General features: G+C 37.3%; 56 protein-coding genes and 2 tRNA genes (2 of these 58 running past the window's edge). 45 read left to right on the forward strand and 13 right to left on the reverse strand.

Annotation, left to right across the window (positions count from 1 at the left end; all coding sequences use genetic code 11):
* The 6 genes from serS to IPJ63_02975 form a co-directional block, all read left to right on the forward strand.
* On the forward strand, positions 1–1,104 hold the 3' portion of the coding sequence (gene serS, locus IPJ63_02950; GenBank protein ID QQR76430.1) for a serine--tRNA ligase. 210 nt of this gene lie to the left of the window's left edge; only the last 1,104 of its 1,314 coding nucleotides appear in the window; its start codon lies off the left edge, out of view; it ends in the stop codon at positions 1,102–1,104.
* Positions 1,105–1,119: 15 nt separating this feature from the next.
* The gene (locus tag IPJ63_02955; GenBank protein QQR76431.1) at positions 1,120–2,013 is read left to right on the forward strand and encodes an FtsQ-type POTRA domain-containing protein; all 894 of its coding nucleotides are present in this window, start codon (positions 1,120–1,122) and stop codon (positions 2,011–2,013) included.
* Entirely contained in the window at positions 2,014–3,042 is a 1,029-nt protein-coding gene (locus IPJ63_02960) for a tRNA-dihydrouridine synthase (protein ID QQR76432.1), read from the forward strand. It abuts the gene before it with no gap.
* 124 nt (positions 3,043–3,166) lie between these two features.
* On the forward strand, positions 3,167–4,003 hold the full coding sequence (locus IPJ63_02965; GenBank protein QQR76433.1) for a transposase: 837 nt from the start codon (positions 3,167–3,169) through the stop codon (positions 4,001–4,003).
* Positions 4,004–4,085: 82 nt separating this feature from the next.
* On the forward strand, positions 4,086–5,123 hold the full coding sequence (dnaX, locus tag IPJ63_02970) for a DNA polymerase III subunit gamma/tau (protein QQR76434.1): 1,038 nt from the start codon (positions 4,086–4,088) through the stop codon (positions 5,121–5,123).
* 3 nt (positions 5,124–5,126) lie between these two features.
* Entirely contained in the window at positions 5,127–6,098 is a 972-nt protein-coding gene (locus tag IPJ63_02975; GenBank protein QQR76435.1) for a serine hydrolase, read from the forward strand.
* A gap of 23 nt (positions 6,099–6,121) precedes the next feature.
* Here the strand turns inward: IPJ63_02975 and IPJ63_02980 are convergent, their stop codons facing one another.
* Both IPJ63_02980 and IPJ63_02985 read right to left on the reverse strand, forming a co-directional pair.
* Positions 6,122–6,388 carry a GIY-YIG nuclease family protein gene (locus IPJ63_02980; protein ID QQR76436.1) on the reverse strand — a complete coding sequence of 89 codons (267 nt, stop codon included), beginning with the start codon at positions 6,386–6,388 and terminating at the stop codon, positions 6,122–6,124.
* A 12-nt stretch (positions 6,389–6,400) separates the two neighbouring features.
* Positions 6,401–7,879 (reverse strand): ABC-F family ATP-binding cassette domain-containing protein, encoded by a 1,479-nt coding sequence (locus tag IPJ63_02985; GenBank protein QQR76437.1) that lies wholly within the window; start codon positions 7,877–7,879, stop codon positions 6,401–6,403.
* A gap of 112 nt (positions 7,880–7,991) precedes the next feature.
* Between IPJ63_02985 and IPJ63_02990 the strand changes: the two genes are divergently transcribed.
* Entirely contained in the window at positions 7,992–8,585 is a 594-nt protein-coding gene (locus IPJ63_02990) for a non-canonical purine NTP pyrophosphatase (GenBank protein ID QQR76438.1), read from the forward strand.
* Between the two features lie 262 nt (positions 8,586–8,847).
* Here IPJ63_02990 and IPJ63_02995 read toward each other — a convergent pair.
* Positions 8,848–8,918, reverse strand: a tRNA-Gln gene (locus IPJ63_02995).
* 85 nt (positions 8,919–9,003) lie between these two features.
* On the opposite strand from IPJ63_02995, the gene IPJ63_03000 reads away from it, so the two are divergent.
* The 16 genes from IPJ63_03000 to lysS all read left to right on the forward strand — a co-directional run bounded on the left by IPJ63_03000 (position 9,004) and on the right by lysS (position 28,705).
* Positions 9,004–9,630 (forward strand): CPBP family intramembrane metalloprotease, encoded by a 627-nt coding sequence (locus IPJ63_03000; GenBank protein ID QQR76439.1) that lies wholly within the window; start codon positions 9,004–9,006, stop codon positions 9,628–9,630.
* Between the two features lies 1 nt (position 9,631).
* A complete protein-coding gene (locus tag IPJ63_03005; GenBank protein QQR76440.1) occupies positions 9,632–10,129 on the forward strand; it encodes a VTT domain-containing protein in 498 nt (165 codons plus the stop codon).
* A gap of 5 nt (positions 10,130–10,134) precedes the next feature.
* Positions 10,135–10,275, forward strand: coding sequence for a hypothetical protein (locus IPJ63_03010; GenBank protein ID QQR76441.1), 141 nt, complete (start codon positions 10,135–10,137; stop codon positions 10,273–10,275).
* Positions 10,276–10,319: 44 nt separating this feature from the next.
* Complete coding sequence (locus IPJ63_03015; GenBank protein ID QQR76442.1) at positions 10,320–12,872, forward strand: hypothetical protein; 2,553 nt, start codon at positions 10,320–10,322, stop codon at positions 12,870–12,872.
* Between the two features lie 86 nt (positions 12,873–12,958).
* Complete coding sequence (locus IPJ63_03020; GenBank protein QQR76443.1) at positions 12,959–16,882, forward strand: hypothetical protein; 3,924 nt, start codon at positions 12,959–12,961, stop codon at positions 16,880–16,882.
* A 66-nt stretch (positions 16,883–16,948) separates the two neighbouring features.
* Positions 16,949–18,046 carry a hypothetical protein gene (locus IPJ63_03025; GenBank protein ID QQR76444.1) on the forward strand — a complete coding sequence of 366 codons (1,098 nt, stop codon included), beginning with the start codon at positions 16,949–16,951 and terminating at the stop codon, positions 18,044–18,046.
* A 93-nt stretch (positions 18,047–18,139) separates the two neighbouring features.
* A complete protein-coding gene (locus tag IPJ63_03030; GenBank protein ID QQR76445.1) occupies positions 18,140–19,231 on the forward strand; it encodes a hypothetical protein in 1,092 nt (363 codons plus the stop codon).
* Positions 19,232–19,236: 5 nt separating this feature from the next.
* A complete protein-coding gene (locus IPJ63_03035) occupies positions 19,237–20,277 on the forward strand; it encodes a hypothetical protein (GenBank protein QQR76446.1) in 1,041 nt (346 codons plus the stop codon).
* Positions 20,278–20,292: 15 nt separating this feature from the next.
* Positions 20,293–21,192: a hypothetical protein gene (locus tag IPJ63_03040; GenBank protein ID QQR76447.1), complete on the forward strand. Its 900-nt coding sequence runs from the start codon at positions 20,293–20,295 to the stop codon at positions 21,190–21,192.
* Positions 21,193–21,197: 5 nt separating this feature from the next.
* Complete coding sequence (locus tag IPJ63_03045; protein QQR76448.1) at positions 21,198–22,097, forward strand: hypothetical protein; 900 nt, start codon at positions 21,198–21,200, stop codon at positions 22,095–22,097.
* A gap of 5 nt (positions 22,098–22,102) precedes the next feature.
* Positions 22,103–23,854 carry a hypothetical protein gene (locus IPJ63_03050; GenBank protein ID QQR76449.1) on the forward strand — a complete coding sequence of 584 codons (1,752 nt, stop codon included), beginning with the start codon at positions 22,103–22,105 and terminating at the stop codon, positions 23,852–23,854.
* A 23-nt stretch (positions 23,855–23,877) separates the two neighbouring features.
* Positions 23,878–24,714: a hypothetical protein gene (locus tag IPJ63_03055; GenBank protein ID QQR76450.1), complete on the forward strand. Its 837-nt coding sequence runs from the start codon at positions 23,878–23,880 to the stop codon at positions 24,712–24,714.
* Between the two features lie 61 nt (positions 24,715–24,775).
* The gene (locus IPJ63_03060; protein ID QQR76451.1) at positions 24,776–25,036 is read left to right on the forward strand and encodes a hypothetical protein; all 261 of its coding nucleotides are present in this window, start codon (positions 24,776–24,778) and stop codon (positions 25,034–25,036) included.
* The gene (locus tag IPJ63_03065; protein ID QQR76452.1) at positions 25,033–26,718 is read left to right on the forward strand and encodes a hypothetical protein; all 1,686 of its coding nucleotides are present in this window, start codon (positions 25,033–25,035) and stop codon (positions 26,716–26,718) included. The genes IPJ63_03060 and IPJ63_03065 overlap by 4 nt, the downstream gene beginning before the upstream one ends.
* A gap of 46 nt (positions 26,719–26,764) precedes the next feature.
* A complete protein-coding gene (gene greA, locus IPJ63_03070; protein QQR76453.1) occupies positions 26,765–27,235 on the forward strand; it encodes a transcription elongation factor GreA in 471 nt (156 codons plus the stop codon).
* A gap of 6 nt (positions 27,236–27,241) precedes the next feature.
* Positions 27,242–28,705 carry a lysine--tRNA ligase gene (lysS, locus tag IPJ63_03075; GenBank protein ID QQR76454.1) on the forward strand — a complete coding sequence of 488 codons (1,464 nt, stop codon included), beginning with the start codon at positions 27,242–27,244 and terminating at the stop codon, positions 28,703–28,705.
* Between the two features lie 41 nt (positions 28,706–28,746).
* Here lysS and IPJ63_03080 read toward each other — a convergent pair whose 3' ends face one another.
* Entirely contained in the window at positions 28,747–28,965 is a 219-nt protein-coding gene (locus IPJ63_03080; GenBank protein ID QQR76455.1) for a hypothetical protein, read from the reverse strand.
* Positions 28,966–29,110: 145 nt separating this feature from the next.
* Between IPJ63_03080 and mraZ the strand changes: the two genes are divergently transcribed.
* From mraZ to IPJ63_03100, 4 genes are read left to right on the forward strand one after another with little or no spacing between them, the layout of a single operon-like run.
* Positions 29,111–29,545: a division/cell wall cluster transcriptional repressor MraZ gene (gene mraZ, locus IPJ63_03085; GenBank protein QQR76456.1), complete on the forward strand. Its 435-nt coding sequence runs from the start codon at positions 29,111–29,113 to the stop codon at positions 29,543–29,545.
* A 3-nt stretch (positions 29,546–29,548) separates the two neighbouring features.
* Positions 29,549–30,457: a 16S rRNA (cytosine(1402)-N(4))-methyltransferase RsmH gene (rsmH, locus tag IPJ63_03090; protein QQR76457.1), complete on the forward strand. Its 909-nt coding sequence runs from the start codon at positions 29,549–29,551 to the stop codon at positions 30,455–30,457.
* Positions 30,457–30,798 carry a hypothetical protein gene (locus IPJ63_03095; protein ID QQR76458.1) on the forward strand — a complete coding sequence of 114 codons (342 nt, stop codon included), beginning with the start codon at positions 30,457–30,459 and terminating at the stop codon, positions 30,796–30,798. The genes rsmH and IPJ63_03095 overlap by 1 nt, the downstream gene beginning before the upstream one ends.
* Complete coding sequence (locus IPJ63_03100; GenBank protein QQR76459.1) at positions 30,788–32,503, forward strand: penicillin-binding protein 2; 1,716 nt, start codon at positions 30,788–30,790, stop codon at positions 32,501–32,503. Before IPJ63_03095 ends, IPJ63_03100 begins: the two co-directional genes overlap by 11 nt.
* Here the strand turns inward: IPJ63_03100 and IPJ63_03105 are convergent, their stop codons facing one another.
* Positions 32,504–33,067 carry a hypothetical protein gene (locus IPJ63_03105; GenBank protein QQR76460.1) on the reverse strand — a complete coding sequence of 188 codons (564 nt, stop codon included), beginning with the start codon at positions 33,065–33,067 and terminating at the stop codon, positions 32,504–32,506.
* A 67-nt stretch (positions 33,068–33,134) separates the two neighbouring features.
* Here IPJ63_03105 and IPJ63_03110 point away from each other — a divergent pair.
* Both IPJ63_03110 and speD read left to right on the forward strand, forming a co-directional pair.
* Positions 33,135–33,206: transfer RNA gene (locus IPJ63_03110), tRNA-Glu, on the forward strand.
* 168 nt (positions 33,207–33,374) lie between these two features.
* Entirely contained in the window at positions 33,375–33,764 is a 390-nt protein-coding gene (gene speD / locus IPJ63_03115; GenBank protein QQR76461.1) for an adenosylmethionine decarboxylase, read from the forward strand.
* Positions 33,765–33,808: 44 nt separating this feature from the next.
* Here the strand turns inward: speD and IPJ63_03120 are convergent, their stop codons facing one another.
* From IPJ63_03120 to IPJ63_03150, 7 genes are all read right to left on the reverse strand, one after another.
* Entirely contained in the window at positions 33,809–34,150 is a 342-nt protein-coding gene (locus tag IPJ63_03120) for a hypothetical protein (protein ID QQR76462.1), read from the reverse strand.
* Between the two features lie 90 nt (positions 34,151–34,240).
* Positions 34,241–35,170 carry an FAD-dependent oxidoreductase gene (locus IPJ63_03125; protein QQR76463.1) on the reverse strand — a complete coding sequence of 310 codons (930 nt, stop codon included), beginning with the start codon at positions 35,168–35,170 and terminating at the stop codon, positions 34,241–34,243.
* A gap of 447 nt (positions 35,171–35,617) precedes the next feature.
* Positions 35,618–36,799, reverse strand: coding sequence for a cell division protein FtsZ (gene ftsZ / locus IPJ63_03130; protein ID QQR76464.1), 1,182 nt, complete (start codon positions 36,797–36,799; stop codon positions 35,618–35,620).
* A 108-nt stretch (positions 36,800–36,907) separates the two neighbouring features.
* A complete protein-coding gene (gene ftsA, locus IPJ63_03135; GenBank protein QQR76465.1) occupies positions 36,908–38,062 on the reverse strand; it encodes a cell division protein FtsA in 1,155 nt (384 codons plus the stop codon).
* A gap of 27 nt (positions 38,063–38,089) precedes the next feature.
* On the reverse strand, positions 38,090–38,482 hold the full coding sequence (gene ybeY, locus IPJ63_03140; protein ID QQR76466.1) for an rRNA maturation RNase YbeY: 393 nt from the start codon (positions 38,480–38,482) through the stop codon (positions 38,090–38,092).
* A 3-nt stretch (positions 38,483–38,485) separates the two neighbouring features.
* Positions 38,486–38,725 carry a hypothetical protein gene (locus IPJ63_03145; GenBank protein QQR76467.1) on the reverse strand — a complete coding sequence of 80 codons (240 nt, stop codon included), beginning with the start codon at positions 38,723–38,725 and terminating at the stop codon, positions 38,486–38,488.
* A gap of 42 nt (positions 38,726–38,767) precedes the next feature.
* Positions 38,768–40,696 carry a hypothetical protein gene (locus IPJ63_03150; protein QQR76468.1) on the reverse strand — a complete coding sequence of 643 codons (1,929 nt, stop codon included), beginning with the start codon at positions 40,694–40,696 and terminating at the stop codon, positions 38,768–38,770.
* Positions 40,697–40,802: 106 nt separating this feature from the next.
* On the opposite strand from IPJ63_03150, the gene IPJ63_03155 reads away from it, so the two are divergent.
* Both IPJ63_03155 and IPJ63_03160 read left to right on the forward strand, forming a co-directional pair.
* Positions 40,803–41,972, forward strand: a complete 1,170-nt coding sequence (locus tag IPJ63_03155; protein QQR76469.1) for a serine hydrolase — start codon at positions 40,803–40,805, stop codon at positions 41,970–41,972.
* A 48-nt stretch (positions 41,973–42,020) separates the two neighbouring features.
* Complete coding sequence (locus tag IPJ63_03160) at positions 42,021–43,520, forward strand: UDP-N-acetylmuramate:L-alanyl-gamma-D-glutamyl-meso-diaminopimelate ligase (GenBank protein QQR76470.1); 1,500 nt, start codon at positions 42,021–42,023, stop codon at positions 43,518–43,520.
* A gap of 11 nt (positions 43,521–43,531) precedes the next feature.
* Here IPJ63_03160 and IPJ63_03165 read toward each other — a convergent pair whose 3' ends face one another.
* Positions 43,532–44,170, reverse strand: coding sequence for a hypothetical protein (locus IPJ63_03165; GenBank protein QQR76471.1), 639 nt, complete (start codon positions 44,168–44,170; stop codon positions 43,532–43,534).
* Between the two features lie 85 nt (positions 44,171–44,255).
* Between IPJ63_03165 and IPJ63_03170 the strand changes: the two genes are divergently transcribed.
* The 14 genes from IPJ63_03170 to IPJ63_03235 all read left to right on the forward strand — a co-directional run.
* Complete coding sequence (locus IPJ63_03170) at positions 44,256–45,272, forward strand: rod shape-determining protein (GenBank protein ID QQR77021.1); 1,017 nt, start codon at positions 44,256–44,258, stop codon at positions 45,270–45,272.
* A 1-nt stretch (position 45,273) separates the two neighbouring features.
* Positions 45,274–45,972 carry a hypothetical protein gene (locus tag IPJ63_03175; protein ID QQR76472.1) on the forward strand — a complete coding sequence of 233 codons (699 nt, stop codon included), beginning with the start codon at positions 45,274–45,276 and terminating at the stop codon, positions 45,970–45,972.
* Positions 45,973–46,002: 30 nt separating this feature from the next.
* Positions 46,003–46,539, forward strand: a complete 537-nt coding sequence (gene frr / locus IPJ63_03180; protein QQR76473.1) for a ribosome recycling factor — start codon at positions 46,003–46,005, stop codon at positions 46,537–46,539.
* A 6-nt stretch (positions 46,540–46,545) separates the two neighbouring features.
* A complete protein-coding gene (gene rseP / locus IPJ63_03185; GenBank protein ID QQR76474.1) occupies positions 46,546–47,643 on the forward strand; it encodes an RIP metalloprotease RseP in 1,098 nt (365 codons plus the stop codon).
* 86 nt (positions 47,644–47,729) lie between these two features.
* Positions 47,730–49,508, forward strand: a complete 1,779-nt coding sequence (typA, locus tag IPJ63_03190; GenBank protein QQR76475.1) for a translational GTPase TypA — start codon at positions 47,730–47,732, stop codon at positions 49,506–49,508.
* 114 nt (positions 49,509–49,622) lie between these two features.
* The gene (locus tag IPJ63_03195; GenBank protein QQR76476.1) at positions 49,623–50,651 is read left to right on the forward strand and encodes a hypothetical protein; all 1,029 of its coding nucleotides are present in this window, start codon (positions 49,623–49,625) and stop codon (positions 50,649–50,651) included.
* A 114-nt stretch (positions 50,652–50,765) separates the two neighbouring features.
* Positions 50,766–51,248 (forward strand): hypothetical protein, encoded by a 483-nt coding sequence (locus tag IPJ63_03200; protein QQR76477.1) that lies wholly within the window; start codon positions 50,766–50,768, stop codon positions 51,246–51,248.
* A gap of 26 nt (positions 51,249–51,274) precedes the next feature.
* The gene (locus tag IPJ63_03205; GenBank protein QQR76478.1) at positions 51,275–52,537 is read left to right on the forward strand and encodes a hypothetical protein; all 1,263 of its coding nucleotides are present in this window, start codon (positions 51,275–51,277) and stop codon (positions 52,535–52,537) included.
* Positions 52,538–52,540: 3 nt separating this feature from the next.
* Complete coding sequence (gene mltG, locus IPJ63_03210) at positions 52,541–53,551, forward strand: endolytic transglycosylase MltG (GenBank protein QQR76479.1); 1,011 nt, start codon at positions 52,541–52,543, stop codon at positions 53,549–53,551.
* A 20-nt stretch (positions 53,552–53,571) separates the two neighbouring features.
* Positions 53,572–54,123 (forward strand): 3'-5' exonuclease, encoded by a 552-nt coding sequence (locus tag IPJ63_03215; GenBank protein ID QQR76480.1) that lies wholly within the window; start codon positions 53,572–53,574, stop codon positions 54,121–54,123.
* 46 nt (positions 54,124–54,169) lie between these two features.
* Entirely contained in the window at positions 54,170–55,240 is a 1,071-nt protein-coding gene (gene mnmA / locus IPJ63_03220; GenBank protein ID QQR76481.1) for a tRNA 2-thiouridine(34) synthase MnmA, read from the forward strand.
* Positions 55,241–55,280: 40 nt separating this feature from the next.
* Positions 55,281–55,730 carry a hypothetical protein gene (locus tag IPJ63_03225; protein ID QQR76482.1) on the forward strand — a complete coding sequence of 150 codons (450 nt, stop codon included), beginning with the start codon at positions 55,281–55,283 and terminating at the stop codon, positions 55,728–55,730.
* A 67-nt stretch (positions 55,731–55,797) separates the two neighbouring features.
* On the forward strand, positions 55,798–56,280 hold the full coding sequence (locus IPJ63_03230; GenBank protein ID QQR76483.1) for an MgtC/SapB family protein: 483 nt from the start codon (positions 55,798–55,800) through the stop codon (positions 56,278–56,280).
* Between the two features lie 70 nt (positions 56,281–56,350).
* Positions 56,351–57,671, forward strand: partial view of an alanine--tRNA ligase gene (locus tag IPJ63_03235; protein ID QQR76484.1) — the 5' portion only. It continues 422 nt past the right edge of the window; only the first 1,321 of its 1,743 coding nucleotides appear in the window; the start codon lies at positions 56,351–56,353; its stop codon lies off the right edge, out of view.

Genomic DNA, 57,671 nt, shown 5'->3' on the forward strand with positions numbered 1-57,671 from the left:
ATTTCTGAAATGAAATTGATCAAAGATGATTTTGAAAAGAATGAAGTTAGTCTGAGAGAGATAATGGAATCTTGGCAAAAAATAATGCTTACAATTCCAAATATTCCTTCTGTAGATACTCCCGAAGGAGAAGATGATAGTGCAAATGTGGTAATAAAAGAATGGGGTCAGAAACCAGAATTTTCTTTTACACCAAAGGAGCATTTTGAAATTGGTAAAGCGTTAGGAGTTATAGACACCGAGACTGCGACTGAAGTAGCTTCATCTAGATTTGCATATCTAAAAGGTGATCTTGTCTTGATGCAGTTTGCATTGATACAAATGTGTTATGAATTGCTCGGCAACAAAGAAGTTCTTTCTGATATAGCAAAAAATGCAAACATCTCAATTCCTGTTGATGCTTTTATGCCGATAATACCTCCATTTTTTGTTCGGCCTGTAGCGCAGGTAAAAATGGCACGTTTTATGGGTGCTGAAAATCACTATATGTTTCCAGAAGATGATCTCATGCTTATAGGTTCTGCTGAACACACACTCGGAACTATGTATATGGATAAGATAATAGAAGAGCGCGATCTACCTATAAGACTTGCTGGATATTCAACCGCTTTTCGAAGAGAAGCAGGTACATACGGAAAGGATACAAATGGAATATTAAGACAACATCAATTTGATAAATTAGAGATGGAAGTTTTTTCTTTGCCGGAGAACTCAATGCAAGAACAAAATTTTCTAGTCGCAATACAAGAGCATATACTTCAGAAGCTAAATATTCCTTATCAAGTCCTATCGGTCTGTTCTGGTGATATGGGATTCCCAGACTATAGACAAGTAGATATAAATTCTTGGATGCCAGGGCAAAATAAATATCGTGAGACTCACAGTGCTGACCTTACAGGAAATTTTCAATCAAGAAGATTGAATACTCGCGTTAGACGCGCAGATGGAAAGATAGAACCTGTTCATATGAATGATGCAACTGCAATTGCTATAGGAAGAATGCTGATTGCTATAATTGAAAACTATCAACAAGAGGATGGTTCTGTAAAAATTCCAGAAGTACTTAGACCATATTTAGGTAATAGAGAGTTTATTGGAAAATAATAAGATTGTTTTTTCATGGACAATAAAAGAGTCGTACTGAAGCCATCTCATATAGCAGAGCGTGAACGGAGGGCCAAAAGACGCCGTGTGTATTTTTTTGTGGCCACTATATTAGTGCTTTTAGGTATATTGTCTTTTGCTTCACACTTGCGTTCGATAAATATATCAAATGTAATAGTAGAAGGTAATCGCATAAGCAGTGTTCGGGATATAACAAAATCTGCAAACAAAACTATAGAAGGTAATTATTTTTTTATATTCTCTAAATCTAATATTTTTATATTTTCTAAATCGAGTATAGAAAAGGATTTATTGAACGAATATCCTAGACTTGAATCAGTTTCAGTATCGAGACTCGGATTCAACGGCATAAAGATAGTTGTAAAAGAGCGTGAAGGTCAGTATCTGTGGTGCGGATATTTGAATGAAGAATTTAATATAAATTCTGAATCGGCTTGTTATTTTACTGATGAGGAGGGTTATATATTTGGTACATCTCCGTATTTTTCTGGAGATGCATATTTTAAGTTTTATGGATCTGAAACGATAAATCGCACACTTAGTCCAATTGGTCAAAACGTAACTGACAAAGCAAGATTTATTGAGCTTATTCGACTAGTCTACGGACTAGAAGGTTTGGATATTGTTCCTGAGTCTATAAAAATACAAGACAATGGTGAATATCGTATTGTTTTAACAAAGACAGATAATAATCAGACTAATAAATCATTTATTCTATTTTCACGAGAAAACAATTTAGAAGAATCTTTGGATAATTTAGCTATCGCGCTATCATCGGTTGATTTCAAGAAGCAATTTGACGAAGAGCGTTCAAACTTGCTATACATAGACTTACGATTTAAAGACAAGGTCTATTATAAATTTATGCCGAAGACAGCAAACTTTTAAATGAACAGTAAGGATATTGAAAACAAAGGAAATTTTTGGAAAGGTTTGAATAAACCCTTTTTTTGTCTTGCCCCAATGGCTGATGTTACTGATATTGCATTTAGGACAATAATTTCTAAATACAGTAGGCATGGACAGGTTGGAGGTGGACCTGATGTATTTTGGACAGAGTTTGTTTCTGCTGATGGACTTATGAGCGAAGGTAGAGATGCTCTAAAAGTAGATTTAAAATATGGGACAGGTGAGCACCCTATAGTTGCGCAAATATTTGGATCGAATTTAGAAAATATGTATGGAGCTAGTAAACTTTGCGCGACTTTGGGTTTTGATGGTGTTGATATAAATATGGGATGCCCAGATAGATCTATAGAGAAACAAGGTGCAGGCGCAAGTCATATAAAAGATCCCGAACATGCAGTAGAGGTAATACGCGCAGTAAAGCGAGGGATAAAAGATAGCGGCAGAGATATTCCTGTTTCTGTAAAAACTCGAATTGGTTATAACAAGAATAGTATAAATGAATGGATACCAAAACTTTTAGGAGAAAACTTGGCTGCACTTACGATACATGCCAGAACCAGAAAAGAAATGTCGCTTGTGCCTGCGCGATGGGAACATGTGCGTGAAGTTGTTGAGATTAGAGATAGGATGGGAGTAGATACACTCATAATAGGCAATGGTGATTTGCAAAATCTAGACATGGCGAAAGAGAAGGTAAGTGTGTCGCATGCAGATGGTGCAATGCTTGGTAGAGCTATATTCGGAAACCCGTGGCTTTTTGATTCTAATAAAAAAGAAGTTTCTCTAAAAGAGAAACTTGAAGTTATGTGTGAACATACAGAACTTTTTGAGCGGGAGCTCGGTGGATTGAAAAATTTTGCGATTATGAAGAAGCATTATAAGGCTTATGTTAATGGCTTTGATGGAGCCAAGGAACTCCGAGTTAGACTTATGGAAGATGCGACCACGGCAAAAGAGGTAAGGGAAATTGTGGAAAACTTCCTTGCAGGTTATAGAAATCTGCTATAATCATATCAATGTGCTATAAGACTAATCAAAAATGTTTTTGTCGACCGTTTTTGGTTTTTCGCAAAAATGCCTTTCTGTAAAAACAGAAAGGCATTTTTGTTTTATAAATTTATTAGAAAATAATATGGTAAAAAATCACAATGGTATCGAAGATACTAAAAGTTTTAGTGCGGTCGTAAATAGTTTACGATCATTTTTTATAAGTAGGGGATTTTTAGAAGTTCACACCCAAGACAGACTTTCAATTCTTGCAGCTTGTGAAGATCCTTCTACTGTCGCTACGTACAATTACTTGGGCGATGTGTGGCCACTGCCACAGACAGGTCAGATGTGGCTCGAATATGAATTGTTGAAGAACCCCGATGTAGCGGGGTATTTTTGTGTCTCAACAAGCTATCGCAATGAGCAGAATCCAGTAGAAGGTAGGCATAAATTTATTTTCCCTATGTTTGAATTTGAATCAAAAGGCAACATAGAAGATTTGTTGAATATGGAAAAAGAATTATTGGAACATCTAGGATTTACAAAGGATAAATTTGCAGAGAAAACATATGACGAGCTCACGGAAAAATATGGGACAGATGATTTATCTTGGAAAGAAGAAGGCAAGATGTATGAGGATTTTGGATCAACTGTTTTTTTGAAAAAATTTCCAATACGTACCTCACCATTTTGGAACATGAAAAAAGAAGGTGAGTATGCAAGAAAAATTGACGTTATAATATCGGGCCACGAAACTATCGGCTCAGCTGAGCGTAGTTCGGATATAGATGAGATGCGTAAACAATTTCATACAATAAGCGACGGTGGATACACAGGTAAGTTGTATGAACTTTTTGGGCACGATCGAGTAGAGAAGGAGCTTGAAGAATTCTTGTCTTTCGATTTCTTTCCTAGGTTTGGAGGGGGGATTGGAATAAGTAGACTTATTGACGGAATGAAAAAAGAAGGTCTGCTTTAGACGGCGTTGATCTTTCCTGAACCCAAGGGTATAACCTCCCTTGGGTTTTTGGTTTATTCTGCCAGGTGCTATAATCTCGAGGATGGCAACAGAGCATACATCACTATATAGAAAATACAGACCACAAAATTTCAATGATGTTGTGGGACAGGATCATATTGTTAAGGTACTAGAATCTAGTATCAAAGATGGCAAGATTGCTCACGCATATCTTTTTGCTGGTTCCAGGGGCACAGGGAAGACTTCAATTGCTAGAATCATGGCTAGTGCTCTTGGTGTGACTAATAAAGATTTTTATGAAATAGATGCAGCTTCTAATAATAAAGTAGAAGATATACGTGATTTACGCGAGGGTGTTAGCACACTACCTTTTGACTCAAAATACAAAATATATATTTTAGATGAGGTGCACATGTTATCTAAAGGTGCTTTCAATGCACTACTGAAGACTCTCGAGGAGCCACCTGCTCATGTGATATTTATATTGGCTACTACTGAGCTAGACAAAGTTCCTGAGACTATAATTTCAAGATGCCAAACTTTTAGTTTTAAGAAACCAAATGAATTGCTTTTAGCTGGTGTGGTCAGAGATGTAGTCAAAAAAGAAGGTTTTACAATACCAGAAGATAGTATTGATCTGATAGCTGTTTTAGGTGAGGGATCTTTTCGTGACACATTAGGAGTTTTACAAAAAGTCCTATCTTCTTCAAAGAATAAAAAAATCAGTTCTGAAGAGATTGAGTCCATAACAGGAGCACCAAGCTCTACTTTGGTAAATGACTTCTTGTTTGCCTTGTCTGAAAAAAATATAGCTCTCGGAGTTTCTGTTTTAAATACTTTAAATGAACGCAATATAGACCCTAGGTTGTATTTAAATCTTGTATTGATAAAATTACGCTATGCGCTGTTACTGCGTTATGCCCCAGAGATGAGGTCCAATATTTCCGAGCGTATTAGTGCTGTAGATTTGGAATTTCTAGAAGATTTAGTTTCTAGAAAGCCTGACACTATAACTTCTAGAACATTGGAAGTATTGTTAGATACTTATCAAAATTTACGTAATCCAGTAATACCGAGTTTGCCTATAGAAATTGCATTGATTGATATATGTAATAGATAGTGTATGAATTTTAATAATCATAAAAAAAGCATATTGATAGGACTCACAGCTTTTATTATTGGTGGGTTATGTGTGTATCTTTATCACGGGCACAGTGATTATAATTTTGATTTTTCCCAAGAAAGATTTACAGATAAATATGAATTCATATCTCCACTTTTGGAGTGTGATAGCTTTGAATCAAAAGAATTAAATTCTTTTGATGAAGGTATATATGAATCAGCTAGCTTGTTGATGGAAAATGGTTCTATAGATGACCTGTCTTATTATTTTAGAGATTTGAACAACGGTGTGTGGGTTGGGTTAAACGAAGAGGAAAAATTTGCTCCAGCGTCGCTTATGAAGTTACCACTGATGATTTCTTACTTGAAACAATCTGAAGACGATCTTTCTGTGCTAAAGCAGTCATATACATTCAATATTGAGGATGATAATTATAGTAAACAAAATATAGCACCAGAAGAGTTGATGTCCATAGGCACGCCTTACACAGTAGAAGAACTAATTTTTAGGATGATTGCATATTCTGATAATTCTGCGCTTAGGATTTTATTAAAAAACAGTGGTACTTTTGGTCTTAGAGTTTTTAACGATCTGAGTATAGAGTTACCAGAAGATCAGTCAAATGAGGATTTTATGTCTGTTAGAACATACTCAAAATTCTTTAGAACTCTATACAATGGATCTTATTTAAATTATGTAAATTCGGATGAAGCATTGAGGGTTTTATCTAAGACGCAATACAAAGATGGTATTGTAGCTGGTGTTCCAGAAGATATAGTGGTGGCTCACAAATTCGGAGAAAGAGAAAACAATGGGGTTATACAATTGCACGACTGCGGTATAGTTTATCACCCAGATAAACCATATGTTCTATGTATTATGACTAGAGGTAGTGATATAAATAAAATGTCTAGCGCAATATCATATTTGTCTAAATATACATACGAAGAAGTTGATGATAATTTCAAATAATTTACTAAAATAAAAATCAGAGATTACTTATCTCTGATTTTTATTTTAGTATTTTTGATTAATTCCATTTTTGATTCTCGAGACAATCTTTTTATCTGTGCTTCGCGTACTCTGGCTTTTGCGTATGTTTTGTATTTCTCAGAGTATTTCAACGTAACTGGTCTTCGGATCTTTGTATAATGCGCACCGTTTTTTAGATTGTTGTGCGCATATACACGTTTTTCTAGATCGTTTGTAGATCCGGTGTACAGAGTTTTGTCAGAACACTCGAGAATATATACGAAATACATTTCTTTTATAATTTATTTTTCTAAGTCTAGTGTTTCATCAATTCTGATTTGTGATACGAATTCTGGTACGTGCGAAACTAGTATCATAGCTCCAGTATATGCGCTAAGTGCCTTTGCGATTACTGGTAGATGACGGAAGTTTATGTGATTTGTTGGCTCATCTAGGATCAATAATCCTGGGCATAATAGTACAAGTCTTGCAAAAGCCACAAGCCCTTTTTGTCCCTCAGACAATGCACCGATTTTTGTATTGATTACATCGGACTTTATCAAAAAACTTGATGCAACAGCGCGTAGTTTTTCCTGATCTATTTTTACGCCACTCTCTAGCATTGCATCGGCAAGACACTTGAATACCGTATCGTCAAAATTTAGAGTTGAAAAATCTTGTCTATAATACCCAACGCGAATATTGTCAGATATTTTTGCACCACGTGCTCGTCCAGTAGCCATACTTTCCAAGAGTGTGCTTTTTCCTATTCCATTTGGACCTTTTAGCAACAGATGCTGATTTTTCTTCAATTTTATATTTGCTGTTCGCTCAATTATCTTATGAGTAGATGGATGCATAATTGTAAAAGATGAGATATTCATTATTTCTCCCAAGATTTCATTTTGTGCAGGTATCGTAAAATCTCGAATAGTTTTATCTTCTTTACGAACATCTACCATCTCCTCTTCGAGCTCTTCGGCCAGTTCTTTCATGCGTTTTGCTACCAGACGCAGTCTACCTCCTTTATGAGCGAATTCATTGGACTTATCTTTTTTAGCTTGGATTTGTTTTGCAAGTTGGGCGTTCTTCATGTTTTCTTTTTCAACTCGAGCGCTTATATCTTTCAAAACATCTTTATAGTTTCCGACATATTGTTCTACTTTGCGAGTGTATACATCCAGATATAGAACCCCGGTCGAAAAAGCATTTAGAAAATCTGCATCGTGAGAAATAACCATCACAGTTTTTTTATAGTTAACCAAGAAGTCCGTTAGATGTTTTATTCCTGCATGATCTAGGTTGTTTGTGGGCTCATCGAGTAGCAACAAATCTGGGTCTTGAATCAGGGCGCTGGCTAAAAGCAGACGAGCTTGTTGTCCGCCAGAAAAGGTTTTTATGATTTTGTCGTGAACTTTTGTATGACCTTTTAGGTTTACGATTTCGAGCACCTCATCAATTTTAGGGTCTATATCATATATTTTTTTATTGAAACAGTTTTGGAAAAAATCCCGTACACTTAGTTCCATATATTCACGAGGAATCACTTGTCTTGCGATTGCTATAGATGTTCCGTTGACTATGTTTATAGTCCCATTTTCAGGATTGTGTAAACCAGTAATAAGACCAAATATGGTACTTTTGCCCGCACCGTTTTGTCCCATGATTGTTATCTTGCTTCCTTCACGCAAAGTAAAACTCACCTCATCCAGGATTGGCTTGTTTGGTCCGTATTCAAATGTTACTCCTTCAAAACGGAGAATTGCTTCGTTTTTCGCCATATATTTCTTGTTAGATTCTTGAGAGTAGACTATAGCAGAAATTGTCTAAATTTCTAAATTTTTCTTGACCTATTTTCTAGCAGTGCTATTGTTGTAACAAAATAAATAAAGTATGAATATTGTTCTTTCGACACGCAATGTAAGTAAAGCTGAGCAAATAAAGACTATTTTTTCTGGATCACTGATAAACATAGATACTTTAGATGAAGCGGGAATAAAAGGTGAGGCAGTAGAGGATGGAGACACTCTCAAAGAAAATGCATTTAAAAAAGCTATCTTTGCTCTCGCCTTTGCTGAAAAAGGATCTTGGGTAATGGCCGAAGATACAGGCATATTTATCGACGCTCTCGACGGTGCTCCTGGGATAATATCTGCAAGATGGGCCGGGGAGGGTAAGAGTACTCTTGAGATAATGGAATACTGTCTTTCAAAAATGAAAGGTATAAAAAATAGAAAAGCTTATTTTGAAACTGTGGTTGCTCTGGTTTCTCCGCAAGGCAAAGAATATTTTTTTACCGGTAAGGTCTATGGAATTTTACTTGATGCTCCACGTACAGCTCCACAACCCAGCATGCCGTACAGTCCACTTTTTATTCCAAATGGACAAGACAAGACTTGGGCAGAAATGAGCCTTGAAGAAGAAAATAAAATTTCTCATAGAGGAAAAGCATTTCGCCAAGCACTTCTATTTTTGCAAAAGTTTTAAAAACAAAAACCTCCCAAGTGGGAGGTTTTTTAAATACTTGTTATTAATTTTCTTGGCTGTGGGACTTGGACTCGGTCACGAGTTACTAAGTCTGCTCGTGTGAGTACACACTGCGCGGACTAAGTACTCTCGACCCCGACTCGGCGACAAGCATTCTTCGTTTCACTTAGAATCTTGTATACCGCCTGCGTCTTTCTCGTCCAGGTCTGGCGAGCAATCGAGCATAATTTTTTATAAAATAATTTATAAAAAATTTCGCTTGCTGCCAGACCTGGACTCGAACCAAGATAACCTCCTCCAGAGGGAGGTGTCCTACCATTAGACGATCTGGCAATATTCTTAACACGTTCACAATACTATATTAGAGTCTTATTTTCAACGATTTTGAAAATATTCAAAGAACATCTATACTTGATATGTGGAAAATCAAAGTACTCAAACAAATGTTCGCCTAGTTTTGGCACAGATAGGTGTTATTTTTGTTTTACCAGTATTTTTACTTTATTTTGGATTGGTTCCAGAATCTTGGCGCATAGTTGTATTGTTTATATCTTCACTTTTTATTTACGGAATTATTCAACATGAGCGGTGGCAGCAAAAAGATTTTGGATACAGACTCGACAACTTTCGTCACGCACTCTTGCCTTATGCTGCATTTACTCTAACAGGAGCAACTTTGATAATCTGGTTTGCAAATCAAAATGGCATGACTCCTGTGGAGGGGTGGTGGACCAATCCACATTTCTTGTATTTATTCTTGGTCGTTTCTTTTTTGCAAGAGTTTGCTTTCAGAGGATTTCTAATTCCATTACTTAGAAAAGTTTTTTCTGACAGATTGGGAATCGTATTAATAAATGCACTATTGTTTACATTGATTCATATTCTGTATCCGATTCCAACCATTATGTTGCCGCTAGCTTTTATTGGAGGTTTAGGCTTTGCGACTGTGTATATGATTTACCCAAATCTTATTTTGATTAGTCTTGCTCATTCAGTGTTGAACTTTATCGCTGTACTTTTTGGTTTTTTCGTAATAATCTCATAAGATGCTCGATCAACTAACACTCTATGTACAAAACTCAATCTTGCCTCTTGGAGCGCTTGGAGTTTTTACAGGTTCTATTATCGAAGAGGTAATTGCTATCATACCTTCATATATAGTGCAGATGGGAGGAGGTTTTTTGCTTATGGGACTTGATCCTATAAGTCTCGCGTCTATACTTAAACTTTTTATTTTAGTAATAATCCCTGCGTCACTTGGAGTTACAGTTGGCTCTATATTTGTATACTATCTTGTTTTAAAAGGAGGGGAGCCAATGGTCCGAAAATTTGGTTGGATACTTGGCGTGAGCTGGGAGTCTATAGAGTTGTTCGTTGCTAAACAGCGCTCTCGGGGAAATGACACTCTGATTGTTTTTATATTCAGAACTCTACCTTTTATACCGAGTGTTGTAGTTTGTGCTTATGCAGGGATTATTGGCATGACTATGACTAGATACATGGTATTAACTTTTTTGGAACTCTTATACGCGCAGGGGTTTTAGGATTTATGGGTTGGCAGAGTGGAGTGGCTTATGAAAAATATGGCAAAGATATCCAGAATTTTGAACACATAGGTTTGTATGTGATTGGTTTTATGGTTTTACTTTTTATCTTCTTGCAGCTTAGAAAAAATAAACTAAATAAATAGTTTTCCTCATACAGTGGAGTGCAAAATTATGCTATAATTTTTCTATGTTTTTTCGTCGTAGAAGTAAGACGAGTCATATAAAAAATACATGGATAGAAGATGTCACGATTTCTGGTAAATCTAAGGTTCTTTCTCTGCGACCAACCTATTTTGTAATAAGAATTGATAAACAAAAAATACGCGAACTTTTCAGTAAGGATAAATATTTTATAGGTTATGGTTTGGTTGTATTGATGGTGCTAGCGGTTTCATCTCTATCAAATCCTACAAAAGCTGATGTTGTAAATTTCTATCCCACAAGCTGTCTTGGTGGTTGGGAGAATCCTGAAAATGCAACAGGTGCTCCGAGTTTGGAGAAAGATGACAGTATAGAATCTTTCAATGACGAGAACTCAGCTCGTATGCGTGGCACATCAGATATATTCTGCGGTGGGTTTGAAGGAGAGATACCTCCAGAAGCAATCGCCAATTCTTTTTCTTTGAGTTTTAGAATTTCTGTCGACGATGGATCTGTTGAACATAGTAAGACAGAGATACTTGTTGTTCCAGAAACTGAAGATGTCCGAGTTGGTACTGACAATATAGAAATAATAGAAATAGAAAATTCAAATGACGGGACTCAATCAACTGATTCTTTAGAAAGTGATGTTTTAGATAGTGGAGTAGATTCTACAGATACTGTTCAATCAGAAGAAGCTCCATCAGTTGCTCCAGAAGTTATTGAGCAAGTAATTGAAGTCGAAGCTCCGGCAGAAGAATCTCCAGAGCCAGTAAGTTCACCGGAGCCAGAACCTAGTCCCGCAGAGCCTGCTGGTGAATCTGCATTTCTTAGATTCTTTACAAAGAGAGTGCATGCTGAAGGTGAAGATATATCAAGTGTGGAAACAGCAGAACCACAAATAGTTGAGGTGGTAGTAGATGAACCTGTTGTGATAGAAGAAATTCCAGAACCACAATCTGAAAACCTAGAGCAAGCAGATACTAGTTCTGGTGAAGTTATAAATATAGACAGATCTTCATCTGAAAACGGTGAAGCCGATTTGGATAGTACTCCAAATGAAGATTCAGAAAATATTGCAGAGGTTATACCAAACGATGCAATATTGAAAATTGTTTATACATTGGATGGAGAAAAGTGGGTGTCACTCGGATATGTTTCTATGAGTTCTTGGAAAGATTTGAATTTTAGTCTGCCTCTGAAGGAATGGTCAGATGTAAATAGTTTTCAAATAAAATTGGAACAAGTTTCTAGTTTCGATGAAAAGCCTGTTGTGTTTTTGGATTCAGTTATTCTTTCAGCTGAATACGACGGACTAGGAGAAGATCCTATAAGACAGCCAGATTTTGGTACAGATGTAATCTTGTCTGATAAAACAATTGACGATATAAGAGTAATAAAGATTTTACGCAACGATATACCGATGATTTGGTATACAAAGATTCCACCAGCAGTAGAGCTTCCAGAAGGTGAGATAATAGAAGAACAGGGTGGTGTAGAAATTATAGTTGTAACAGAAGATGAAACTGAGGGGTCTCTCGATAACCCAGTAGAAGTAGAGGTTGTAGCTCCAGTAGAAGAGATAGTAGAACCAGAAGTAGTGGAAACAATAGAGGAGCCTGTTGTCGAAACTTTGCCAGTAGATCTGGCTCCGGAAAATACAGAAATAGTTCCATCAGAGAATACAGAAATTATTTCATTTGGTAGAAAAATCAAAAATCTTTTTGGTGTACTGCAAGTATATGCTGAAGGTGAAGATGGTGGTGGTGAATCTTCAGGAGGTAGTGGTGGCGAGAGTGGTGGCGGAGAAAGCTCTTCTAGCGGAGGAGATTCATCTTCTTCGGCAGAGAGTAGTTCAAGTACTTCAGAATCTTCTGCGGGTGACGAAGCTTCTTCAGCTAGTAGTACAAGCGACGGAAGTGAAGCTGGTTCTTCTGAGAATTCTATTTCTGATAGTACTGTAGACAATCCTGATTCATCAGAAAATTCTGTAGTATCAGAAGACAATTCTGAAACATTAAATTCAGATGCAATTATAGAAAATCAAGTAAATGATTCAATAAACAAAGTTCTAGATGATATAAATATTGGTGAGAGTGGTAATATTATTATCGACACTATTCATAAATATGATAATAGTGATGTTAAAATCACAGAGGATCTTATTTTGAGTACAACAGAAGCTATTGTCCCAGGACTTACTCCTATTTCATATACAGAAGAACAAATCATGAACGAGAGAGCTAGTGGAACAGAGTGGAATTTGGTTGCGTTGGGATCAAGCGTAGATGTTGCGACCACTGTCGACGTGAGTGGAGGTATAATCTTTTGGTTTGCTCCGGGCAATACTGCAATTTATCAATACAACACAGCTTCAGGGGGAATTTCTTCTGAAGGAATTAGTTCCACAGTTGATTCTGAGATAAAATATTTAGAACCAAACGGTGATATTTCAGAGATATCTGTAGACGCACAGAATTCCGAACTCATCACACCCAAAGAAGAAAAAGATACTTTAGAAATAGAGTCTATATCGAATTCAGAAAGCATAAAAGAAGAGGGTGTGGAAGATATTACGACAAAGGAAAAAATTGATTAAAAATGAAATTTTTATATCTTAAAACAAAAATAAATAAAATTTCAAATTTTTTTAATTTTAAAAAAGTTCTAACCATTTTTTTAATTGTGGCATTTTTATTTAGTGGTTTTACAGACATGGTTCTGATGCGTGTTTTAGACAAAAGATCAGAAGAGCCTGTTGTAAAAAATGCAGAAGCGGCCACCTATCAATTTTTCCCAACTGACGTAGTAGTCGAGACAGGCACTGAGCAAAATGTCACATCTGCGACTATTGCTGCAACCGAAGGAACAAACTTAGGTTCTCATCAAGGAATGATGACAAACGATGGTTTCCATTGGCAAGTTGCTGGTGCAGGTGCATCTGGTATCTCTATGGTTGTTACCATAGGTGGAGTCGGGCTAAACGGTGCAAACAAACTCGATATCGGTACAGAGATAGATATGGATGCTACAGCGTACAGTATGCTTTTTCAGATATGCGACTTTACTTCAACAACCAACGTAGACAACGCAGCCGATGCAAACTGTACTGGAGGCGGGTGGCGTACAATAAACACTCAGAATGCATCAAACGCCGATGTAGCATATACGGATACTGCAAACGATCAGTTGCGATGGCAACTTTACAATGGTGTTTTTTCCAACGGAACATCTGATGCCGGTACACCTATCGATACACCACTTACGTACTTCGTGAATGGAAGTAATGAAATGAAATTTCGGTACTACTCTACAACAAGCTCTACTTCTGTTGTATCTATAGACTATCTAACTGCATTTGCATATATAGACTCTGTGTACTATGCAGCAGACTATGTAGATCAGGTTTCTGGTGGAGGTACGGAGACAGGGGTGTATGTAAACTCTGTTCCGATAGTTAACAACGCTACCGCATGGACTTCTGCAAGTACAAACGACAACAACCGTGTAGGAGTATCTGCAACTTCGCAGGTCGTAGACTTCTATTTGTCATATCAAAATATCAAACAGTATACGGGGATGAATACCATACTCGTCGGTTCTTCGGTGAACTGTACTGGTGCAACAACTATCCGACAGTATTTGTACAACTTTACTGATAGCGCATGGGATCAGATAGGTTCGGATGTTTCGTGTACGACATCGGACGTAGATAGATATTTTGCGCACAACTCGGCAGTTGATGGAGGATTTGTATTCAATGACTACATATCAGCAGGTGAGATGCGCGTTCGATGGGCGTCGACTGCGTCTGTGACAAACGGTATTTTTGTTGACTGGCAATATGTAATGCTCGGTTCTGTAAATACAGATTCATCTCTGTGTGAGATATCTTTTGGTACAGGTACTGCAACAAACTGCACAAACACTCGAACTCTCAATACTCTTGCTGCAGCATCTACTTTTGATATCGCAGGTGAAGACGAAGCTGCTGCTATGGGAACAGGAGAAGCAAATTCATTTTATCCAAACGATACCGATCAGGATACTACTGTTGAAGAGGGTGTATCTGCAAATATATCTGTACCGGTAACAGTTCCTGCCAATGCACAAGTGGTTGGTATAAACTGGTCTAGTCGTACGACTTCGCGCAGCACTGGAACTACGAGAGTTACAAATAGTTTGAGGGATTACTCAGGACTAACTTCTACTACTGGTGGATGGACGGATGTCGGAGCTGCAGTAAACGCAACAACACAGACTTATCAAGACAATGTTATAACAGCAGCTGTTTTATCATATGGGCAACAAATAAATCCAGAGGACTATGTCGACACAGTGAACGGTCGTATGAATATGCGTCTACGTACGTCTACGTCAGGAGCGACAACGGACAACTCTACAACAGCATGGGATTTTGCAATGATGTCTATTCAATGGATAGAGGATTCTAGTAATCCTACAGTTACGTACCAGTTTACACCTACCGGACAAACTCTGGTTACAGGTACAGATACAACAGCAAATAATACTATTGCCGCGGGAGCAAACGGCGCAAATACTGGCTCATGGAAAGGTACACTTGCTGATGACAATCGTCACTGGGAGCTTACTGGAACAGCGAGTGGTATAGATGTAGAGCTTTTCATGAACGGGGTAAAGCTCAATGGGGCAAACACTATAATAGTACAGTCTGAAATAGACGTAGATGCTACAGCTCCGACATTGCTTGTACAGATATGTGATTGGGTTTCAACTACAAGCGTAGACCATGCTGCAGATTCAAATTGTACAGGAGGAGGGTGGAGGACACTCAACTCTCGTGATGCGGTAATAACACCAACTACAGCAACTGCATATACATGGAACGTCTATGACGGTAAGTGGTCCAACGGATCCAATACTCCAGTTTCTACTCCACTTACGAACTTTGTTACAACCGACTCAAACAAGCGCGTTTTGGTCAGGTACTATTCAACAACAAACGCTACAACAGCCGGTAACTTCGCGATAGATTATTTGCGTATATATCCTGTGATTAATCCTGTCTATGAACCAGGTGACGCAACAGCACTTACAAACTCTTTTACTGGAGATTACACAAATGCAAATACAGTCACACAAGGAGGTGCAGACAATACGGACCTTCAGTGTCTCGGTACAACCGGTGGGCCAGACTGTTATTTGTCATTTTTCAATGTCAAAACGTATCCGAGTATGAATACAATTCTTGCTCGTTCAGAGTTCGCGTGTACAGCAACAACAGAAGCTCCTGAAATAAAAATGGCACTAAGGAATTTTACAACTGGTGCATGGGACGACATAACGACAGAAATACCAAACTGTTCAACAACGGACACAGTACGTATCGGTGCCAAAAACAATATTACGGTCAGTGACTATGTTTCAAATGGTGAAGTGCGCTTGCGATATTATAGATCATCTGGAGCTGGTACTGGAGCAATCCAGATAGACTATTCATATATAATGCTTGGAACTACGAATTCGGATTCTGCTGGGGCCTATTGTTTCATATCATTTGGGACAAACTCAGCAAATGATTGTACTGCAACTCGTACAATAGATATGAATGGTTCTACAAACAACGGTACGACATGGCAGATACTTGCAGAAGATGAGTCGACAAACAGAGGAGCAGGAGAGGCGAATGACTTCTATTCCTTTGATGTAGATATGAACGCGACAGCTTCTCAGGAGGGGTCGGCCTCGCATACCAAATTTAGCTTGAGTGGAGAGCCAGCGTACGGCGCTATAACAGGTATTTTCTTTTCATCTCAACATATGGCTGGTACAGCTGGTACTGTCGCCTTAAATATCGCAGACTATTCTGGATATAACACAGCAGCAGTTGCTGCGGGAGGGTTCATTGCTCTCGGAGCGACTGCAACAACGGCACTTGTATATACAGACAACATAACCGTAGGTACAGCTATATCTGGAGGTGCAGCTGGTTATATGACAAACCCCGATGACTTGGTAAATACCTCAGGTGATGAAGGTTGGTTTAGGTTGCGTACATCGACAGACGGTAGTTCGGCGTCAAACGCAGTTCGGCAATGGGATTTTGCAATGATGTCTTTGCAGTGGGTGGAGACCGAAGATAGGACTATATCATTTGATATATCAGATACCACTATAGGATTTGGTCCACTTACAACATCGAATGCTCGCTATGCAACAGGGGATGCAGCTGGTAGCGATACTGAGGCTACAGCCCATACTCTCACAGCGTCTTCAAGTGCAGCTGGTGGATATACAATAACAGTAGAAGGTCCTACACTAACTAGTGCTGGCGGCACAATAGATGCAATTGGTAGTACGAATACCGCTTCGAGCGCAGGAACAGAACAGTTTGGAATCAAGGCTACAGTAGCAGGTATTTCATATTATGATGCCGTAGATGATACATATAGTGGTTCTGGTTATGGATACGACGGCACTTCTGGTGCGTCAACATTTGCAACACAGTCACAAGGAGATGGATTTACTTCAACTTATTCAGTTGGTTATATTGCCAACATGTCCACAGGAACAGAAACAGGTGCGTATTCTACAGATCTAAACTACATAATGACAGGGAACTTCTAATTTGTTTTTTTGCAAAATATTATTTTGGTATGCTATAATTAAAGTAACTTTAGAGAACATACTTATATGATAAAAAAAATCACAAGTTCAATAATGATACTTTCTGTCATCACTGCAAACTTTGTGGGATTTAGTGATACAGCTTTTGCTGCAAGTGTAACAACTTTCTCTGATACACTTTCTACACTCACAGCCTCAACTGCGGCGAACCACGAAATACTTTTTATAACTCCAACTGGTGTAGAGGCCAACAATGACACGATGATTTTTACTTTTACAGGCTTTGATGGTACATCACTAGACGCAATTGCATTTGGAGATGTAGATCTAGCAGAAAGTACAAATGCCAGCTGTTCAAACCCAGGTACATGGAACGAGAAAACACTTGCTGCCACAGACGCAGCTTCTACATATGGTGTAGCCACAAACTCCACAACACTTCTTTTTGATCCACCAACAACATCTGGATATATTACAGCTGGTAATTGTATAAGAATCAAAATCGGAACAAATGCTTCTACTGGTGTTGCTGGTACAAACCAGATTACAAACGGAGGAGCTGCAACTGCACACTCAATTGCTATATCAGGAAACTTCGCTGACACAGGAACAGCATCTATAGATATTATTGCTGATGATTCTGTTAGCTTAAGTGCAACAGTTGATTCAGCTATATCTTTTACTGTAGATGATACAACTATAGGTTTTGGAACCTTGGATGCCGCCGCCGCTAGGTGGGCAACAGGTGATGCAACAGGAACATCTTCTTTGCCAGGAGATACATCAGGTGCACATCAAATGACACTTTCTACAAACGCAGCCTCTGGATATTCAATCACTTACAACGGAGCAACGCTCACAAGTGGTGCAAATACTATAGACGTAGCTACTATATCTGAAGATGATGATGGAACTCCTGCCTCAGAGCAGTTCGCGATCGGGCTAGACGACAATGGTAGTAATGTAACAATAGTTTCAGACTATGATTTAGCTACTACAAACAGTTATAAGTTTGTTGCAGGTACTACTACAACAGTTGCGTCTGAAACTGCGCCTACTGCCACAGAGACATTTGATGTTCAGTATATTGCGAATATATCTACAGTGACAGAAGCAGGATCATACTCAACAAATGTTACTTGGATAGCAACAGGTAACTTTTAGAACATGATATCCACAGTGTTGCTATGATATTTTTTGTGTGTTTATATGGTACAATTTTAAAATAGATTATTAAATTATTATCCAGATTCAAATATGATAAAAAAATTTACAAGCTTCCTAGTAATATTCTCTGTAATCGCTACAAACTTTGTAGGATTTGCAGATAAGGCTCTCGCTGCAAGTGTAACAACTTTCTCTGATACACTTTCAACACTACAAGCATCGACTGCTGCGAACCACACAATATACTTTGTAACTCCTACAGGAGTAGCCTCTGGAGGCACAGTCACTCTTACTTTCGATGCAGACTTTACCGGAGTATCTGCAATTGACGATACAGACTTGGACTTCGCAGAAGGTGACTCTGGTACTTGTACTTCAGCTTCATATACAGAAGAAACTCTTGTTGCGTCTGGTGCAACTTCTTCACAGTTCAACGCTTCTGCTTCAGGTCAGGTTATTACTTTTGAATCTGGAGGTGCATCAGCAACAGTAACAGCAGCTCGATGTATTCGTATCAAGATTGGTACAAACGCAACTTCTGGAGTTACTGGTGCTGAGCAAATCTCAAACGGGGCTGCTGCAAACGGACACTCAGTTACAATCGGAGGAACTTTTGGTGACTCAGGTACAGCAGCTATAGATATTATTGCTGATGATTCTGTTAACATAACTGCAACAGTTGATCCTACTATTACTTTTACAATATCTGACACCACAGTAGGTTTTGGTACACTAACAACAGGCTCTGCTTCTTGGGCTACTGGAGATTTGGCAGGTGTAACATCTGTTCCAGGAGATACATCAGGTGCACATGAAATGACAGTTGCTACAAACGCAGCTTCTGGATACTCAATCACTTACAACGGCGCAACACTTACAAGTGGTGCAAATACTATAGACGTAGCTACTATATCTGAAGATGATGATGGAACTCCTGCCTCAGAGCAGTTTGCTCTAGGAATAGATGACAACGGTGGAAACGTAACTATAGTTTCTGATTACGACCTTGCGACTGCAAACAGTTATAAATTCGTCGCAGGTACTACTACAACAGTCGCATCTGAGACTGTTGCTACAGCAACAGAAACAATAGATGTGCAGTATATTGCCAATGTATCTGGAGTTACAGAAGCTGGTTCATATACAACTAACGTTACTTGGATAGCAACAGGTAACTTCTAAATCTTATGCTTAAAAGAACATCAATAGTCACACTATTCGTCGCACTATCATTTGTTTCTTTTGGCTTCACTAAAAACGCTCAAGCGCTAACACTTACTCCTGTAAGAATAGAAGTTAGTGGTGATGCTGGTAGTACTGTAACAAGTGAGATTACGCTTATAAATGACAGAGATACAGAAGAAACATTCTACTCATCATATGCAAACTTTGAGGCTCAAGGTGAAACAGGAAGTCCAAACTTCGTAGACCCAACAGAAGGTCTTGGAACATGGATAAAGACAGATGAAGTAGTCGTATTAGGTCCTGGAACAAGTAAGATCATACCTGTCACAATAACAATACCTTCCAATACTGAACCAGGAGGATACTTTGCTGCTGTATTTTTTGGCACAAATAATCCAAACCTTGGAGACGCAGGGAGTGTTTCTATAGGCGCAAAGACTGGAGTCCTAGTACTACTTCGAGTAAATGGTGAAGTAAACGAGCAAGGTGGAATACTAGAATACGACACAAAAGATCACAAGAGATTTTTCACATCACTGCCTGTTGATTTTTATTACAGATTTCAAAATACAGGAGGAGATAGAGTTAAGCCAGAAGGAGATATAACAGTGAAGCATTTTCTAGGTTTTGTTCGAGCGAAAGTTCCAGCAAACCTAGTAGAAGGTAACGTTCTACCAAATCAAATAAGAAGATTTGAAGCTTCATGGCAGAGTAAGAACGGCAATAGTGTCGCAGTTGATGAGAATTTGAATTTTATTGAAAACGTAAAAAATCAATGGGTCAACTTTGCTTTTGGATACTACAAAGCAAATATAAGTCTTGTGTATGGAGAAGGAGACAAGATAACAGAATCTTCTGTAGGAATATGGGTTTTTCCATGGCAACTTCTCATAACTATACTAGTAGCCCTATTTATAATAAGATTTATTTGGAAGAAAATATCCATTCATCGCAGAAAAGAATTGATGTCTGAGATGCGCGAAGAGCTGATGAAAGAAATGAATAGTAAAAATAGCACTGAAAAGACTCATATACAGTTTTAGTATAGGTAAAGGCCGATGTCTTTATTCAATAAAAACAAAAAGCATATTGTAGGCATATTTTTGCTTGGTATGCTTTTTGTTTTTTCTGCTGAAGTATCCAGTGCTGTTGATTTGAGTATATCTGCGCAGGTTGGTGCAGGGGGCGGTGGAGATGTTGGCGGGGGCGGAGGAGGTGGGGGTGGTGGAGGCGCAAATGATGGGGACTCCACTGTAAACTTTTCTGGATATGCATATCCACTGTCTCAGGTTATAGTACTCCGTGACGGTATAGAGGTTGTACAGACTATTGCTGGTCCTGATGCAAAATTTAGTATAAGTATCTCAGATCTCCCAGAAGGTAACTATACTTTTTCTGTTCTAGCTGAAGATTATCAAGAAAGAAGATCCACTCTTTTTACATTTCCACTATATCTTACTGATGGATTGACTACTACTATATCCGGAATCTTTATTGCTCCATCTATTGCAATAGATAAAAGCGTAGTAAAGCAAGGAGAACAGATTACAATATTTGGACAATCTACTCCAAATTCTGAAGTTTCTATTAGTGTGAATTCGTTGAATGAGTTTATATTGAATACTTTTACTGATAGTAGTGGTATCTATCTATCTGTTTTTAATACAAGCTTACTTGAAATAGGTGATCATACTACACGATCATATTCAAAGTACTTAGAAGCCACTTCTTCATATTCTAGTACACTTGCTTTTGAAGTTTCAGACAAAGCTGGGGAGGTTTTGGTGTGTGGTACAAAAGCCGATGTAAGTTCTGATTGTAGAGTAAACCTAGTGGATTTTTCCATGTTGGCTTATTGGTTTGAGAGAGGAACTCCACCTGTGGCGTTTGATTTATCTGGAGACGGCAAAATTACTTTGATTGATTTTTCTATAATGGCTTATTATTGGACTGGCTAAAAAACATGAGAAACAATTATTTTAAAATACTTTTTATATTCACCTTGCTTGTATTCACTAACAATATGATATTTGCTAGTGGCTCTGATGTCGTATTCAAATATCCAGAAAATACAACAAAGACAAGTAGTCCATTTTCCTTGAGTGTCTTATTGGATACATCCGGAGATGATATCAATGCTATTGAAGGCACTCTGTATTATGATGATAATTTTTTTGAACTAGTAGATATTGTTGATGGTAATAGTGTAGTTACTTCTTGGGTGAAAAAACCAGTAGAAGAAGGAGGGAAAATAACTTTTTCGGGGATCATGGCAGGTGGGTATCTTGGAACAATTGAGCCGTTGACCAACAATATCGGTCCAGGTGTCTTGTTTGAATTGGTATTATTGCCAAAGATAGAAGGATCTGGGTCTATTACACTTACAGATACAATTGTATATAAAAATGATGGACTAGGTACTTCAAAAAGTATTGCTACAAAAGACATATCAATAGAATCTAACATAAATGGATTTTCAGATTATATCCAAAATGTAGACAATATAAGACCATTGGTTTTTTCTCCTATAATTTCAAAAAATCCGGATATGTTTGAGAATAGATATTTTATTGTATTTGATACACAAGATAAAGAATCTGGTATAGATCATTTTGAAGTAAGAGAAGGTAGGAGAGATTGGGTATTGGCAGAGAGTCCGTATGTCCTACAAGATCAGACATTGAAGAGTCATATACGTGTTAAGGCAGTAGATAAGGCTGGTAACGAGCGTGTAGTTAACTATGAAGACAGAATAGATTTTCCTATTTCAATTCTTTCTATACCGATTATTATTATCTTAATCATAATCATTTCTGTATACTTTTGGTACACTAGAAAAATACGTATTTTAAGTGTAAAATAAAATACATGACTCTTCCTTCGTTTAACATAAGAATTTTTTCTGTAACACTTTTTTTGTGTATATTTTTTATTGTTCCAAAAAATACAAATGCTGCTTCATTTCAAATATCTCCAACTACAGGCAATGTATCAAATTCAGGATCAATAACTCTCACGGTTAGTCTTGCGACTAGCTCATCTGTTCCAGTAAATGCTTTTTCAGGTAGGTTGAATTTTCCTACAGAATTAGTTTCGAATACAAATATATCTGTTAGTGGTTCAATCGCAAATTTTTGGACAGTGCAACCCTCAGTCTCTTCAGATGGTGTAATAAGATTTGAAGGTATTGTTTTAAATCCAGGTTTTAGTGGATCTAGTGGTAAGTTGTTTACAGCTACATTCAAGACAGAAGGTACAGGCACAGCAAACTTTAACCTTACTAGTGCGTCTATATTGGCAAACGATGGACTTGGTACAAATGTTTTGACTGCTACTTTACCTACATCTGTATTTACAATTGGAAACGCAGCCCCAGTGGCCACTACTCCTGCTACGACTAGCTCCACTCCGATTGCTCCGGAGATAATGTCTTCGTCACACCCAAATCCAAATGGCTGGCATAAAGAGACTGTAGCTGATCTTTATTGGGATCTTCCAGAAGATGCCAATGGAGTGTCATTTGTTTTAGATAAAAATCCTGGAACCATACCAGCAAAAGTTTCAAAGGGCTTAGTAAGTTCATATAAGTCTGAACCTCTAGAAGATGGTGTGTGGTACATGCATGTCATGATAAAGAATTCTGTCGGATGGGGAAGCGTTGCTCATTATAGAGTAGGCGTTGATACAGTTGCACCAGAATCTGTGAGTATAACTCACGTCCACGAGGAAATTCCTATGGGCACTAGCAAGTTTGATATATCAGCCGAAGATATAACTTCAGGGATTGCTTACTATGAGATAAGTTTTGATGCGGGAGATACGGAAATATTTAAAAAATATTCAGAAACTGATTTGTTTGAATCAAAAATCTTGCCACCAAAAAGATATCTTGTGGTTGTAAATGCATATGACTTTGCTGGAAATACAACTCCAGCCATTATGTATTTTACTGCAATGCCTGTGAATCAGCCGGTGATTACAGAGTACTCAAAAGAATTAAATAGTGGAGAATATTTAACTCTTTCGGGTACTGGATATGAAAATCAAAACGTAAGAGTTCGTTTTGAAAAAAGTAAAACATCTTTCTTTTATAAAATATTTGCCCACACAAGAAGCGCTGCATTAAATGAAGAAGTAACAAAAGTAGACAAGGATGGGAAGTTCTCTTTTAGAAATGACGAATCTTGGAACGCTGGAATATATTATGTAACAGTTCGAAACGAACTATCCAACGGAGCTTTCAGTGAATACACAACTCCTGTTCAAATAACAGTAGAGAGTGGTGCTTTTGTTAGATTCATAGAATCCTCTCTAAGATTCTTGATACCTGTCATTCCTTTCTTGCTTGCAATCATACTTATACTTTTTGCAGGATTGTTTATTTTAAGATTTTTCAAAAAATACAGAAGAATCCTGTCTAAACAAGTAAGAGAAGCTGAGGGTGTGGCCGATGAATCTATGAGATTGATTGACAGTGAAGTCTTGGATGAGATAAATCTGCTCAAAAAAGTACGCTCAGGTGAACCTCTATCAGAAAGAGAGCAGGCTTTCCTAACTAAACTTCGAGGGGATTTGGGTGTTGCAAATTCTATAATTCAAAAAGAAATAAAAGATATATAAAAGAAAATATAATATCTTATAATATGAATTTTAAAAAAATATTCCTAATCACAATAATACTGTTTTCTTTTTCTAGTCCAGTGCTGGCCATAGAATCAAATAATACTGGCTTTATATCAGAAAGTGTTTGGTTTTCCGAAGAAGATTTAATCTTGGGGGAAAGTGTAAATATATATACAGCTTTGTTCAACAATTCCTCTTCTGTACTTGAGGGAAGTGTTACCTTTTTTGACAAAGATGTAGTATTAGGAGTTAAGACTTTTTCTATACCTGAAAAATCTGTCAGGGATGTAAAACAATCTTGGATTGTAACATCAGGAGATCATGAGTTGTATGCGAGTCTAAGTATTAAAAAAACTGACATAGAGCTTGGTGAAAAAATTACAGAACCACTTAAATTCACAATCCAAGCCCCTGTTATTGCAGAAAAAGATTTGGTAGCTGATGAAACCAAAGAATTGCTATCTGATGTAGATAATCTACAAGACAAAATAATAGAAAGTATTCCGCCTTCTGTGTCAGAAAAAATATCCGATTCTTTTTCAGGAGTAGAGATTTTTAGAACTGAAACTTCTAGTAATATAGAAGCAAAAAAAGACCAGAAACAAGAAATTGTTGATGAGCTTAAGGCCCAGCCAACAAAGGATTCTGTGGATTTGGAAGTTGGTCTTGAAGATGGAAAGACAAATATTGATATAAAATCAACACCTCTGGATACTCCACTTGCATATGCCGGGTTGTTTTTCTATACAATAGTTAGCTATATATTCAAATCTACAGTCCTATTTTATGGTTTATGTATAGTTGTAATTTTCTTGATTTTACGTGCTATTTATAGGGCTATACGTAAACGTCCTTAATACTATAAAAAACGATTTTTGTAAGACTCGACAGCTACGAAACTCGTGATATACTCATTATATGCCAAGGCCACTTTTTATAGCCCTAATATTCGCAAGTGTGCTGTTTGCGCCTTGGTGGTTGTCATTACTCTTGATCTTGAGTGGTATAATTTTTTTAGACTTTGCACTAGAATCCATAATCGCAGCTTTTGTGATTGATATGCTTTACGGAGTTCAGTTGTCTAGGGCTATAGATGGACCTTTTGTAATTACGCTTATTGCACTTATATTATTTTTTGCTAAAAGAATTTTGAAACCTTATATTTTTATAAACAAATGATTTTCAGAAGACATAGAAGAAAAGTAGCTATACCAGAAGTTGACCCAGATGAAATATTTTTGGATTCTCAAAATATACCTTCATTTGATAGTCAGCAGTTTGAGGGTAGGATTGAGAGTGCTATACCAAAACGCACGATTGTATTTTTGGGTTCTTTTTTTGTGTTTGTAGGTGTTATCTTTATTTTCAAAGCCGGAGTGCTTCAAATAAAAATGGGGGAAGCTTATTCACTTAGAAGTGAGCAAAATAGTCTAGACACATTACCTTTGTTTTCTGATAGAGGAATTATTTTTGATAGAAACGGAGTAGAACTTGTTACAAATAAAATGATTCCAGATTCAGATTTTCCTGTTCGAAATTATACAGACAAGCAAGGATTCTCTCATATTTTGGGTTATGTAAGTTACCCAGCAAAAGATACGAGTGGAGTATATTGGCAAAAAGAAATTATCGGAAAAGATGGGATTGAAAAATCCATGAATAGTATTTTATCTGGTAAAAACGGTCTAAAAATTTTTGAAACAGATGCATTGGGAGATATAAAATCTGAGAATCTAGTGAACGCACCAGAGCATGGTGAAAATGTAAATTTGGCTATAGACGCGCGATTGCAAAATGAATTTTCTGAATCGATAGAGAGATTGGCGGATACTGCAGGTTTTATAGGCGGAGCGGGAGTTATTATGGATGTAAATACAGGAGAAGTAATAGTTATGACTAGTTTTCCTGAATATGATTCAAATATTCTTTCTTTGGGGAGTGACAGAGCAACTATTTCTTCGTACATACATGACAATCGTAAGGTTTTTCTAAACAAAACAATAGGTGGGTTGTATACACCCGGATCCATTGTGAAGCCTTTTGTTGCAGTAGGAGCTCTTATGGAGGGTGTTATTGATCCAAGTAAGCAGATCTTGAGTACCGGTTCTATATCTCTACCAAATCCTTACAATCCAGAACTAAAAACTATTTTCAATGACTGGAAAGCTCATGGCTGGGTAGATATGCGTAAAGCTTTGGCAGTTTCTTCGAACGTTTATTTTTATGCAATCGCCGGAGGTTTTGGTGATCAAAAAGGAATGGGTATAAGCAATATTAAAAAATACACTCAGATGTTTGGTCTAGGTAAAAAAACTGGCATAGATATGGTCGGTGAACTTACTGGTACTATTCCTTCACCAGAATGGAAAGAGAAAAATTTTCCAGGAGACGTATGGAGAGTGGGAGATACTTATAACACTGCTATTGGTCAATATGGATTCCAAGTAACTCCAATTCAAATGGTTCGAGCGGTTGCTGCTATAGCAAATGGTGGAAAATTGTTGAATCCTACTATTTTAAAAACTGACGAACCTGTTGGTAATATTGAAACAATCAATATACCAGAAGATGTTTTGAATATAGTTAGAGAAGGTATGAGAATGGTTGTAACAGAAGGCTCAGGAACAATTATGAATTATTCGGGGATTACTGTCGCTGCAAAGACTGGTACAGCTCAGGTTGGTATATCAAAGAACTATATGAACTCATGGTCGATGGGATTTTTCCCTTATGAGAATCCTAGGTATGCGTTTATCGTCCTCATGGAAAAAGGTCCAAAGACAAATACAATCGGAGCTAGTCATGTTATGAAAGATGTCCTTTCATATATAAATACTTATGCTCCAGAATACGTGGAATAGTCTATTTTTTGATTGACTTTTAGGCTCTAAAAGTTACAATACCCTCATGCAAAAAGATGATGAATATATAAGTATTGAAAGAAAAAAGGCTTTAGAAATAGAGCTTCATGAACTTCAAACTGTCAAAAGAAAAGAGATACTTGAGAATCTTGAATACGCAAAATCACTGGGTGATTTGTCTGAAAATGCTGAATACCACCAAGCTCGCGATGAACAAGGTAAACTTGAAGAACGTATTGCTAAAATAGAACACATAATCAAAGCATCGAAAGTTATAAGTAAAGCAACAGGTGGAACTAGTATAGATATAGGTTCAAAAGTTGTGGTCTCAAAAGCTGGTTCTGATCAAAAACAAGAATATGAAATAGTTGGTAGTGAAGAGGCTGATATGGCACAAGGCAGACTTTCTCATCGCTCACCGCTCGGAGTAGCTCTAATGGGAAAAACAAAAGGTGATGTAGTGGATATAGAATCACCAAGAGGAAAGTCGAGTTATAAAATAGTTTCAGTTGAATAATTTTTTATGGCAGCATTAGACGAAATTCGTGAGTCGCGTTTACAAAAATTGGCGCGTTTGCGTGAAGCTGGGATGGATCCATATCCAGCGCGTATTTCTCGCGACCTAAGTCTAAAAGATTTGCGTGAGAATTTTGACTCTAAACAATCCGCTAGTGAAAAAGTTACTGTAGCAGGACGCATCATGGCGATTCGTGGACAAGGTGCGATACTTTTTGTCGTACTAGATGATGGAACAGATAAGTTTCAATGTGTTTTCAAAAAGGACACAATTGATGAAAAACTTTTTACTTTATTTACTGAAGCCATAGACATAGGAGATTTTATCTCTGTCTCTGGAACACTCTTTACAACAGAGCGTGGTGAGAAAAGCATACTAACAGAATCTTGGAATATTGTTACAAAATCTCTTTTGCCGCTTCCTGAAAAATGGCACGGTATAACGGACGAGGACGAACGCTATAGAAAGCGATATTTGGACATGCTTATGAATCCAGAGCTCAGAGAGATTTTTAAAAAGAGATCAAAATTCTGGAATGTTATGAGAGAATACCTTCTATCAAAAGATTTTATAGAAGTAGAAACTCCTGTACTTGAAAATACAACCGGGGGTGCAGACGCACGTCCATTTATAACTCACCACAATGCGCTTGATATTGATGTATATTTACGTATTTCAGCAGGAGAGCTGTGGCAGAAGAAATTACTCGTTGCTGGGTTCCCAAGAACATTTGAAATAGGCCGAATATTTAGAAACGAAGGGATGTCCGCTGAACATCTTCAGGACTATACACAACTCGAATACTATATGGCGTATTCTGATTTTAACCAGGGTATGGAGATGACAAAAGAGTTGTATCGACTTATTGGAGAGAAGGTATTTGGAACTACAAAATTTACTATAAAAGGATTTGAAATAGATCTAGCGGGTGATTGGCAGATATATGACTTTGTTGAAATAATAAAAAAGGAATACGGGATTGATGCGCTCGATACCAATGCTCTAGAAATTGAAGATACATTGAAAAAATATGAAATAAAATATGAGGCCAATGATGTAAGTGTCAAGAGAGGAGTTGATCTTCTGTGGAAGAGAGTTCGCAAGACAATTGGTGGGCCAGGATTTTTGATAAATGTACCAGTATATTTGGAGCCACTTGCAAAGAAGAATCCTGAAAATCAAAAGACAGTTGAACGTTTTCAGGTGATACTTGCTGGTAGTGAGATGGGTAAAGGATTTAGTGAGTTGAACGACCCAGTAGATCAAAAAGAAAGATTTATGAGCCAGCAAGCACTTCGCGATGCAGGTGATGATGAAGCACAGATGGCAGATATGGAATTCGTCGAGGCACTAGAACACGGTATGCCTCCAGCATTTGGTTTCGGACTCTCAGAGAGATTGTTTAGTTTTCTAATTGATAAACCTGTCAGAGAAACTGTATTATTTCCATTGATGAAGCCTAGAGAATAATATTTAAAAAAGAAAACCTCCCTGATTGGGAGGTTTTTATTTTATGCGAGCAATACTTGTGCGAGCGATGTTGGTGGTCCATCGTACTCGTACCTTTGACCTATTCCGCCAGTTTTTGAGAGTTCGTGTATCTGGGCGGTGGTGTAAAGTATTTTTTCATTTTCTATTTTTGCCAACAAGATACCTGGCATTATGCTTGAACCATTGTCTTTGGGTACATCTTCGAAGATGTTTTTATTTTCTGTAGTGTTATTTTCCATTTGTGCTGTTTTTTATAGATTACCACAAATAAAATCTTTGTCAAAAAAGAAAATATAGTTATCCACAGAAGGGAATTTGTTGAGAAGTGGGACGAAGTGGAGTATAATTACACCAAGTGGGATTAAGTGGGAAATATTAAAAACTATGCTAATCGGAGAATACACACATTCAATAGACGACAAAAATCGTATATCGCTTCCAGCAAAATTTCGAAAGGAGATGGGGAAGAGTGTTATTCTAGCGCCTGGACTCGACAAATGTATAGCCATGTATACAGCTCGAGAATGGGAGCGGGTTTCAGAGAAACTTGCCGAAAGCTCAGTTCTCCAGTCTGACAACAGGAGTTTCGGCCGCTTTATGTTTGGTGGCGCGGTCGAGGCTCCAGTTGATGCAGCTGGTCGTATTCTCATACCGGATTTTTTAATACAACGTGCAGGTCTCAAATCTAAAGTCGCTCTGATAGGTGTGCAAAATAGAATTGAACTTTGGAACGACAAGGTATGGCAAGAATACAAGCGTGCGGTTGATTCACAAGCTGATCAACTTGCTGAAAAGTTAGGCCAGATAGGCGTTCTCTAGAATATGAATTCACAAGAAGGGAATCGTCCACATATAAGCGTTCTTTTAAACGAATCAATAGAAGGATTAGATATAAAGCCAAAAGATATCGTGATAGACGGTACTGTGGGGGCTGGAGGTCATACATTTGAAATTTTAAATAGATTTAATGGCTCCGGTGTAAAAGTAATCGCTCTCGATAGAGATGTTCAGGCCCTAGAGATTGCTAAATCAAGATGTGCGGGTTATGAAAACATTTCTTTTCATAAAGAAAATTTCCGCAACTTAGATAGAGTTCTTGCAGGTTTGGGCATAGATAAAGTAAATGCGATTCTGCTCGACTTAGGTGTTAGCTCTATGCAGCTCGATACACCTGGACGCGGATTCTCGTTTATGAGAGATGAACCGCTTTCGATGACTATGGCAAGTGATGGGTCTGATACAGGTGTTACTGCCTATGATGTAGTGAACACTTGGGGAGAAGAAAACCTTGCGGATATCATCTACGGATACGGCGAGGAGAGGTACTCAAGACGGATCGCACGAGCAATAGTAGAAGCTAGAGAATTGGCTCCTATAAAGTCTACAGGACAGCTTGCTCTGATAATCAAAAGCGCAGTACCTGGATCTTATAGAAATGGTCGCATACATCCAAGCACAAAAACTTTTCAAGCTATCCGTATCGCAGTGAACGATGAGCTGGGAGCAATCAAAGAAGGTCTAGACAAAGCTTGGGAACATTTAGATAAAGACGGAAGACTTGTAGTTATATCTTTTCACTCCCTAGAAGATCGTATTGTAAAGAATTTTATTAAAGAACATAAAGACGAAGGAACGATTATCACAAAAAAACCAAAGACTGCTAGTGATGAGGAGATGAGATTGAACCCAAGATCACGCAGTGCAAAATTAAGAATTTTTCAAAAAAATTAATGACTATAAAAAAAATACAACAAAAAAGCAAAACACTAACTGAGACACGAGGCAGACAACTTTTCTTCTGGATGGTTTTATGTGCCGGCGGACTATTTGCTATGTATTTATATTTTTTATCTACTACAGTATTTAGTATAGTCACTAGAAAAAATGTAGAAAATGATATTAGAGCTAAAGTAACCTCTATCGGAGAGCTCGAACTTACATATCTAAATTATTTCTCATCAATCAATAAAACTTTGGCATATGAAGAAGGTTTTATAGAACCAAAAGAAGTATATTTTGTATCAAGAAACACACTGCTAACAAAAGCAGAAAATTCTTCATATGAACTCTAGTTTTCTTGTACGTATACGTGTATTGGTAATACTTTTTGTTTTCGCAATTCTACTTGTGGTTGCGAAGCTTTTTTATCTTCAGGTATTACACAATGATAAATACACTGAGAAAGCTGACAGACAGTATGCCACACCTACTGGAAGTATGTTTGATCGTGGAAGTATATATTTTAGTACAAAGGACGATACTTTGGTTTCTGCGGCTACACTAAAAACTCTTTTTAAAATAGCTATCAAGCCAAAAGAAATAGTCCAATCAGAAGAGGCTTTTACCAAGCTTAGTGCTTATATACCACTTGAATACGATGAGTTTATGAAGCAGGTCGCAAAGACCGAAGACCCTTATGAAGAGATAGCAGTAAAACAGACGAAAGAGGTTGCAGATAGCATAAGTCTACAAAAGATACCAGGTGTTTATATATATAAAGAAAAAACAAGATTTTATCCTGGCGATTCACTCGCTTCTCATGTTTTAGGTTTTGTCGCTTACAAGGGTGATGAACTTTCTGGACGTTATGGGCTAGAGAGAAGTTACAACGAGACTCTTTCGAGAGGTAAGGAATCAGTATATATGAATTTTTTTGCAGAAATTTTTGCAAATATTCATGACACTATTTTTACTCGTGAGGAAAAAGATGGAGATTTGGTTTTGTCTATTGAGCCACAGGTGCAGACTCTTCTTGAAGATGAGCTTATAAAGGCAGTTGAGCGCTATGGAGCAGATTTTGCCGGAGGAATGATAGTTGATCCACGCAACGGAGAGATGGTTGCGATGGCGCGTGTGCCAGGGTATGACCTAAATGCATTTCAAGATGTATCAAATCCACTATTGTATGGAAATACCAATGTTGAGAACGTATATGAGTTTGGTTCTGTTATAAAGCCACTTACTATAGCTTCTGGTATAGATGCTGGAGTCATAACTCCAGAAACTTCATACAACGACCAAGGTTTCGTGATTTTAAATACAAAAAAGATAAACAACTTCGACCTTAAAGGGCGCGGACCGGGAACTACGATGCAAGATGTACTAAATGAATCTTTGAACACTGGAAGTGTATTTGTGATGCAGAAGTTGGGTCATGACAAGTTCCGTGACTATATGCTCTCTTTTGGTATAGGAGAAAAAACAGGCATAGATCTACCAAACGAAACAACTGGTCTTATTTCAAACTTAAAAAGTACACGTGAAATTGAATACGCGACTGCAGCTTTCGGACAAGGTATAGCACTTACACCTATTGAGGCACTCCGTGCTTTTACAGTGTTTGCAAACGACGGTAGATATGTAACTCCGCACTTAGTAAAAGAGATTAGATACACAGATGGAACAACTTATAAGACTGAGGTAAAAGAAAGCGAGCAAGTTATTTCTGAAGAATCTGCTTATACAATTACACAGATGCTCACAGTTGTAGGAGATACGATGATGAAAACATACGGATTGTCTTTCCCGCATTATTCTCTAGCTGTGAAGACTGGTACAGCTCAGGTGGCTCTAGAGAACGGAGGTGGATACTATGATGACAAGCATCTTCACTCTATATTTGGATATTTCCCAGCTTATGAGCCTAGATTCTTGGTATTTATGTACATAATGGATCCAAAAGGAGTTAAGTATTCTGCACAGACTCTTTCAGGCCCACTTGTGAATACAGCAAAATACTTGAGTACATACTACAATGTACCACCGGATAGTATTTAATTATTCTACTGTTATAAAAATTGGAATAGTTGAAACCAATATTTTAGCTACACCATCTTCTACTAGATAGCCTCTCTTTAGTGGCTCGGTCTCACCAGCTTTTAGAAAACGTTCAGTTCGTACCATAGAGCCTTGGATGGGGAAGTTTGCAGTTAGATCAGACATATCTGTAAAATTTTCATCTAGCCAGATTATCCACTCCACATCTTCTCCATTTTTGAAACTATACAATATGAATTCAGGAGAGCTCTCGATGCGCAGTGGGATACCTGCATTTTCTAGGCGATCTTTTATTTGATTTAAAAACATGTCTTCAATAGACCCTTCTTTGTATGTGAAGTTTTGCGATAGTAGCGCAAAGCTATATGAAAGCTCTAGGTTATTTGCGGCGCTAGTTGCTACGAGTTCTTGAATTTTTTCTGTTAGTCCAGATATACTCTCTCGGTCTTGTTCGACTAGTACTGTAGGTCGAGGGTTGTGGTCAGGCAGCAGTCCAATGAGCAGAAATATTACTATACATGAGATTAGTATTAAAGTTTGTTTTTTGGTTATTAGGTTGGTCATAGATTTAGTATATACCCGAAAGTTATTTGCGAAAAGTCATAAAAATTGGTATATTCTCGAGGCAAATGGCCCTATCGTCTATCGGTTAGGACACATCCTTCTCAAGGATGGAAGCGCGGTTCGATTCCGCGTAGGGTCACACATAACAAAAAGACTGAACTGCTCCAGTCTTTTTGTTATGTGTGACGGGCGCAGTGATGTTTTATGAGCACATAAAACCACGAGCCGGGGTCGCGAGAAATTTCCTTCAGGAAATTTACTTGTGACACAAAATAGCCAGGTATTTATTTTATGCTAAAATAATTCCATGAATCATTTTGGAGAACATGTAACCCTGGATGGTTACGGAGGAGACGAAGAGCTTTTGAATAGTAAAGACGTGGTACTGTCTTGTCTTAAAAATCTACCTGCACTACTCGATATGCATATACTCGCAGAACCTGTCGTATATTTTGCAAAGGGCAATGACGACAAAGACCCAGGTGGATGGAGTGGTTTTGTGGTGATAGAGGAGAGTCATATCAGCATCCATACTTTTCCTAAAAGGGGATTTGTGAGTATCGATGTATATACCTGTAAAAATGGTATGGATCAGAAATACATAGAAGATTATTTTATAAAAGAATTTAAACTCACTGACATAGAAACAAATTTCATAATCCGAGGCAAAAAGTATCCTGAAAAGAATATAATCTAAATATTAAATCCCGCTTCAGCTGAAGCGGGATTTCTAGTTCGTATCTAAGATAAAAGTAGAATAATATTATTGAGTTCTTCCTTGAGAAGAAGCATCGAGATAACAATATTTTCTCTTTTTTCATCCATAAGTTTACTGTCAATTTCGTCTTTTATTTCTTCTATAGCGGAACACATCTGGCTAATTTTATCGTTTGAAATTTTTTTGTTCCAATTTGGGAATTGTAGACGGCCACTATTTATTTCTTTCTGTATTTTATAGAAGGTGCTTTCGTAATAGTAATTCCACATCCCATTTTTTGAAAACGGACAGCAATCCATGAGTTTATCTATACTTTCAAACCGTATAAAGAGCTTTAAAGAAAGTTCGTAGTTACTATTTATCATTGTTTGTACATTTAGTTGTATAAATCATAACATAATTGATTTAAAAAGTCAAATAAAAAGACCTTATATCATAAGGTCTTTTTTAATAGTTTATTTATTCTTGTGAACCCAGATATACAGGTCTTCGAGGGCTTTTACAGCATCTCCAGCTGCAATGTTGTTCTGGTGGTATAGACCGTTTGTAGCGTCTCCTGCAGCCCATATACCGGCCACTGAGGCACGTTGGTTCATAGGGTCGACGATTATCTTCTTCTCTTTGTCTAGCTCTACAAAACCAGCTAGAAAGTCAGTATTTGGTAATTGGCCAATTTCTACGAATATTCCAGTTGTAGGTATAGTGATTTCTTCACCGGTGTTCTTGTTTCTGTAACTTATAGATTCCACGAATTGTGAACCACTAACTTTTGTAATTTCTGCGTCGGTTATGATTTTTACTTTTGGATTTGCGCGAAGTTTTTCGACTGTGATTTCATCTGCGCGGAATTCAGAGCTTCGATGTATCAGAGTCACGCTTTTGCAATATGCAACAAGTTGGAGTGCAGATTCAAAGCCTGCATTACCACCACCAAGCACCACTACATCTTGGTCAGAGAAAAGTGGTCCGTCACAAGATGCGCAATATGTAATACCTTTGTTTTCAAATTCAACCGCTCCAGGCACATCTATTTTTCTTCTTTTTGAACCAGTGGTGATAAGTACACTTCTAGCCTCGATTTGTTTCCCGTCGTTTGTACTTACTACAAAAATATCGTCTTTCTTTTCAATTTTTTCCCCACGTACACCTTCCATAAGTGTGAGGCATTTACCACTGTAATCCTCGGCATGCTTTTTAAGACTCTTTGCTAGTTCGGCACCAGATATGGCAGGGGTTCCAATCCAGTTGTAGATAGTTTCAGATACGCTAGATTGCCCACCGAATTCTTCTGCTATTAAAAGTGTTTCTAAGCGTTTGCGTGCAGCGTAAACAGCGCCGGCAACTCCAGCAGGCCCTCCTCCTAAAATGATTAGATCGTATGTCATAGGTTTTGATTATAACTTAGACATTTTGAATGTGCAAAATTTTAGTTTAAAAGGCTCCTATGGCGCAGTCGATTATCTAAAGTTTTGTTTCTGGAAAACTCTTTTTTATCCCCACTATTTAAAAGTACGGATATTTTCTTGCTAGAAAATTCCTCGAGTTTCGCGCCGTCGCGCTCACTAGTCTTTTAAATAGTGGGGATCTGGTATGTTTGAATCCTAACTCAGGCTTTGCCTTGTATCAAGAAACATACACGAACACACGAGAGTAAGTGTTACGAAGTAAAAAATATTCTGTTTGAGCGAAGCGAGTTTATATTTTTAACAAACTCGAGTGTAGTGAGTGTTTTTCTTGATACACGCAAAGAAGTTTTTGTGTTACTTTTTTGAAAAAGTGACAAAAGCAAATATAACAAAACCCACCAAAGGTGGGTTTTGTATGAAAGTTTTTTATTTCTTTGGTCGTCTTAGGAACGCAGGTACTGCACTCCAATCATCTGTATCATCTTCAAAAATATCATCTTCTTTTACCTCTGCTTTCTTTAGATAGTCAGAAGGTAGGGAATTGTGTATTTCTTTTTTTGGTTCTATTACCAATTCAGATTTAGGAGTAGGTTGTATTACAGGTTTTGCTTCAAATTCTTTTTGTCCTTGAAAAAGAGATCTCTTTGAAGAGTCAGTAGGGAATCCAGTTGCGATAACTGTAACCTTCATCTCGCCCTTCTTGAGTCTTTCGTCACGGATAGTTCCAAATATTACACGTGCATCTTTGTCGATAGATTCTGTGATTATTTTTGCTGCTTCTTGGATTTCTAGAATTCCCAAGTCGTCACCACCAGATATTGCAAAGAGTACTCCACGTGCGCCATTTATAGATAGATCGAGTAGAGGTGAGTTTATAGCTTGTAGAGCTGCTGTTTGCGCACGGTTGTCGCCTGAGCCAAATCCGATACCCATCAGTGCACTACCTGCATCAGACATAACTGCCTTGATGTCAGCGAAGTCTACGTTGATTATACCTGGAGTTGTGATTAGGTCTGAGATTCCTTCTACTGCTTGGCGAAGGATTTCGTCACACAATGCAAAAGCTTGTTTGAATCCAGTGTCTTTGTCAGCGATCATCAAAAGACGATCGTTTGGTATTACGAGTATTGCATCAACTTCTTTTTCGAGTTCACTGAGTCCATTTTCAGCAAGCTTCATACGTTGATTACCTTCAAATGAGAATGGTTTTGTAACTACTGCTACTGTTAGTATTCCTTGTTCTTTTGCTGCACGAGCAACTATAGGAGCTGCACCAGTTCCTGTTCCTCCTCCCATACCACAAGCTATGAAAACCATATCAGCACCTTTGATTGTGTCTTGTATTTCAGCTTTTGTTTCTTCTGCTGCTTTCTTTCCAACATCAGGGTTCATTCCAGCACCAAGACCTTTGGTAAGGTTCTTACCAATGTGAATTTTCTTGTCTGCAAGAGACTTGTGAAGGTCTTGAGTGTCAGTATTCATACATATGAATTCAACACCCTTTACCTTAGAGCTAATCATGTGATTTATGGCATTGCCGCCGGATCCTCCGACTCCAATTACCTTTATTCGTGCAAATGTTTCAATTTCTGGGTTTATTTTAGGCATACAAAACGGCATTTGAGGGATTCCCCCAAACGCGTACTAAAAGTAGTAATGGACCAAAACTGTTATGTGACCACTATAGCAGATAATATTGAAAAGACACAAGGGGTGCTAGGGAAGTAGTTGCTTACCTAAAATTCGGAAGAATTTTTTAAGGTTTGCGATGGCTCCTCCACCACTTCCTGCCATAGAGGATTCTTTCTGTATGATTGCAAGACCAAATGCATTACTCCAAACAGAATCGCGAATTTTACCTTTTGATATTTCTACAAGCGGATCTATTCCTAGTCTTGCAGGGAGTTTCAGAGAAAGTCTAGCGCCCTCTTCTAGATTTGTGAACTGAGAACTACCTCCGATAAATATTGCTCCTGCGGGTAACAATCCGTTTCTACGAATTTTTTTAAGATGTGTATCTATAAGTTCGAACATGTCTCCCAATCTTGCTTCGATAATATCGTCGAGTTTTCTTTTTGGAAAATTACTCATGATGCTTCCGGTTTTTATACTTTCTGCTTCTTCGAGAGGAATTTTTAGTCCAAGTGCGATGTCGTTTGTAATATCATTTCCGCCAATAGGGAATACAGCTAGTGTGACAGGTTGGTTATCTTCATAAACGACCAGACTGGTAGTTTCAGAACCTATGTTCACAAGTGCACATCCTGCAGTTTTTTGCTTTTCTCCCAAGTGCACTACTCCTGCTGCTACTATACTTGGAACTATATCTATAATATCTACGCCTGCTTCACTAACTGCACCTATAAGTAAGTCCAAGTGTTGAGCTAGTGATGTATTAAATAGAGTTTTTACTTCGAGCTTGATACCTTTCATTCCTATTGGAGAACCTAAAACAGGCTTACCGTCTATGCGAAAGCCAATTGGGTGATTGTCTACTATTTTTTTGTTTGCAAGTGTTAGTTCTTCTTCGGATTCAAGCATTGCCTTCTCGACATCCAAATGGGTAACTTCATTGTCTGCTTTTGATATGATTGCAGCACCAGAACTTGTTTCGCAAGATAGAGTTACTCCTCCAACACCTAGAGTGACTCTTTTTATAGAGACTCCAGAATTTTTCTCGGCATCTTTCAATGCACGTAAAACTGAAGCAGATACATGAGCTTGATTCACAACATATCCATGACGCATTCCACGAGTAGGACTAGAACCCAGACCAATAACCCTAGGGTTTTGTTCTCCTTGTACTTTTTCACACACAACAACACGTGTAGTTTGTGTGCCTACGTCTAAGCCGGCTGTAATATTTCGCATGTTTATGTTTGGAATTCGAAAAGAGAATTATTTTATGTGAAAATATTTCTTCCACTTTTCTTCCTTAGCTTCCATTGTACTACCATGATCGAATCCTAACAAATGTAGCATTCCGTGGATAATTAAGAATCCTGTGAAATTTTTTATATTCATGCCAAATTTTGGAGCTTCTTTTTTTATTACATCTGGAGCTAGGAGTATTTCGCCAGAATTTTCTGTTAGAGAAAAAGATAGGACGTTTGTGGGCTTGTTCTTGCCTCTATACTTTTTATTTATCTTTTTTATTTCCTTATCTTCCAAAAATACGATTGAGAGTTCGTATTTTTTACCCAATATTTTGTCCTTGATATTCGCAAAAGGCAAGCGTGGAAGCTTGCCTTTTGTTTGGTTGATGATACTGATTGTATCTGGTCTCAACATATCTTAGCGAGAACGTTCTACGATTTTACCAAGTTTTTTTAGTCGTTCAACATTTTTTCTCTTTGCAAGATTTTTTAGTTTACCTTTTTTTAGTGCGAGCTTTGAAAGTGGTCTTTCACTGTATCGATTGCCCTTCACTTTTTGAAGTAAACCAGCTTCTTGTACTCGACGAGTAAAACGTCTTAGGACGCTGGCGTTGTTTTCGTTTGTGTTCTTTTTTATTTCTATACTTACGGTTGACATAAGTGTAAAGATACCATAGTAAAATGAGTCTTGCAAGGGTTCCTAGAGGATACTTCCTGGGTTTATTTCTATTTGTACGTCTAAAGGCAGGCTTGCTAGTTTGGATTCTATAATAGGGTCCAAATCTTTCTTTTGAGCCAATCTTTCTATAGACCAGGAGTTTTCAGGTATTTTCATGAGAAGAGATACTTTGTATTCATTTTTTCCTCCTGCAATTACACTTTCCCATATATCAAACTGTACTCCCGAGAACACTTCTTTTAATATATTGGTCACTTCTCCGATTCTTTCCTTTTTACCTTTTGCTGTAATTTTGAATATCGTTGAATATGGCGGGTAAAAGAAATTTTTTCTATCAGAAAGTTCATTTCTAAAGAATGAGTGTAAAGTTCCGTGCATGTATGCTTCTAGTACATCCTCTTCACTTCTCGATTGGATGATTAATTCATTTTGTGTATTTACAGATACATCATCTAAAAGTCTTATAACTTTTTCACTAATTGTATAAGATGGAATCGAAAATAGTGTGTCGAAAGATACAATCACAGACACGGGGACTTTTTTTGTAAAATAGTACATCGCAAGTTCGGTTCCAACCAAGATACTTCCTGGTGAATTTTCGAATTCCTCTATAAGTGCCACAGCTTCTTTGTGTGATTTTACGCGCTCTTTGTCTATTTGGAATATTTTTCTAGAAGGGAAGCGCTCTGTTAGTGCTTCAAAAACTCTGTCCGTACCGATTCCTAGAGCTACAAGATTCCAACTTCCACAAGATGAACAGGTTATGTTGGTGCGTTCTTTGTATTTGCATTTTTGACATATAAATTTTCGCATAGGATCATCATTTTTTTTATCAGACCCAAGTAGGAAAAGTGGAGTTTTGCATTTTGGACAACGAACACGCTCTCCGCAGTCATTGCAAACAGTTGTGGGGGCAAATCCTTTTCGAAGTGCAAACATAAAAACATTCGTTTTTTCTTTGTCAGTTTTTATTAGTAAGCTTTCTACCTCTTCTGAAAATATGAAGCCCTGCTTTTTGTCAGTTTTTATAGAACGGTCTACTAGGGTTACTGATTTTGGTTTTTCGATTCTAAAATTCAAAGGCCGAATTTCTAAAAATTCATGTGTTTCAAGTTTATATAGAGTTTCAGAACGGAGTATTGTATCGCATAGCAACAATCTTATTCTGTGGGTGTGTGCATAAAAATACGCTACTGTTCGCATGTCTATATGAGGAGTAGATATAGTCTTGTATGCATCGGAACTCTCGTTCTCTACTATCAGGGTTCCAATATCTTTCCTCGGTATACACAGGAAACTTCCCGTACCTATAATACAAAGAGGATGAGGTTCATCAGTAATTTTTTTGAATGATTTTATCAATACAGAATCTTTTTCTCCGCTATACAAAAGCACTGAATGCTCTTCTATGCCACGTGACAAAAAGTCATAAAGTTTTTGTGCGTCGAACCATGTTGGGACCATTATGAAAACTGATTCTTTTCGAGCAAAAGATTCACGGATGAGTGTTTTGTAGTAGCTCTGTCTCTCGCTTCTAGGTGCCTGCAGAATAAATTTTTCTATAGATTTTTTATCTGTGTTTGCAGTAGTTGGCTCAGATTTTTTATCTAGTTTTATTTTTTGTACAAATATAGATGGTATAAGCGTGCCAAAAACACTAGGACTACTCGTAGCAAAATATCTTCGAGTCATCTCCACGACTTCTAGAAATTTTTCATTTAAAAAAGAGTGACCTTTTACACGTAGTATTTTTTTGAGTTTAAAAGAAGCCCTCTTGAATTCTTGTTTATCAGTTTTTAGATCTTTGCATTCTAGTACGAGTGCATCTATCTCTCTTCTTCCAATTTCAACAACAACCACACTTCCAGGTTCTATAGGATTTGCGGAAAAGTAAGTCAGTTCTTCTAACTTAGCTACCTTTTTAATTGGGACGACTCGGATGCTGTACATAACTAAAAAATACCATATAGGTTGTTTTCTAACTATTCTTGCCAAAGTCTATTTTATTCTGTACTATCCGAATTAATATTGCTCACTAAAATAAAACTTAATATAAATGCAAAGATTAACCACAGAGACTAATTTCTCTACTCACTTGATTGACTCAATCAAGAACGAGGCTGAGCTTGCCATTAGAGCAGGAATATTTCCGGGTTGTGTGATTGGTTTGATTAAACCTAGCGCAAATAACGGTAAGGATATCGATGATGTTTTTGATTCACTCATATTGAGTTATGGGGCCTCAAGATACGACCATTCGCCGTTCCTGGGACAGTATTCTGTATATGATATTGCAAGTATCACAAAAACTTTCACAGCAATGCTTGCCCTCAAGCTTGTAAATGAAGGTAAAATTTCGCTCGATACAAAGATTGCAAGTATCTTACCTTTAGAAGGTGAGCACACAGAAGACGTAACTTTATACCACCTGCTTACTTTTACTGTTGAATTTAATTTGCGTGAAGGTATAGATGTCTTATGGAGTATGCCTACAGAAAAAATATTGAATACTATTTTTACTGCAGGGCTTCGAGAAGCTCCCGGGACACATCACCAATATCGAAATTCTACAACCTTACTTCTAGGTTTAGTAATTGAGACGGTGGTTCAAAAATCAATTGACGTATTGATGAAGGAGGTAATTTTCGAACCTTTTGGGATGCACTACACTACGTATCATCCAAGTGACTTTTGCCTGTGGAAAGATGCGATTGTTCCGACTGAATTCGATGAAAAATTTAGAAAGAGAATGATTGTAGGAGAGGTACATGATGAATTGTCTTGGAAGTTTTATCAGGACAATAAAAGATGTACTGGAGTAGCTGGAGTATTTTCTACACCAAACGACCTTGTGCAGTTTGCAAAAGCAGTGTTGCGAGGATGTCAGAGTGGTAGATACAAGCTTTACCCAAATGGCTTTCAAGATGAAAGAAATATCGGCATTCAAATGCAAAAGGATCAACTAACTCATTTGCCTGGGCATAGATTTGGATTTGGGTGGGATAAATTTTTTCCTGAATATTCACATTGTAAATGTTTCACTGAAAATGCGATTGTGGCTACAGGTTTTACAGGATGTTCAGTAACACTTCATACTGAGAAGAAGCTTGGTATTGTGGTCTGTTCAAACGTTGTGCACCCCAAAAGACGTACTGATAAGGCAATGAAAGAATTCCGTCAGCGTATTGCAAATCTCGTTGTGTATTGTAAACATTGCGATGATTGATTTTATAAACGACTCGAAAAAGAGTCGTTTTTTTGTTATTATTTCCTTATGTTACCTGAAGCAGAAAAATATTATGGTGAAAAACTTAGAGTCTTGGCGGATGCGGATATTAGAAGTGCAAGGAGAAACGAACCAGAGGGTATATCTGAGATAAAAAAAGTTCACCTCACAGGTGTTTGTGGTACTGCTATGGGATCACTCGCGGGACTTTTTCAAGAGGCGGGGTATGAAGTAAGTGGAAGTGACGAAAAATGTTATCCGCCGATGAGCGATTTTATAAAAGACAATAACATAAAATTTTATGAAGGATTCGATGCTGGCAATGTTGTAGGAAAAGATTTGTCAGTAACTGCAAATATGTTCGGTGCAGATAATATAGAAGCAGTGGTAGTGAGGAATAATTTTTTACCACAGCTTTCGATGGCTAGCGCAATCAACAAATTTTTCATTAGAGATAGAAAATCATTGGTGGTTTGTGGTACGCATGGCAAAACTACGACAACAGGATTACTCGAACATGTTTTTACTGTGTGTGGTAGGGATCCAGGATATTTAGTAGGAGGAATACCTGTGGGGAGTGAAAAAAGTTATCATGTAGGTTCTGGTGAATATTTCATAATTGAAGGAGATGAATATGATACTTCATATTTTGATAAGAGTCCGAAATTTTTACACTACAATCCATATATCGCTATAGTTACCTCTATAGAACTTGATCATGTAGATATATATAGAGACTTGGAAGACTACAAACAGGCTTTTAGATTTTTAGCACAGATTGTAAAACCAGAAGGCTTGTTAATCTTGTGCAAAGAAAATTTAAATACTTTGGAACTTATGAATTTCACAAAAGCAAAAGTTGTAACTTATGGTTTTGATGAAAGTGCAAATATTTTTGCAAAAGATATAAAAAACGATGAGTCTGGTCAGAGTGCAGATATATATATGAATAAGGTTTTACTAGGCAGGATAACAACACCTTTGTTTGGTAAATACAACTTACTCAATACTCTATCTGTTATAACAGCTGCGCTCCATGAAGGCATAGATTTTGAAAATATCTCGCATTCGTTGAAACTTTTTAATGGGATGAAAAGACGGCAGGAAATAATAGGAATTGTAAACGGAATTACAGTTATAGATGATTTTGCACATCATCCGACTGCTGTACGAGAGACACTCTCTGGGATAAGAGAAAGATTTTTAGGCAGAAGAATCGTGGTTTTCTTTGAACCTCGTTCAGTCACTAGTAGAAGGAAAATATTTGAAGCTGATTACGCTAGTTCATTTGGAAATGCTGACATGATATTTTTATCTACACCTGCTCTCCGCAGCGTAGATGATCCAAAAGATTTTATTGATCCAAATATTGTAGCAGGATTGATAAGAGAAAAAGGTAAACAGGTTTATGCATTGAATAATGCCGGTGAAGTTTTAGAGAAAGCACTTCCTTTATTGAAGTCAGATGATGTTGTTGTAATTATGAGCAATAGTTCATTTGATGGAATACACAAAAAACTCCTAGAAAAATTAAAAGACCTCAATTGAGGTCTTTGTTTTTATTTTGTCACAAGCCATGCACGTGACCAGATTCGGCACACGCCATAGTAATTGTTTTCTACCATAAAGCCGAAGGAGAGCTCTTCTCGCATAAAGTCGCCGTCTCCGCCAAATTTCCCATCAAGTTTTGGGCTATCAGAAAAGCTTGTCCCCCAATTTCCTCGTTCACTTTCGATAAATGTATAGAGTAGGTCACCTATAGATAATTCTTGTTCAGGGAATGATTCGTATTCTTGTTCATCAATTACATGGAACATAAACTGAAGTGCAAATTTTGGGACAACTCGCATTTGAAGCAGGAATCCATCGGATTGGGGATCTCTGGATTCTTCAATGAAGACCGAATAATCTTTATCGTTTGAATTAACTTCAGTTATACGCAAGAGTGCACCGAAGTCTTCTTCGGTGATTTCGTTACCAAAATAAACATATCCGCCCGTAGCCTCTTGTGGAGGTGCGGATTTAAATGGATTGGGTACATTTTTGTTTTGATATCCATACACTCCATTTCCTGAAGGTAATAATTTAGATAAATCTCCTGGCTGTGTTTTTACACGTGCATTGGGCCATATTAGTGGAGAAATTTTTACTTTTCCTCCAAGGTCAAAAATTAGTCTTGTTCCTTTATCTTTTTCCATAATAACAATTTTCTACATTATACATATTTTATTAAATTTGTCAAAAATATAATTAGAAATTTTTAAGTATGCTATACTATCGGGACTGATGGGATTTTTTTCTAAAAAATTGGGTATAGATTTAGGAACCGCGAACACGCTCGTGTTTGTACCAGGCAAGGGGATCGTCTTGAACGAACCTTCTGTTGTGGCTGTTTCAGAGATAGACAACAAAATTTTGGCTGTGGGCAATGATGCCAAAGACATGATAGGACGAACTCCAGATAGTATTATCGCGTACCGTCCAATGAAAGATGGAGTGATAGCAGACTATAGAGTTACGGAAGCGATGCTTCGATACTTTATAAGCAAGGCTCTTGGGAAGTGGAACTTCATAAAACCAGAAGTTATGATCTCAGTTCCAGCAGGTGTGACATCAACAGAGCGTCGTGCGGTCGTAGAAGCTGCAATCAAGGCTGGAGCAAAAAGTGCATATGTTGTGAAGGAGCCGATACTTGCTGCAATTGGTGCAGGTATTCCGATTCACGAATCTCGTGGATACATGATTGTTGATATTGGTGGAGGTACTACAGACGTTGCTGTGATATCACTTGGAGGTATAGTGTCATGTACTTCGGTTAAATGCGCTGGAAATAAAATCGATGCCGCAATCGCTGATTATATAAAGAAAAAGTTTTCACTTGCTATTGGAGACAAGACCGCAGAAGAAGTAAAAATAAATATAGGTGCAGCGGTTATGCTTGAAGAAGAATTCACTATGACAATAAAAGGTAGAGACTTTATCCAAGGCCTTCCTCGTACTGCTCAAGTTTCAACAAATGAAATTGTAAAAGCTATAGATGCAGAATTGAAGCAAATGGTTCGCGCAATCAAAGATGTATTACAAGAAACTCCACCTGAACTTGCAGCAGATATTATCGATCAGGGTATTATCATGACAGGAGGATCTTCCATGCTCAGGTCTCTGCCCGATCTCGTATATAGAAAGACTGGAGTAAAGGCACGGTTAGCCGATGACGCTCTATATTGTGTAGTAAAGGGAACAGGTGTAGCGCTAAACCATCTAGATACATACAAGAAAGCAATTATTTCAAAAAGATAAAATGCTCAAAGTATTTTTTGAAAATATCACCCTCGATAAACTAGACTCCACTCTTATTGTAGAAGGAGACAAGGATCAGGTTCTAGATATAATAAAAAATTTCTTAGATAAGTCTGGTATAAGCTGTATAGGCAATCCAGATGTTTCGATAGAAGATTTCTCAACTTTTACTGTTGAAGATGCAGAAGATTTGTTTGCTCGTTCAAATCTACTATCCTATTCAGGTAAAAAATCTTTCAATATATTTTATTGCGCATCCATGACATCTGAGGCAATGAATAAAATTTTGAAACTTTTCGAAGATCCTAAAAAAGACAAACATTTTATATTAGTAGTTCCTAGAAAGATAGATATATTGCCGACTCTTTTATCTAGAGCGACAGTGCTCACACTCTCAGGAGAAAAAATTGATAAAAATGCAGAAGAATTTTTAAGCATGAGTATTTCTGATAGATTGGAATTTATAGTTTCTTTTCTGGATAAATTTGAAGATGAAGAGGATACTGGAATCAAGAGAGATAGCGTAGTCAGAGTACTAGATTCAATAGAAATTATTTTAAATAAATCTGGAGGTGTCGCAGACAATATAAATTCTTTAAAATTGATATCCAAGTACAAGAATTATCTTAGACTTAGGGGTTCAAATCCAAAAATGCTACTTGAACATCTTGCTCTAGTTTTACCTAAAATACCCGCTTAGAATTAATAAAAAATATGTTACAATAGTCCCATGTATTCAATAGACACATTTTCACAAAACGCAAAAAAAGCCGGCGAATGGCTCTTAAAAGAATATTCACAAATTCACACTGGACGAGCTAGTCCAACTGTTTTAGATGGGGTTAGTGCAGAAGCCTATGGAGTTTTTCAGCCTTTAAAAAATATTTCATCTATAACTATCGAAGATCCGAAAACTCTACGTGTTGTACCTTGGGACAAGACTTTAGTTAAGGTTATAGAAAAAGCCTTACAGTCTGCAGATATAGGTTTGTCTGTTGCGACAGATGATTCTGGTATTCGAGTTATATTTCCTGCACTTACAACCGAGAACAGAACAAAGTTAGTAAAAATTCTAAAAGAAAAACTAGAAGATGCTCGTATAACAATACGCAAAGAGCGTGAAGAGGCTATTAGTCAGATGGAAGCTGACAATCTACCAGAAGATCAAGAGTTTCGAATGAAGGAAGACTTACAAAAGAAAGTTGGTGAAGCAAACGCAAATCTAGAAGCTATATTCAATAAAAAAGAAGCGGAAGTAATGAACTAATATCGTATGTCTATAATAATCTTTATTCTCGTTTTACTAATACTAGTCTTAGTTCATGAGTTGGGACATTTTCTTGTCGCAAAGCGTTTTGGAATTCGCGTTGATGAATTTGGTTTTGGTTTTCCACCTCGTGCTAAAACTCTTTTTAAAAAAGGTGAGACTATATACAGCTTGAACTGGATTCCTTTCGGTGGTTTCGTAAAGATTTTTGGTCAAGACCGAGATGATGAATCAGTGAATGGCGTAGACAAGGATAGAGCCATGATAAACAAGCCTGCATACGTACAGGCTCTCGTACTTGTAGCAGGAGTTGTTTTCAATCTGGTTTTGGCATGGATTTTGTTTACTGTTGGGTTTGCAAGTGGCATGCCTACTTCCTCTAGCTCATTGCCTAAAAATACAATTCTTGAAAATCCTTCACTCATGATCACGGATGTTTTAAAAGATTCTCCTGCGCACGTAGCCGGACTTATGCCGGGCGATAAAATTCTTTCGCTTTCTTCAGGAGAGGAAATATTAGACGGGCTCATAACTCCGACTGAGCTTCAGACTTTTATACAAGCACATGAAGATAGCTCTATATCTGTAACTCATGATGATGGAAAAGAAATCAAGGTTGCTGAAATAATTCCAGAAACCAATGACTCTGGTAAAAAAGTAATTGGTATTTCTATGGATACAGTTGGAATTGTGAAGCTTCCTTTTTTCCGAGCAGTAGCTGAAGGTGCTAGATATACAGCTATTACTACTTGGGGAACAGTTGTTGGGTTTTACACACTTATTCACGATGCAGTTGTTGGCTCAGGAGATATTAGTTCTGTAACTGGTCCAGTTGGAATAGTAAAGATCGTTGGCTCAGCTTATGATATTGGTTTTATATATTTGCTTTCTTTTACTGCAATAATCTCTGTAAACTTGGCGGTTATAAATCTTATTCCATTCCCAGCACTCGATGGAGGAAGATTACTATTTTTACTTATTGAAAAGATAAAAGGTTCTAGTATAAATCAGAAATTTGCGAATACAGCAAACTTTGTAGGGTTCTGTATTCTAATAGGACTCATGCTTATTGTGACTTATCACGATATAGTAAAGTTGTTCTAATTTTTACTATTGCTAAAACTCAAAAATATTGGTAAAGTATAAATGCCTTAAATCTCGGGCATTTTATTTTTATACTCACAAAACTCATGTCAATCAGAAACATTGCAATCATCGCACACGTGGACCATGGAAAGACAACTCTTGTAGACGCTCTCATGCGCCAGGCAGGAATGTTTGAAGTTGGTTCATCTATGGACTCAAACGCTCTAGAACAAGAGCGTGGTATTACTATATATTCTAAAAATACGTCTCTTATATATAAAGGAACAAAAATCAATATAGTTGATACACCAGGTCACGCGGACTTCGGGTCTGAAGTTGAGCGCGTACTCCGTGCAGTGGATTCAGTTGTTTTGCTTGTTGATGCGCAGGAAGGTCCTATGCCACAAACTCGTTTCGTATTGAAGAAATCTCTAGAGTTAGGTCTAAAGCCGATTGTTGTCATAAACAAAATAGATAAACCAGCTGCTGATATAAATCGCGTACACGATCAAGTACTTGAGCTTTTTATAGAACTCGGTGCAGATGAGTCACAGATAGATTTCCCGACTCTATATGCTATTGGTCGTGATGGTATTGCAAAGAAAAATATAACAGATGATTCAAAAGATCTATCTCCACTACTAGATACAATTTTAGAAAAAGTTCCAGAAGCTAGTACGAAAGCTGGTGAGCCTTTTCGCGCGCAGGTTTTCAACCTAGCATATGACAATTTCCTAGGACGTCTAGCTTTGGTGCGTATATATTCTGGAAGTATGAAAACAGGGAAGTCTATATTTGTTAGATTGCCTGATGGAGAAGTTCGTACTGCTAAAATCACAAAGTTGAATACATTTGAAGGCTTGGTTCGCAAAGAAGTTCCAGAAATATTTGCAGGCGATATCGCCATGATAGCTGGAATCAGCGATGTGTATATTGGTGAGACTATAAGTGAAGAAGCAAATGCAGAAGCACTACCAGCGATTGGTATAGACGAACCTACTATTTCCCTAGATTTCTTTGTAAACGATTCACCTTTTGCAGGACGTGAAGGTAAGTTCGTAACTAGTCGTCAGATTCGTGAACGTCTAGAAAAAGAACTTGAAATAAACGTTGGACTAAAAATTGATTTCAACAACATGGACAAGCTTACAGTCTTTGGTCGTGGAGAACTCCATATCGCAGTATTGCTTGAGACAATGCGTCGTGAAGGTTTTGAACTTTCTGTGTCACAGCCACACGTAATCGTGAAGCATGAAAACGGCGTTGACCTTGAACCATTCGAAGAAGTTATAGTGGATGTCCCAGTTGAGAGTGCGAGTGCGGTTATAGAGAAACTTACAAAGCGTCGTGCTTCTATGACTGAAATGCATGAAAAGGATGGTATAAATCGTCTCGTATTTGAGATGCCTACAAGAGGTCTGCTTGGATATCGTGGACAATTCGTGATCGATACAAAAGGTGAGGGGATTATATCTTCACGTGTTCTAGGGTTTAAGCCTTATGCAGGTGAAATAAAACTTCGTGAAGTTGGATCTATGACTTCAATGATATCTGGAAAAGCTGCAGGGTATGCGCTGTGGAATCTTCAAGATAGAGGAGTTCTATATATTGGTCACGGTACAGAAATATACGAAGGTATGGTTATTGGTAATACTTCAAAGGGTGATGAGATGGCAGTGAATCCTATCAAGGGTAAAAATCTTACAAACGTGCGCTCATCTGGAAACGATGAAGCTATTGTTCTAAAGCCACCATTTACTTTGTCTATAGAAAGAGGTCTTGAGACAATGAGTGATGATGAATTTTTAGAGATAACTCCAAAATCTATACGTCTTCGCAAGAAGTGTCTAACAGAGCAAGATAGAATAAAATCCAATAGATAGTGGATATTGTCCGGTTTTCCACAGTCCTTGACTAATTTATTGACTTCTGTTATATTCTAAAGTATAGTTTAGATACAATTTTAATTAATTTTAAACATTTTAAAGAAAAAAAGTATGGCAACCACGACTTTTAAACCAAAACAGGTCACAAAAAAAATCCTATCTCCATTGCAGGACAGAGCTTATGATGTAATCATAAGTAGATTTGGTCTTGATGATAGTGCAGAAAGAAAAACTCTAGAAGCTATCGGCGAGATATATGGTATTACACGTGAGCGTGTGCGCCAGATTGAAAATGCAGCTCTACAATCAGTTCGTAAGTCTGATTCATACAAAGAACATGCTCCAGTTTTTAGTGAACTTCGTTCAATAATAGAAGATCTTGGTGGTGTTGTATCTGAAGATGAATTACTTTCAAACCTATCAAAAGACAAATCAACTCAGAATCATTTTCATCTATATTTGGTTTTAGGTGATGAATTTACAAAACATAAAGAAGATGAGCATTTCAAATCACGCTGGTCAGTAGACAACGACACAACTGATAAAGTTCATGATTCTTTGAAGAAACTATACACTTCACTTAAAGACGAAGAACTTATTCCAGAAAGTGATCTAATAGAAAAATTCTTGGATTACGTAAAAGATATCTCAGCAGAATATCGCAACGAAGAAATTGCTCGTCGCTGGTTATCTATTTCAAAAACAATCAATAAAAATCCTCTAGGTGAATGGGGTAAAGCAGATTCTTCAAACGTTAAGACTCGTGGTATCAAGGACTATGCTTTTCTTATGATGAGAAAAAATGGTGAACCTATGCACTTCCGTGAAGTTGCTGATGCAATATGTAAAACTTTTGGTAAAAAAACTCATGTTGCTACATGTCACAATGAGCTTATAAAAGATTCTCGCTTTGTACTCGTTGGACGAGGAAAGTATGCTCTAAAAGAGTGGGGTTACAAACCAGGTGTTGTAAAAGATGTTATAAAGGAAATTCTTAAGAAAGAAGGCCCACTATCAAAAGACGAAGTTGTAGAGAAGGTCATGAAAGAAAGATTCCTAAAGAAGAATACAATCCTAGTAAACCTACAAAATCCAAAATATTTCAAGAAAAATAAACAAGGTCTATATACTCCAGTATAAAAAAGAAACCCCCTAGAGGGGTTTTCTTTTTTATACTTTTATAATATATATGTGATTTTTTGTTTACACACAAAACCCTTAGCACTATTCACTACTTTTGTTATACTAATATCAATGAACCAAAAAGGTTTTGCAAATCTACTTCTAATAATCTTCGGGTTTATCCTGGTTGCTTTTATAATAGGCTTCTTCGCTTCTCGCAAGAGCTATTCTCCTATAATGTTTCCAAATGTTACAGGAGACAGCAATTCTCCTTTTACAATGTATAGTCAAAACAAATGCGGGCTTTCGATCACTGATCCTTCCATGAATGAATCTGTTGGTAGAACTATAAACATAAGTGGTTATGTAAATGGTTGTGGGTGGAAATTAGAAGGCTCTAGTGCTGGTACTGTTCAAGCATTGAATTCTGCGGGGCAAGTTATAAGTGGCACATACAATCTTTACGTAGCAAAACATTCTCCTTTTAGTGCTTCTTATTTCAACGCTACCTTATATATAAACGGACAAACTTCTGATACAGGTTCTTTGTTATTTAGAAGTAATGGCAATACCGAGGATACACAACTTATAGTTTTACCCATAGATTTCAAATAAACTCACTAATCGTGTAAGATATATATATGCAACCTGATTTTTTTACCGGAACATTAATCCAACTCGTACTATTCATATCATCACTCGCTCCTATATGGGTGCCGATTGTGCTTATGTTGGTAGCTTGGAAAATGTGGGTAAAATATTTACGGGTTAGTTATCTGGCAAGTCTAGAATGGACTCTTATTGAAATCCGTATTCCGCGTGATGTCTTCAAATCTCCAGAAGCTATGGAGATTGCTTTAGTAAATGCTTTTCATCAAGGAGGAGGAATGGGTAATTGGTATCAAAAATACTGGCAAGGTCGTGTTCATATGTGGTTTTCTTTGGAAATAGTATCGCTTGAAGGCAAGGTTTACTTCTTCATAAGAACCCCAAAACTTTTTCGTACTCTAGTAGAATCTCAAATATACGCACAGTATCCTCAAGCTGAGATAAATGAAGTGAATGATTACACAGGAAGAATTCCTCATTCAAAGATTGGTGAGTGGAGTATGTTTGGTAGTGAATTTAGATTAACCAAGCCAGACCCATATCCTATAAAAACTTATGTTGATTATGGTTTAGATAAATCATCTAGTTCTCTTGACCCGGAGCAACAAATAGATCCTATAACTCAGATGTTAGAATTCATGGGTTCTATTGGAAAGGGTGAGCAGATCTGGTTTCAGATTTTAATAAAAGTTCATACTAGTAGATACCATAAACCAGGAACATGGTTTGAAACTCGTGACTGGAAAGATTTAGCAAAAGAAGAAATCCAAAAAGTTATAAAGGGTGGTCTAATGGTCACCGATGATGCTGTTACTCGAACAACTATGAACCTTACAAAAGGTCAGCAAGATGTGATCGCGGCTATCGAACGCAATGTAAACAAGCAAGGTTTTGATTGTGGTATGAGAGTTATTTACTTAGCTGAAAAAGATAGATTCAATCCAATAAACATAACTGGAGTGCTTAGTATGGTTAAGCAATATAACTCACCATCACTAAATGGATTTGCTCCTACAAATGCAACTGGTTTTGATTATCCTTGGCAGGATCCAAAAGGTCGTCGTACTCAAGCTCTAAAACTTGAAATGTACAACGCATATCGCGAAAGATCTTTTTTCTATCCACCACATCATTCGAAAAAAGTTGCAAATAAGTCTGTTCATAGAAAACCTTTTGTTCTATCTAGTGAAGAACTTGCTACTGTATTTCATTTCCCTGGTCGTGTGGCTGAGACACCTTCGTTTAAACGTATTGATTCAAAGAAAGTTGAGCCACCGGTCAATCTGCCTATATAGTTTATGGACACACAAGACTCTTCAACAAACCCTGATATAAACCAAGTAGTTTCAAATAAATGGTTTAATAATAAAAAACGAAATCTAATAATTTCGTTTTTAATACTTGCCTTATTTTTAGTTACAGTTAGATCTGTTTTTGTTCCCTCGAGTAGTTTCAATGTTGGCTCTTCTATTGAGGTGGAGTACGGAGATAGTCTTATGACTATATCTGAAAAACTTTATGATGCTGGCGTAATAGAATCTATACCAGTATTTCAGTTTTTTGTAGTTTTGTATGGAAACGACAAGAGTATTTTAGCTGGTAGTTATTATTTTGATAGACCTATTTCTACAATCAATGTAGCATTGCGTATGGTTAGAGGTGACTACAACAAGGAAGAGATTAGGGTTACTTTTCCAGAAGGTATGACTGTATACGAAATGAGTAATTTATTGGACAAAAAGATTTCAAATTTTAATAAAGAGAAGTTCTTAGAGATAGCAGAAGCAAAGGAAGGGTATCTTTTTCCTGATACATATTTTATATCTCCAAGTGCAGATGAAGAGGATATAATAAATCAGCTCGAGAAAAATTTTGAAAGAAGAATTTCGGAAATTGAAGAAAAGTTTCTAGAATCTGAACATTCTCTCGAAGATATAATCATAATGGCCTCTATAATAGAAAAAGAGGCGAGTGGTGACGACGATAGATCAGTTATATCCGGAATACTTTGGAAGAGAATTAGGATCGGTATGGCATTGCAAGTAGACGCAACACTGACTTATATAACTGGTAGGGATTCAAGTGAGCTTACTCTAAGTGATCTTGATAGCAAATCTCCATTCAACACTTATGAGAATAAGGGCCTACCACCATCTCCGATTTCGAATCCCGGTATCTTGTCTATTGTAGCTGCTCTAGAGCCTACAGAGAGTCCGTATCTTTATTATTTGCACGATAGCAATGGGGGTATTCATTACGCAAGAAACTTCGAAGAGCACAAGCAAAACAAGGCTCTATATTTACAATAATAATTTTATATTTAAAAAAGATGCACAAACAAAATTTGGCTTTTATTGATACGGAAACTACAGGTCTTGATCCAGAAAATCATGAGATTATTCAAATTGGTTGTGTATTGGTTTCGCAAAACCAAGACGCTGATGGTAATCAAGTCTATGAAATTGTCGAAGAATTTGAGCTCAAGGTAAAGCCAGAAAAAATTGAAAATGCAGACAAGGTTGCTTTGCGTATAAACGGTTACAATGAGGCTGATTGGGTTTTTGCCTACACTCTAAAAGAAGCGATGCAGATTTTTTCTGATAAAACTAAAGATGCGATTATGGTAGCTCATAATATGCCTTTTGATTTTGCTTTTTTATTAAAAGCTTTTTCCACTACAAAAGTTGAAAACAAACTTCATTATCACAAGCTCGACACTATATCTATTGCATACGCAAAGGCAAAAAAACGTGATGATATAAGTAGATTCTCTTTGAGATTTCTATGTGAGGTTTTTAAAATAGATAACAAGAAGGCACACACAGCTCTCTCAGATTGTCGTGCTACTTTCGAATTGTATAAAAAACTCATGAATCTATAGTTTTTTGATTTTTGCAAAATTTTTAAATAAAGGTAGAGTGTCTATTGTGAGAGAAAATAAATCTAAAAAAGTCTTTGTGGGAATATCTGGCGGTGTAGATTCGTCGGTTTCAGCCCACCTGCTTATAAAAGCTGGCTACGATGTAACTGGTGTTTTTATTCGTACCTGGACTCCAGAGTGGATAGAGTGTACATGGAGAGAGGAGCGTCGTGATGCGATGCGTGTATGTGCGCACTTAGATATTCCATATTTAGAATGCGACGCAGAAGATGTTTACAAAAAAGGTGTTGCAGATTATATGATCGAAGAATACAGATTAGGGCGCGTCCCAAATCCAGACGTGATGTGTAATAGAGAAGTAAAGTTCGGTATATTTTGGGAATTTGCAAAAGCTCACGGCGCAGATTTTATAGCCACTGGTCACTACGCACAAAACAAATCAGAAGACGGGGTGCACAAGCTTTTAGTTGGAAAAGATGAATCCAAAGATCAGAGCTATTTCTTGTATAGACTAAATCAGAGTGATTTATCACATACTCTTTTACCTATAGGGCATATGGAAAAAAGTGAAGTTAGAAATATTGCTATGCGCGCAGGACTTTTTACAGGCAACAAAAAAGATTCTCAAGGAGTTTGTTTTTTAGGACCCTTGGATATGAAGGATTTTCTCGGGCACTATATTAAAAGTGAAAAGGGAATAGTTCTGGACGAACAAGGTGTAGAAATCGGTGAACATGAGGGGGCACTTTTCTTTGCACTTGGAGAGAGACATGGTTTTACTATTACAAAAAAAACCAATCAAGATACTAGATACTATGTTGTATCAAAAGATATTACGAAGAATACTATAACAGTTAGCCATGAACCAAAGCCTCTAGACAACACAAAGGATATAAAAATTATAAATACAAATTGGATTAGCGGTGTGCCTGAGGGTGGTAAAAAATTATACGCACAAATCCGTTATCATGGAGAATTGCACCCTGCTGTTTTGTCGAAAATAGAAAATAATAATGCAGTTATTTTGTTTGAAGATGACAAGCCCTTGGTTTCAAGTGGGCAGTCTATAGTTATGTACGAGAATGGTGTCTGCTTAGGGGGAGGTATTGTTGCATAATTCTGTAAATATTGTATAGTAAAGACAAAATCTTTAAGCTATGAACATAGACAACGCCCTGCTCTTGCAGATTCTTGTAACAAGATGGTTACTACTTTTTCTTGCGGTATTTATCGTCGGAGAACCGGTAAAATGGATTTTTCCAAAACTGTACGCATGGTACAGTGACTATTGGTACCGTACAAAATATAAATTTATATCTATTGAGCTCCGGAGTTATCTGTGGTTCAGGGGGTATTGGGTTGTTTTTTACCTGATGGTTGCGGCATACCACTGCTATATGTACTACAGTTATTTCGGTAGTGCACTCATAGCATTTAGTACAGGTATGCTTGTAAGTGCCGGGATAGTAGGACTCATAAGATACTATGGCAGAAAAAGAAATGTTTACGCACAGAGTACATATTCTGTGGTTACAATCGCAGTTGCGCTCTTGCTCATACATTTTCTTGAGCCTTGGTTACTAACACAACTTTTGCCTTATGTATAAATTATTTAACCCTTCCACAGCGGAAGGGTTTTGTTTTATTTTGTATCGAGTATAATTAGGCTTACATATGGAACAAATATTTACAGCAGAAAATATATTTTTTATTGAAAGACTTGGCTTTGCGATGCTCTTGGGTATGGCGATAGGTGCGGAGCGCATAATAGCTCACAAAACTGCCGGCATGCGAACGTACTCACTTGTTGCTATGGGTTCTGCATTATTTGTAATTATCTCTGAGATGATAATAGACATGCACCCAGGGCTCGACAACAACCCTGCACAGATTCCATCGCTTGTTATCAGTGGTGTCGGATTCTTGGGAACAGGTCTTATGATTTGGAAAGATTCAAAGCTTTTTGGTCTTACTACGGCCACAAGTATATGGGTTGCAGCAGGTATTGGTATTGCGTGTGGATTCGGATTCTTCGAACTTGCAGTCCTTGCAACCATACTCACACTTTTTATATTCGTAGTTTTGTGGTTTTTGGAAAACAGACTACGCCATTCATCTTTGGTGCAGCACAGTGATCCCGAAGATTTTAATATCTAGATTTATAAGAATAAAAAAAACCGTCTCGTGACGGCTTTTTTTATTTGCAAAAATACGCTATATTCAAAAGATGCAATCAAAAGACATAAGGAATAAATTTCTAGCTTTTTTTGAAAAAAGGGGACACTCTATTGTGCCTTCGTCTCCACTCGTACCCCAGAACGATCCTTCTGTGCTTTTCAATACAGCTGGTATGCAGCCGTTTGTGCCGTATCTAATGGGAGAGAAACATCCACTAGGCTCTCGTATTGCAGATATTCAGAAGTGCGTTAGAACCGGAGACCTGGAAGATATTGGAGACAACAGACACTTTTCTTTTTTTGAAATGATGGGGAATTGGTCACTCGGAGACTACTTTAAAGATGATGCAATAAAATGGAGTTATGAATTTTTAACTTCAAAAGAAGAAGGTCTAGGTCTCGATCCAAATTTGCTCTATGTAACTATTTTCGAAGGTGATGAAAATGCTCCACTTGATGAAGAGTCTAAAAAAATCTGGATGAGTCTTGGTATACCTGAGAATCGTATCTATGCTTTACCTGCAGAAGACAACTGGTGGAGTCCTGGAGACAATGGCCCTTGTGGTCCATGTAGTGAAATGTTCTACGACATGACAAGTGGGTCTGTAGGAGATTTGAACAAAGATTCATTTATCCAAGCAGTAAAAGACGAGCGAGTTATAGAAATCTGGAATGATGTTTTCATGGAATATGAAAAGAAAGAAGGAAAAGTAATTGGTAAACTTGCTCAGAAAAATGTAGATACAGGCGCTGGGCTAGAGCGCATGACAGCGGTGATGCAAGGAAAAAATACTGCATATGATACTGATATTTTTGAAAATATTATGGTTCATGCAAAAACTCTTTCGCCAGAAATTTCTTCACAGAGGGTTATTGCTGATCATATGAGAACTGCTGTATTTATGATTGCCGATGGAGTAATACCTTCAAATACAAAGCAAGGTTATGTTCTGAGAAGACTTATTCGCAGAGCAGTTTTGAAATCTGCTAACAAAGAAATCGATAGTGTAAAAATTTCTACCATTGTAGATTCTGTAGTAAATTTTTATGAAGAATTTTATCCAGAAATAAAACAAAAAACAGAAGTCATAAAGACAGAGATTGAAAAAGAAGTTTCAAAGTTTAAAGAAACACTACAATCAGGACTCAAGGAATTTGAAAAAGGAACAGATCCTTTTGTCTTGTTTACAACATATGGTTTTCCTATTGAAGTAACTCTTGAGCTTGCAAAAGAAAAGGGAGTTGAGATTGATATTGTAGATTTCAATCAAAAAATGTCCGAACACCAGAAGCTCTCGCAGACTTCTTCTGCTGGTATGTTCAAAGGTGGTCTTGCAAATCACAACGAGCAAACTATTAAGCTCCATACTG

The organism is Candidatus Nomurabacteria bacterium, from assembly GCA_016699365.1.
GTDB lineage: Bacteria > Patescibacteriota > Minisyncoccia > Phycocordibacterales > UBA9973 > CAZLWF01.

What these genes read in the sequence shown, in the direction of transcription:
- IPJ63_02955 (QQR76431.1), top strand. Translation starts at nt 1,120, where the DNA reads ATGGACAATAAAAGAGTCGTACTGAAGCCATCTCATATAGCAGAGCGT.
- IPJ63_02960 (QQR76432.1), top strand. Translation starts at nt 2,014, where the DNA reads ATGAACAGTAAGGATATTGAAAACAAAGGAAATTTTTGGAAAGGTTTG.
- IPJ63_02965 (QQR76433.1), top strand. Translation starts at nt 3,167, where the DNA reads ATGGTAAAAAATCACAATGGTATCGAAGATACTAAAAGTTTTAGTGCG.
- dnaX (QQR76434.1), top strand. Translation starts at nt 4,086, where the DNA reads ATGGCAACAGAGCATACATCACTATATAGAAAATACAGACCACAAAAT.
- IPJ63_02975 (QQR76435.1), top strand. Translation starts at nt 5,127, where the DNA reads ATGAATTTTAATAATCATAAAAAAAGCATATTGATAGGACTCACAGCT.
- IPJ63_02980 (QQR76436.1), bottom strand. Translation starts at nt 6,388, where the DNA reads ATGTATTTCGTATATATTCTCGAGTGTTCTGACAAAACTCTGTACACC.
- IPJ63_02985 (QQR76437.1), bottom strand. Translation starts at nt 7,879, where the DNA reads ATGGCGAAAAACGAAGCAATTCTCCGTTTTGAAGGAGTAACATTTGAA.
- IPJ63_02990 (QQR76438.1), top strand. Translation starts at nt 7,992, where the DNA reads ATGAATATTGTTCTTTCGACACGCAATGTAAGTAAAGCTGAGCAAATA.
- IPJ63_03005 (QQR76440.1), top strand. Translation starts at nt 9,632, where the DNA reads ATGCTCGATCAACTAACACTCTATGTACAAAACTCAATCTTGCCTCTT.
- IPJ63_03010 (QQR76441.1), top strand. Translation starts at nt 10,135, where the DNA reads ATGGGTTGGCAGAGTGGAGTGGCTTATGAAAAATATGGCAAAGATATC.
- IPJ63_03015 (QQR76442.1), top strand. Translation starts at nt 10,320, where the DNA reads ATGTTTTTTCGTCGTAGAAGTAAGACGAGTCATATAAAAAATACATGG.
- IPJ63_03025 (QQR76444.1), top strand. Translation starts at nt 16,949, where the DNA reads ATGATAAAAAAAATCACAAGTTCAATAATGATACTTTCTGTCATCACT.
- IPJ63_03030 (QQR76445.1), top strand. Translation starts at nt 18,140, where the DNA reads ATGATAAAAAAATTTACAAGCTTCCTAGTAATATTCTCTGTAATCGCT.
- IPJ63_03035 (QQR76446.1), top strand. Translation starts at nt 19,237, where the DNA reads ATGCTTAAAAGAACATCAATAGTCACACTATTCGTCGCACTATCATTT.
- IPJ63_03040 (QQR76447.1), top strand. Translation starts at nt 20,293, where the DNA reads ATGTCTTTATTCAATAAAAACAAAAAGCATATTGTAGGCATATTTTTG.
- IPJ63_03045 (QQR76448.1), top strand. Translation starts at nt 21,198, where the DNA reads ATGAGAAACAATTATTTTAAAATACTTTTTATATTCACCTTGCTTGTA.
- IPJ63_03050 (QQR76449.1), top strand. Translation starts at nt 22,103, where the DNA reads ATGACTCTTCCTTCGTTTAACATAAGAATTTTTTCTGTAACACTTTTT.
- IPJ63_03055 (QQR76450.1), top strand. Translation starts at nt 23,878, where the DNA reads ATGAATTTTAAAAAAATATTCCTAATCACAATAATACTGTTTTCTTTT.
- IPJ63_03060 (QQR76451.1), top strand. Translation starts at nt 24,776, where the DNA reads ATGCCAAGGCCACTTTTTATAGCCCTAATATTCGCAAGTGTGCTGTTT.
- IPJ63_03065 (QQR76452.1), top strand. Translation starts at nt 25,033, where the DNA reads ATGATTTTCAGAAGACATAGAAGAAAAGTAGCTATACCAGAAGTTGAC.
- greA (QQR76453.1), top strand. Translation starts at nt 26,765, where the DNA reads ATGCAAAAAGATGATGAATATATAAGTATTGAAAGAAAAAAGGCTTTA.
- lysS (QQR76454.1), top strand. Translation starts at nt 27,242, where the DNA reads ATGGCAGCATTAGACGAAATTCGTGAGTCGCGTTTACAAAAATTGGCG.
- IPJ63_03080 (QQR76455.1), bottom strand. Translation starts at nt 28,965, where the DNA reads ATGGAAAATAACACTACAGAAAATAAAAACATCTTCGAAGATGTACCC.
- mraZ (QQR76456.1), top strand. Translation starts at nt 29,111, where the DNA reads ATGCTAATCGGAGAATACACACATTCAATAGACGACAAAAATCGTATA.
- rsmH (QQR76457.1), top strand. Translation starts at nt 29,549, where the DNA reads ATGAATTCACAAGAAGGGAATCGTCCACATATAAGCGTTCTTTTAAAC.
- IPJ63_03095 (QQR76458.1), top strand. Translation starts at nt 30,457, where the DNA reads ATGACTATAAAAAAAATACAACAAAAAAGCAAAACACTAACTGAGACA.
- IPJ63_03100 (QQR76459.1), top strand. Translation starts at nt 30,788, where the DNA reads ATGAACTCTAGTTTTCTTGTACGTATACGTGTATTGGTAATACTTTTT.
- IPJ63_03105 (QQR76460.1), bottom strand. Translation starts at nt 33,067, where the DNA reads ATGACCAACCTAATAACCAAAAAACAAACTTTAATACTAATCTCATGT.
- speD (QQR76461.1), top strand. Translation starts at nt 33,375, where the DNA reads ATGAATCATTTTGGAGAACATGTAACCCTGGATGGTTACGGAGGAGAC.
- IPJ63_03120 (QQR76462.1), bottom strand. Translation starts at nt 34,150, where the DNA reads ATGATAAATAGTAACTACGAACTTTCTTTAAAGCTCTTTATACGGTTT.
- IPJ63_03125 (QQR76463.1), bottom strand. Translation starts at nt 35,170, where the DNA reads ATGACATACGATCTAATCATTTTAGGAGGAGGGCCTGCTGGAGTTGCC.
- ftsZ (QQR76464.1), bottom strand. Translation starts at nt 36,799, where the DNA reads ATGCCTAAAATAAACCCAGAAATTGAAACATTTGCACGAATAAAGGTA.
- ftsA (QQR76465.1), bottom strand. Translation starts at nt 38,062, where the DNA reads ATGCGAAATATTACAGCCGGCTTAGACGTAGGCACACAAACTACACGT.
- ybeY (QQR76466.1), bottom strand. Translation starts at nt 38,482, where the DNA reads ATGTTGAGACCAGATACAATCAGTATCATCAACCAAACAAAAGGCAAG.
- IPJ63_03145 (QQR76467.1), bottom strand. Translation starts at nt 38,725, where the DNA reads ATGTCAACCGTAAGTATAGAAATAAAAAAGAACACAAACGAAAACAAC.
- IPJ63_03150 (QQR76468.1), bottom strand. Translation starts at nt 40,696, where the DNA reads ATGTACAGCATCCGAGTCGTCCCAATTAAAAAGGTAGCTAAGTTAGAA.
- IPJ63_03155 (QQR76469.1), top strand. Translation starts at nt 40,803, where the DNA reads ATGCAAAGATTAACCACAGAGACTAATTTCTCTACTCACTTGATTGAC.
- IPJ63_03160 (QQR76470.1), top strand. Translation starts at nt 42,021, where the DNA reads ATGTTACCTGAAGCAGAAAAATATTATGGTGAAAAACTTAGAGTCTTG.
- IPJ63_03165 (QQR76471.1), bottom strand. Translation starts at nt 44,170, where the DNA reads ATGGAAAAAGATAAAGGAACAAGACTAATTTTTGACCTTGGAGGAAAA.
- IPJ63_03175 (QQR76472.1), top strand. Translation starts at nt 45,274, where the DNA reads ATGCTCAAAGTATTTTTTGAAAATATCACCCTCGATAAACTAGACTCC.
- frr (QQR76473.1), top strand. Translation starts at nt 46,003, where the DNA reads ATGTATTCAATAGACACATTTTCACAAAACGCAAAAAAAGCCGGCGAA.
- rseP (QQR76474.1), top strand. Translation starts at nt 46,546, where the DNA reads ATGTCTATAATAATCTTTATTCTCGTTTTACTAATACTAGTCTTAGTT.
- typA (QQR76475.1), top strand. Translation starts at nt 47,730, where the DNA reads ATGTCAATCAGAAACATTGCAATCATCGCACACGTGGACCATGGAAAG.
- IPJ63_03195 (QQR76476.1), top strand. Translation starts at nt 49,623, where the DNA reads ATGGCAACCACGACTTTTAAACCAAAACAGGTCACAAAAAAAATCCTA.
- IPJ63_03200 (QQR76477.1), top strand. Translation starts at nt 50,766, where the DNA reads ATGAACCAAAAAGGTTTTGCAAATCTACTTCTAATAATCTTCGGGTTT.
- IPJ63_03205 (QQR76478.1), top strand. Translation starts at nt 51,275, where the DNA reads ATGCAACCTGATTTTTTTACCGGAACATTAATCCAACTCGTACTATTC.
- mltG (QQR76479.1), top strand. Translation starts at nt 52,541, where the DNA reads ATGGACACACAAGACTCTTCAACAAACCCTGATATAAACCAAGTAGTT.
- IPJ63_03215 (QQR76480.1), top strand. Translation starts at nt 53,572, where the DNA reads ATGCACAAACAAAATTTGGCTTTTATTGATACGGAAACTACAGGTCTT.
- IPJ63_03225 (QQR76482.1), top strand. Translation starts at nt 55,281, where the DNA reads ATGAACATAGACAACGCCCTGCTCTTGCAGATTCTTGTAACAAGATGG.
- IPJ63_03230 (QQR76483.1), top strand. Translation starts at nt 55,798, where the DNA reads ATGGAACAAATATTTACAGCAGAAAATATATTTTTTATTGAAAGACTT.